Source organism: Cyanobium sp. Alchichica 3B3-8F6 (assembly GCF_024346435.1).
GTDB lineage: Bacteria > Cyanobacteriota > Cyanobacteriia > PCC-6307 > Cyanobiaceae > Cyanobium_A.
Genome location: NZ_JAGQCZ010000006.1, coordinates 51,598 through 107,265, shown reverse-complemented (window position 1 = coordinate 107,265; position 55,668 = coordinate 51,598). Strand labels below are relative to the sequence as shown.

Below are 55,668 nucleotides of genomic sequence, written 5' to 3'. Positions count from 1 at the left end.
CTGCTGCTGCAACACCTTCAGGCCAAGGGCTGCCGTGGAGTGGTGCTGCTCAACCGCACCGTCAGCAAGGCTGAGCTGCTCGCAGCAGACTTTCCCGCCCTGCCGGTGCAGTGTCGTCCCTTAAGCGACCTCGACCATTGCCTCAGCACCTGTTCCCTGGTGTTCACCAGCACCGCCGCCGATACGCCAATCATCACGGCGGAGCGTCTGAGTGGCCTAAACCGGCGCTCCAGCCTGATGTTGATTGACATCGGCGTGCCCCGCAACATCGCTGCAGACACGGCCGGACTGCCAGGCGTGCAGTCCTACGACGTGGATGACCTGCAGGAGGTGGTGAACCGCAACCAGGAAGCCCGGCGAGAGATGGCCGCCGAAGCCCAGGAGCTGCTGGAGGAGGAAGCCAGGCTGTTCCTCGAGTGGTGGGATGGTCTGGAAGCCGTGCCCGTGGTCAACCGGCTGCGCCGACAGCTCGAAGACATCCGCGAACAGGAGCTACAGAAGGCCCTCAGCCGCATGGGCCCCGACCTCTCCGCCCGCGAGCGAAAAGTGGTGGAGGCACTTAGCAAAGGCATCATCAACAAGATCCTGCACACCCCCGTTACAAATTTGCGGGCCCCCCAGCCACGTCAGCAGCGCCACAGCGCCATGCGGATACTCGAAGAGCTGTTTGAGCTCCGTGAACAGCCCCCTGAGGGCTGATCACAGACCCACTCGCTCTGCAACAGTTCGTGCTGGCGATCATCCAAAGGGTCGCGCTGAGGCGGGCTGCTCCAGTACGGTCAGCGTCGAGAGACGCCGGCAGCAAAGGTTATGAGACGCGTACTGGCGATCATTTTGGGAGGTGGTGCCGGCACGCGCCTCTACCCGCTCACCAAAATGCGTGCCAAGCCAGCCGTACCGCTGGCTGGCAAATACCGATTGATTGATATTCCGATCAGCAACTGCATTAATTCAGAGATCAACAAAATCTATGTTTTAACGCAGTTCAATAGTGCTTCGCTGAATCGTCACCTGACGATGAGCTACAACCTCTCGGCTGGATTTGGCCAGGGATTTGTTGAGGTCTTGGCGGCCCAGCAAACGCCTGAAAGCCCGAGTTGGTTTGAGGGCACGGCTGACGCCGTGCGCAAATACCAGTGGCTGTTCCACGAGTGGGATGTGGATCACTACCTGATCCTTTCCGGTGACCAGCTCTACCGGATGGATTACAGCCGCTTTGTGCAGCATCACATCGACACCGGCGCCCAGCTGAGCGTGGGGGCCTTGCCTGTGGATCAAGCCCAGGCGGAAGGGTTTGGCCTGATGCGCACCACGTCCGATGGTCGCATTCAAGAATTTCGCGAAAAGCCCAAGGGGCAGGCCCTTGAAGCCATGCAGGTGGACACCCAGGCTCTGGGCCTCTCCGCCGAGGAAGCGGCTAAGCGCCCATACCTGGCCTCGATGGGGATCTATGTGTTCAGCCGGGAGACCCTGTTTGATCTGCTGACCAGCAACCCCTCTGCTACCGATTTTGGCAAGGAGATCATTCCGGCTTCACTGGCGCGGGGCGACCGGCTCCACAGCTACCTCTTCGACGACTATTGGGAGGACATCGGTACCATTGGGGCCTTCTATGAGGCGAATCTGGCCCTGACGGATCAACCGAACCCTGCCTTCTCCTTCTACGACGAGAAGTTTCCGATCTACACCCGTCCCCGCTATCTGCCCCCTAGCAAGATGCAGGACGCCCAGGTGACGGCCTCGATCATCGGAGAAGGATCCTTGCTCAAGGCCTGCAGCATTCACCACTGCGTCCTTGGTGTGCGCTCCCGAGTCGAAGATGAAGTGGTGCTCCAGGACACCCTGGTGATGGGTGCTGATTATTTCGAGTCTTCCGAAGAACGGTTGATGTTGCGAGAGCGCGGTGGAATTCCAATGGGCGTGGGTAAGGGCACGACAGTGAAGCGCGCGATTCTTGATAAGAATGTTCGCATCGGCAACAACGTCACCATCGTCAACAAGGACCACGTTGAGGAGGCCGATCGGCCTGAGCTCAATTTCTATATCCGCAACGGCATCGTGGTCGTGGTCAAAAATGGCACCATCGCCGATGGCACGGTGATCTGAAGCCCAGCGCAGATGGCCCTAGGCGTAAACCATGGCTCAGCCCGGTAGCGGCGCACGGGCAACGGTTGGCACCTCGGGCTTAAAGCCAGGAGTTGCTGACACGTTGCCACCAAGTTGTGACGGTTGCACGGGATGGCTGAGCTGCCTCGCCACACTAATGGCGAATGGTTTCAGTCTCAGCCATGGGTAAGGCACATTTCGGCCTGATTGGTCTTGGTGTGATGGGAGAAAATCTTGTGCTCAATGCGGAGCGCAATGGATACTCCTCCGTCGTTTACAACCGCACCTACGCCAAAACCGAGGAGTTCTTGGCTGGCCGTGGCGCCGGCAAGGACATCATCGGAGCAGCCACCCTTCAGGAGTTTGTGGCGAGCCTGGAGCGACCCCGGCGGATCCTGATGATGGTCAAAGCCGGTCAACCGGTGGACGACACCATCGCATCCATCTCTCCTTTCCTGGAGGAGGGCGATCTGCTGATCGACGGTGGCAACTCCCTCTATGCCGATACGGAACGGCGGGTGGCGGAGCTGGAGAGCAAGAGCTTTGGCTACATCGGTATGGGGGTGTCCGGCGGAGCCAAGGGAGCCCTCGAGGGGCCGAGCATGATGCCAGGTGGCACCAAGGCTGCCTACGACGCCATCGAGCCTTTGGTGCGCAAGATGGCCGCACAGGTCAATGATGGCCCCTGTGTCACCTACATCGGCCCGGGTGGTGCTGGCCACTTCGTCAAGACGGTGCACAACGGCATCGAATACGGCATTGAGCAGATCCTGGCCGAGGCCTACGACCTGATGATGCGCGTGGCCGGTATGAACGGCGATCAGATGGCGGATGTGCTCGCCGGTTGGAACGACACCGAAGAGCTGGCCTCCTTCCTGGTGGAGATCACCGAGGTGTGCCTGCGCACCAAAGACCCCGACAGCGGCGCCGATCTCGTGGAAGCCATTGTGGATGCCGCTGGCCAAAAAGGCACTGGCCTCTGGACCGTGGTGAGTGCGCTGGAGATGGGCGTACCCGTCCCCACCATCTACGCGGCTCTCAATGCCCGGGTGCTGAGCTCGTTGCGCTCCGAACGGCTGACGGCAGGAGCACTGTTGCCCGCACCGGCGCCCCATGCCTTTGCGCTCGGAACCCCCGGCGACGGCATGGCCCCCCTGCGGGATGCCTGCATCGCCGCCTGCATCGTCAGCTATGGCCAGGGCATGGCCCTGCTGCAGGAAGCCTCAAAGCTGCACAACTACAACCTCAATTTTTCGGCTATCGGTCAGATCTGGAAAGGGGGCTGCATCATTCGGGCACGGCTGTTGCAACGGATTCAGAACGCCTATGGCGCCAACCCCGGCCTGGCCAACCTGATGCTCGATCCCTGGTTTGCTGAGCAGATCAACCGCCGCCTCCCTGGCCTGCGTCAGGTGGTGGCTGGAGCCGCCCTTGCAGGCATCCCCGTGCCCTGCCTGAGCAGCACCCTCGACTACATCGACAGCTACCGCAGTGGCCGCCTGCCCCAGAACCTGGTCCAGGCGATGCGCGACTGCTTCGGCTCCCACACCTACGAGCGGGTCGATCGCCCTGGCAATTTTCACACCGAGTGGCTCGACTGATGCAGTCACACCCCCCCTCCTCCAGCAATTCCCCAACCCGCTATCGGCTGATCGTGGCCGAATCGGCCGAAGACCTGGCTCGGCAGACGGCCCAGGCGATCGCTTCGGCCTTGGATCTGGTGCTGGCGGAGCGGGATCGGGCCCAGATCGCCCTGGCTGGCGGTGAGACCCCCCGGGCCACCTACAGGCAACTGGGCCAACAACATCTGCCCTGGGATCGGGTGGATGTCTTGCTGGGTGATGAGCGTTGGGTGAGCAGCAGCGACCCTTCCAGCAACGCCCGCATGTTGCGGGAGACCCTGATGGCGGAAGCACCCGGCAGCCACGCCTGTCTTCATCCGGTACCCACGGAGCTCAGTAGCCCGCAGGAGGGTGCTGAGGCCTATGCCGGCCTGGTGCAGCAACTGTGCGGGGGCACACCACCGGCCCTCGATCTGGTCTTGCTGGGGCTCGGTGACGATGGTCACACCGCCTCCCTGTTTCCAGGAACGGCCGCACCAACCATCACGGATCGGGCGGTCACCCTGGGGGAGGGCAAGGGGCTGCCTCGCGTCACCCTCACCGCCCCCACGCTCTCGGCGGCGCGTCAGGTGCTGTTCTTGGTGAGTGGTGCTGGCAAGGTGCAGGCCTTGCAGCGCTTGCTGGATCCCTTGGAATCGCCCGAGCGCACCCCAGCCAAGCTCGTTCAACCGGCTGATGAGGTGATGATCCTGGCCGATCGGGATGCAGCTGCAGGGCTGCAACGATGATCCCGGTTGCCGCAGGCGACGGTTTCAGCGGCTGGCATGCCCTCAACGACACCGTGATGGGCGGACGCAGCCAGGGCGCCTGCCGCATCGGCCCCACGGGCCTGGTGTTTGAAGGCACCTTGATTGCTGAGGGGGGTGGCTTCATCAGCTGCCGCTCGCCCCTGTTTTCACCGCCCTTGGATCTCTCCAGCTGCAGTGGCCTGGAGCTGGAGCTGGTGGGCGATGGACGCCGGTTCAAGCTGGCGGTGGCCTGTGCCGACGGCTTGGGCGGGCTCACCAATCTGATCCCTGGTGGCCTGCGTTGGGTGGTCGAATTCGGCACGGCAAACTCGGGAATGACGCTGGTGCGGATTCCCTTCGCCGACCTGACAGCCTCCGTGCGCGCCAAACCAGTCGGCCTGCCAGTGCGTTTTGATGCGAGCCGGATCACAAGGCTGCAACTGCTGCATTCCCGTTTCGCCGATGATGGGGGGTTGAATGCAGGCTTTCGAGCCGGCCCGATCCACCTGGAACTGCACGCCATCCGTGCCTACCCCTGAGCTGGTCAACAGCAACCTGCAGCAGTTGGTGGCCGCCGCGGCCGATCTCTGCCGCAAACCGCTGCGGCATGCGGTGCTGCTGGTGGGTGAAGCGGAGAGCTGTGACGATTGCTGCCTGCGGCTGGAGGCACGCCATTCCGATGGCGAGCGTTGGCCCGATGGCGATCTGGAGCTGGAGATCTACCGCAGTGGTGGCGATCTCAACCTCACGTTGGCGTGGTGTCAGGGGCCTGATCGCCCACTGTTGTGGCAGGGGAGCCATCCGGTGTGGATGGAGGCTGAATCGGGTCTGCGCTGTGAGCGGCCTGCAGATGGTGCGCCCCTGGAGGCCCTGGCGAGGCGGCTCAGGGCCCTGTTGATTCCCGTCGACTGAGGGTCAGGGTTGATCGGTGACGGCCCCCAGGCTGCTGGAGCTCACCTGACGGGCGTATTTGCCCAGCACTCCCGTTTTGTAGCGGGGTTCGGGCCTGGTCCAGGCCGCACGGCGCTGAGCGATCTCATCGTCGCTCACATTGAGCTGGATCAGCAGCTGGTTGGCGTCCACGGTGATGCTGTCGCCCTCGTTCACCAAGCCGATGGTGCCACCCACGGCGGCCTCGGGGGCCACGTGACCCACCACCAGGCCAAAGGAGCCGCCGGAAAAACGACCGTCGGTGATCAGGGCCACCGAGTCCAGCATCCCCTGGCCAACGATCGCGGCGGTGGGGCTCAGCATCTCGCGCATGCCGGGTCCACCAACGGGTCCCTCCTGGCGTACCACCACCACATCACCGGGTTTGATCTGCTTGTCGAGGATGGCGGCCAGGCAGGTCTCCTCGCTTTCAAACACCCGGGCCGGGCCAGTGATCACAGGATTCTTGACACCACTGATCTTGGCCACAGCGCCTTCTTCGGCCAGGTTGCCCTTGAGAATCGCCAGGTGGCCTTTCGCGTAGAGCGGATTGCTCAGGGGGCGGATCACGTCCTGTCCGGCGGGGGGCTCAGAGGGCACCTCAGCGAGCACCTGTTTGAGGGTCTTGCCCTCGATGGTTTTGCAGTTGCCGTGAAGCAGACCGGCATCGAGTAGCAGCTTCATCACCTGGGGAATCCCTCCGGCCTGGTGGAGGTCCACGGTCACGTAACGGCCGCTGGGCTTGAGGTCGCAGATCACCGGCACCCGTTGGCGGATGGTCTCGAAGTCGTCGATGGAGAGATCCACCCCGGCGGTGCGGGCCACGGCCAGCAGGTGCAGCACCGAGTTGGTCGATCCACCCACCGCCATGATCACGCTGATGGCGTTCTCAAAGGCTTCCCGCGTGAGCAGATCGCGGGGGCAGATGTTGGCTTTGATTGCTTCGACCAGCACCTCGGCGCTGCGGGCGGCGCTATCGGCCTTTTCGGGATCCTCGGCCGCCATGGTGGAGCTGTACGGCAGGCTCAGACCCAGCACCTCAAAGGCGGCGCTCATCGTGTTGGCGGTAAACATGCCGCCGCAGCTGCCGGCGCCCGGACAGGCGTTCTTCTCGATCGCCGTGAGCTCCTGCTCGTCAATGCGGCCGCCGCTGTATTGGCCCACCGCCTCAAAGGCGCTCACCACGGTGAGATCGCAGGCGCCGAGTTTGCCGGGCTTGATCGTGCCGCCATACACAAAAATGGAAGGAATGTTCATGCGGGCCATGGCCAACATGGCGCCGGGCATGTTTTTGTCGCAGCCACCGATCGCCAGCAGAGCATCCATGCTCTGGCCGTTGCAGGCCGTTTCAATCGAATCAGCGATCACCTCCCGGCTTACCAGGGAATACTTCATCCCCTCGGTGCCCATCGAAATGCCGTCGCTCACCGTGATGGTGCCGAACAGTTGGGGCATCGCCCCGGCCGCATGGGCAGCCGCTTCCGCCCGTTGGGCCAGCTCGTTCAAGCCGAGGTTGCACGGCGTGATCGTGCTGTAACCGTTGGCAATGCCGATGATCGGTTTGCTGAAATCGCCGTCACCGAAGCCAACAGCCCGCAGCATGGCGCGGTTGGGGGAGCGCTGGATCCCCTGGGTAATCGCGGCGGAGCGAAGCATGGGCGGCTGCGGTGTCTCTGATGGAAAACCTACCCACCGGCCCTGAGCCGCCAGTGGCCTCAGCCTTGGGTGTTCATGGATTCCAGCTGACGGCGCACATTGTCGATGGCCTGGTTGAGCTCGTGCACGCGATCGTGCAGGTCGCGCTCGTGCGGCTCGCTCGGCGTGCCTGTGCCAACTTCGGCGGACACCGGGGTCCGCAGGGCTGAGAGCCGTAGGGAACGTGGCTGGCGAGGCTGTTGGCGGCGCCGTTCAGCCTCCGACAGCAACCACCAGGCCAAACCAGCGGCACCGATCACGGCCCCGGCCATGACGCTGAGGGCCGATCCGCCGCCCCCTTGGGTGGAACAGCCGTTGCGATCGCCCATTGCTGACAGTTGCTCTCTTACCAGCCTAGGCATGGGCTGGGCTGGATTCCATCACGGGGTGGCAACCACCGTGCCGCCAAAGAGGCGCTCGGCCACCGGGCCGATACCGGGCACGATCTGACCCGGTTCATTGAGATCTGGATCGATCCCCGCCGTGTACAAGGTGAGGGCGCCATGGCGTTCTCCCACCGCCTTGAGACCGGGCCCCGAAGCAAGAGCGGTGACCACCCGCAGCCGATCGCCGCTTACGCCGAGGGTGGCCAATTGATCGAGCAGCTGGATTAACGACGTCCCGTCAGCCAGTTCAGCTGTGAACACCAGCACTCCACAGCGGGATTCAATCGGGCCATCCAGACCGGTCAGGACTCCGCCGTGGTCCCACAGGTGCCGCACTTGGGCCGCAGGAATGACGGTTTGGGCGCCCTGCCAGAGGCCTAGGCCCGCCGTGAGATGGGGCAGGGCCAGCAAGGGAATCGCCGGATCAACCAGATCGGCCTCACACGGACCGAGGTGGGTATCGAGCACCAGGCGCCGGTGGGGTAACCAATCGCGCAGGGCCTCATAGGTGAGCCATCGCCCGAGCTCAGCGGTGGCCGTGACGTAAAGAGCAGGGGGGGTGTGGCGATCCCGCAGCACGCCCAGCCAGTGGGCGATCAGGGGGTGGGACGGGACTACAACCCGCAAGGCCATCGCCATGGTTGACATAACTTGATGGCTCACCGTAAGTGCGCGCCCATGGGCTCCCATTCCTCCAGAACTGAGAGCCGTTGGTCCCGATGGGTTGTGGCGTGCCTGACGCTGGTGCTGGTGTGGAGCTTGGGGGTGGCGCCGGCCTCGGCCATTACGGCTCCGGAGCTGCGTAGCCAGCGTTCACTTCAGGATCTCCAGCCCGATATGCACGGCCGCAACCTGCAGCAGCAGGAATTTCTCAAAGCGTCGCTGGCGGGTTTTGATCTGAGCGCGGCAGATCTGCGGGGTGCGGTGTTCAACAGCAGCGACCTGCAGGGCGCCGATCTGCGGGAGGCCAACCTGGAGGACGCGGTGGCCTTTTCCAGCCATTTCGAAGATGCGGACCTGCGCGGGGCCCTGTTTCGCAACGCCATGCTGATGCAGAGCCACTTCAAGGGCGCCAACATTGAAGGTGCCGACTTCACTGATGCGGTTCTGGATTTGCCGGAACAGAAGGCACTGTGCAAACGCGCCGCTGGGGTCAACCCGGTGACGGGGGTGGAGACCCGGGACAGCCTGGCGTGCCGGTAGGGCTTCAGCCGGATACCATTAGCGCACCGGTTCCGGTGGGGAACAGCCACCGGAGGTAAGGGGGAAAGTCCGGTGCAAATCCGGCGCTGTCCCGCAGCTGTGAAGGCGCGCTTTTGATCGATCCGTCCCCTCCCGGGAACTGGTCTCGACCAGCCGCCCAGTCAGAACGCCCGCCGGTGTTGATTGATCTACGGCGCGGACCGGCCCCATGACACCTCTGGCTTTGCATCGTTTCGGCTCGCCCCAGGCCGCACAGGCATTGGGCCTCGGCCTGCTGGCGTCCCTGTTCCTGATCCCCTTCTGGAGCGCAGCTCCGGCGTTGGCTCACCACGTCGCCGATCTCAGCGCGATGCAGCCGACTGTGCTGAACGGGATCTTGAGCGGTCTGGCCCACCCGGTGTTGGGGCCAGACCACCTGCTCTTCCTGCTCGCGCTCTCCCTGGTGGGACTGCAGCGCCGCCTGCGCTGGGCCCTGGGCCTGCTGGTGGTGGGTCTGCTGGGCAGTGCCTCCGGTCTCATCTGGCCTGGCTTGCCCGGGGCCGAGATCCTCGTGGCAACCACCCTCGTTGTGGAGGCTTTGGTGTTGCTGCGTCGCCTGCCAGCCCTGACGCTGTTGCCTGCGATGGCCCTGCACGGCTACGTGCTGAGCGGCCCGGTGTTCGGCTGGAGCACCATGCCGCTCACGGCCTACGGCTTTGGATTGCTGCTCTCCCAGGCAGCTCTGTTGGTGATGTCTCTCGTGGTGCTGCGGCCTGCCGTGTCTCGCCTCTCCCCCACCGCCCTGCGCTGGCTGGCCTTGGCCCTGATCGGCTGCGGCGGCACCTGGGCCTTGGCCGGGCTGGCGGCCTGAGATGGCCAACCCAAGCGGACGCCTGCCGGTCACCGTGGTGACCGGTTTTCTGGGTGCCGGCAAAACAACCTTGTTGCGGCATTTGTTGCTGCACAGCGGTCAAAGGCTGGCTGTGCTGGTCAACGAATTCGGTGAGGTCGGCATCGATGGGGCCCTGCTGCGCAGCTGTGGCTTCTGCCCCGACGACGAGGTGGAGAGCCGGCTGGTGGAGTTGGCCAATGGCTGCCTCTGCTGCACCGTGCAGGAAGACTTCCTTCCCACCATGGAGCGGCTTCTGGAACGGGCAGACAAGCTCGATGGAATCGTGGTTGAGACCAGTGGTCTGGCCCTGCCCGAGCCCTTGATTGCCGCCCTGCACTGGCCCGAGATCCGCACGCGGATCCGACTCCACGGGGTGGTGGCCATGGTTGATGGTGAGGCGTTGACTGCCGGCAGCGTGGTGGCCGATCCTGCAGCCCTCGAAGCGCAGCGCCTGGCCGACCCCAGCCTCGACCACGCCACAGCCATTGATGCGTTGTTTGCGGAGCAACTGGAGGCGGCTGATCTGGTGCTGATGAGCCGTGCCGATTGCCTCGCCTCAGAGGCCATGGAGGCCGTGCATCAGCGCCTCAAGCCCCTGCTTCGGCCAGGGGCCGTTGTGCTTCCGGTTGCCCGCGGAAACGTCGATCCTGAGCTCGTCCTGGGCCTGGAACGCCGGGCCAGCAACGATCGCTCTGATGATCACGAAGGCCACCACGATGCGCATGCCCACCATGAGCATGACCACCACGACCATGAGCACCACGACCATGAGCACCACGATCACAGCCATGTAGCGATCGAAGCGCTGGCCCTGGATCTTCCAGGTGCGTTTGGGCGCCAGGCTTTGGAGCAACAGCTGGCGCAGCTGCTGCGCCAAAGCGCAGTGATCCGCCTCAAGGGACGGCTTTGGCTGCCGGGCAAGGCCCGTCCCCTGCAGATTCAGGCAGTGGGCCCCCGCCTGGAGTGCTGGTTTGACGCGGGGGGCGCTGCCCCAACTAACACCGCCACCCATCGCGCTGGGCTCGAGCTGGTGGTGCTGGGATTTCAACTCGACCAGGGGGCGATCGAAGCCTCCCTGCAGCAGGCCAACCAGCTCAATACCAGGGCCGCTTAGTCGAGGGGAATGTCACCCTGGGCGCAGACGCCGTTCCAGCAGAGGGCCGGGCCGGCGATCCAGGAGGTTTCCACGGCGATCCAGTCGCCACCACTCGATCCACGCTGGTGGCCGCGAATTTGGTTCTGCATGCGCACCATGCCCGAGCCGTCGTGGCGGAAGCCAATGCGGCGCTTGCCCACCACAAGGGTCCAGCTGGCTCCAAGCTGCTCCACCTCCATGGCGCAGCCCAGCCATGGCCCATCCCCAACCCTGCACCGAAGGGGCACGGCCACCGGCACTTCACGGACCGAAGGGCCGGCCAGGCTGGCCGCGGGGTGGAAGAGGGCTCCTGAGCAGCCCACAACAACCTACAGCGCGCCGCGATGCAGGTAGCGATGCAGGCAGCGCGGAGATGGGCTGCTAAGCCGGGACACGGCCGGAGGACAGGGGGCTGCCTTCAAGCTGATCAGCGGCGCGGGTGAAGGACCACCGGGCTGCCAAGATTTAACAAACCTCCAGCTCCTCAGGTGCCCGTTTTCCGCGCTCGCGTTCAGGTTTCGCTCAGGCCATCGGTGCTTGATCCGGCTGGAGAAGCCACCAGGGCCGCTGCCGCTCGATTGGGGGTGGAAGGCATCCGCCAGCTGCGCATCGGCAAATCGATTGAATTGGAGCTCGAGGCCCCCGATCGCCAGGTCGCCCAGAGCCAGCTGGAATTGCTCAGTGATCGGCTGTTGGCCAACCCGGTGATCGAGAACTGGTGCCTGGAGCTGCTGGATAGCAACGGGGAGCAGCAGCCATGACGGTGGGGATCGTGGTGTTTCCTGGCTCCAACTGCGACCGGGACGTGCGCTGGGCCCTGGAGGGCTGCGTGGGGCTGCCAACCCGCTTCCTCTGGCATGAAGACCGGGATCTCAGCGGCCTCGACGCTGTGGTGATTCCTGGCGGTTTCAGCTATGGCGACTACCTGCGCTGCGGCGCCATCGCCCGCTTTGCGCCCGTGCTGGAGTCGCTGCGGGAGTTTGCCCAGGCCGGCGGCGCCGTGCTCGGCATCTGCAACGGATTTCAGGTGCTCACGGAGCTGGGTCTGCTGCCCGGAGCCCTGACCCGCAACGCCAAACTCCACTTCCTGTGCGAGCCCACGGGTTTGCGCGTGCAGCCCGGATTGTGCCGCTGGTTGCAGGGCTACGCCCACGATGAGCAGATCGTGCTGCCGATTGCCCACGGGGAAGGGCGCTACCAATGCGACCCCCAACAACTGGCGGAATTGGAAGCCAACGGTCAGGTGGTGCTTCGCTATGCCAGCAACCCGAATGGATCGGTGGGGGATGTGGCCGGCCTGACCAATGCCACCGGCAACGTGCTCGGCCTGATGCCCCACCCCGAGCGGGCCTGCGATCCCGTCACCGGCGGCCTGGATGGTCACCGGTTGCTGGCGAGCCTCAAAGGCTGAGCGAGGGTCATAAAAAGGGGGCCCGTAGGCCCCCTGCGGGTGCTGAAGCTGCGCACCCGAACTGAACAAGTCAGTTGACAGCGGCGAAGAACTCCTTGCTCTTGACGGGATCAGGATTCATGGTCTTGTCGCCGGGGGTCCAGTTGGCCGGGCAGACCTCGTCGGGGTTGTTGCGGATGTGCTGGAAGGCCTGCAGCAGACGCAGGGTCTCGTCGACGCTGCGGCCCACGGGCAGGTTGTTGATGGTGCTCTGCATGATCACACCATCGGGATCGATGATGAACAGACCGCGCAGGGCCACGCCGGCTTCCTCGTCGAGCACCTCGTAGGCGCGAGCGATCTCCTTCTTGAGGTCGGCCACCAGGGGATAGGCGATGTCGCCGATGCCACCGTTCTTACGGTCGGTCTGCACCCAGGCCAGGTGGCTGAACTGGCTGTCCACCGAGACGCCCAGCACTTCGCAATTGCGGCTGGAGAAATCGCCGTAACGGTCGGAGAAGGCGGTGATCTCCGTGGGGCACACGAAGGTGAAGTCGAGGGGATAGAAGAACAGCACCACGTAGTTGCCGCGGTAGTGGGAGAGGGTGATCTCCTTGAATTCTTGGTCCACCACGGCGGTGGCGGTGAAATCGGGAGCCTGCAGGCCAACGAGCCGGGACATGCTGGATGGGGTGAGAAAGGATTGAACGCCGCTGGAATTGACCGACCGCTTCTGCCGCTCTCGCTTCCTGAATCCAGAGGCCTGGCAGACAAAGCAAGAAAGCACAGGTCAGGCCAAAGTCGGACCGACTTCCAGTTGCAACCTCAACAATTTATCACGGCTGGTCGGGCGCTGCGGCCATAGGCTGGCAGAAGTCCTGTTCCAAAGAGAAGAGCAACCATGGCCTGGGAGCCAACTGTGCTGCGGAAATACAACACCACTGGTCACTTTCGGCTGCTGAATCAGCTGCGCACCGAATTGAAGGGCAACCCGCTGGTACGCCCCAAGGAGGGGCAGAGCATTGGCGAAGTGAACCGCAGCAAGTCGCTGATCCGCGCCATCGAGGGGCGCTCCCAGGGCTATGCCCGGGCACGCCGTGCCGCCGCCGCTGCCGCACCCCAGCCCGTCCAGCTGCTGGCTGAACAGACCGTTGAAGAGTCCGCTTCCTTCCTGGCCCGGCTCAATGCCGTCGAGCTGCGCTGAAGGGGCCCGATGGCGTGCTTGCACGTTGTCAACAAAAAACCCCGCCAAGGCGGGGTTGAAAGCGCAAACGCGCAGATGGCTCGGGGGAGACTTGAACTCCCGACCTTGGGGTTATGAATCCCACGCTCTAACCAGCTGAGCTACCGAGCCGCGGTGACCTGACTTTATCAGGCCCTACTCCCAACCCCTGTCAGGCTCTGGGGGGCAGGAATTGGAGCGGATTGGCGGCACCTGCGCTGGGGGGATGAATCTCGAAGTGAAGGTGGGGGCCGGTGCTGCGTCCGGTGCTGCCCATGTGAGAAATCAAGCTGCCCTGTTCCACCTCCTGGCCCACCCGCACCATCAAGCGGCTGTTATGGGCATACAGCGAGCGGCTGCCATCGGAATGGGCGAGGGTGACCAGATAGCCATAGCCGCCGTCGTGCCAGCCGGAGAAGACGACACGACCTGCCTTGGCGGCCACGATCGGCGTACCGACATTGTTGGCCACGTCGATGCCCTTGTGCATCCGCCCCCAACGCCAGCCGTAGCCGGAGCTGAACACGCCCTTGGTCGGCCAGATCCAGCCTTGTGCTGAGCTCGGGCCGTCAAAGGGCTTGTTGAGCTCGTCGAAACCAGGCAACTCAGGCCAGCTGACTCCACCGCTGCTGGTTGGCTTGAGACCAAGGGTCATTCGGGTGCGGCCCGGCGCCGACTGGGCGAGCCGCACCTGACTGCCAACCACCAACCGAGCCGTTTCCAGACCTGGATTGAGGCGAAGCAGATCCTGCAGGGTCAGGCCGTAGCGCTGAGCGATCTTGAGCAACGTGTCCCCGAAGCGAACCTCGGTGCGCTCTTCGACGGGGGGCAGGGATTGCAGCGGTGGGGTACGACGCAACTCACTGGTGTCAATCGACGCCAGTTGCTTGATCTGACGGGTCTGCTGGCTGGGCACCACCAGCCAGTCGCCTTGTCGAAACCTGTGATCCTCGTTGACGTCATTGAGCCTGGCGAGGCGCTCCTCGTCGAGCTTCAAACTGCTGGAGAGTTCTTCAACGCTGATCGGCTGGCGCACCTTGACCCAGATCCTGTCGGTGCTGGGTGAAGGCAGGGCGGCGATCTCGATATCGATGGAAGCCTTGTCGATGTCGGCGGGGACCAGAGCGACGACCACGGCCGGAACGGCCACAGCACAGGGGATCAGGATTCGCAGACTCGTTTGCAAAGGCTTCATGCAGTTCTTCCCATCGGACAAAGCTCGTGGAGAAGCCGCCATCCCCGAGCCGGGCAGAGAGTAGCGGACGGAACCCAAGGCCACAAGTGATGTTGGCAACAACGGAGACGTTCCAAGGCTCTAAATGCTTGTGGTGGCCTGCGATCCCGGCAGCGTCAGGAAATCCTGTTGCCGCAGGCACTCAAACAGCACCACCGCCACCGCCACCGACAGGTTGAGGCTGCGTACCCCGCAGCGATCTGGGCGCGCCGCCCGGGCCATCGGGATCGTGAGGGCCACATCGGCGCAACCCAGCACGTCGCTGGGCAACCCATCACTCTCCCGGCCGAACAGCAGCCAGTCGTCAGGACCGAAGCGCCAGTCGAGATAGGACTGGCACGCATGGCTGCTGAGGGCAATCAGCCGTCCCCCTAAGGCTTTGCGGTGATCGGCGAACGCGGGCCAGCTGGCATGGCGCTGCAACGGCACGAGCGGCCAGTAGTCGAGCCCGGCCCGCTTGAGCTGGCGATCATCGATCGAGAACCCCAGGGGTTCAACCAGGTGCAGGGGGGTACCGGTCGCTGCGCAGGTGCGGGCCACATTGCCCGTGTTGGGCGGGATCTCTGGCTGGTACAGCACAATCTGCGGCATGGTCATCCCGCGGGCACGGCCACACTGTGGGCCCGCAGATCGAAGGCCCGGCCAGCTACCACCAACCACAGGGCGTCGCAGAGGGGAACCAGCTGCTGCTCCAGGGCACCGAGGCGATCCCGGAACAGCCCACCGATGGCCGTGGCGGGAACGACCCCCCAGCCTGCCTGCTCACTGACAAGCACCACGGGCACCGCACAGGCGCTGAGGCTGGCCGAGAGGGCAGCGCATTGATCCCTCCAGCTCTCAGCATCGTGGTCAAGGCCAGCCGCAACCCAGGTCCCGAGGGAATCCACCAGGGCCAGGCCAGGGGGCTGGAGGGCCTTAAGGGCTGAGCAGAGCTCGGCACCCACCTCGAGGGTGGTCCACCCTGGTGGACGTCGGTTGCGATGGGCCGAGACGCGGGCTTGCCAGGCCGGATCGTGGGCCGCAGGACGGGGGCCTGTGGCCAGGTAGGAGACCGGCAAGCCTGATTGATGTGCCAGATGTTCGGCCCAGCGGCTCTTGCCGCTGCGGGCCGGACCCAGCACCAGCGCAAAGCGCGGGCAAGTCTCAGCCACCACCGTTCATGTTGCGCAGAGTGGCCACGGAGGAGGGAGAAACGCGGTTGAGGTAGCGGAAGATCCAGTACTTGAACACCGTGGCCAGCACCACCGGGAATGTGGCAATGAACAACATGATGAAGTTCTCGCGGGCCGGTAATCCGAGATGGTGGGCAACACCATCGAGCAACACCGTCCAGCCCTCTGGACTATGGAAGCCCACGAAGATATCGGTAAAAAGAATGATCGCGAAGGCCTTGGCGCTATCGCTGAGGCCATAGACCAGCTCATCAAGGAAACCTCGCAGCACCTGTAGATCGCGACGACCGAACAGGCAGACCAGCACAAAGCCCAACAAGCCGCCCAGATCAGCCAACACGTTCTTGATGGCGTGGGTGCTCTCCAGATCAGCCTCCTCCTTGAGCTCCTGGGCCCGACTGGCCAACTGGGCCTGCAATTCCTCTCGGCTCGGTAAGGGGTTGCCGTTCAGCAGGGCGTCAAACTCAATTTCCGCCTGGAAGACCCTCAACTTTTCAACGGCCTGCTCCTCAAGCTTGGGTTTGGGGTAGGTGAGAAAGGCGTTATCGGGGGCAAAGCGATCAACCAGCGGTGACACGACATAGGTGCGGCTGATCTGCTGCACCAGCACCGGCACCAGAATCAGCAACAACAACACGCGAAGCGACACCAAGGTGGAGTCGCGCCGGCGGCGGAAGCCGGCCACCACATTGGCTTCCGCTTCCGGATCGAGTTGTCGTCGCACCTGGTCGACCACGCCGATCAGGCTGCGGGGCAGCACCTCTGGAGAGCGGCTAATCGCGGGCAGGGGCTCCCGTTTGGCGCCGTAGCGGGCCACCATGGTTTCAATCAGTTGAAACTGACGAATCTCCTGACCCGCCAGCTCCGCGCGGTTGGGCTCCAAGGTGAGGAGCGACTGACGACACACCTCCAGGGCCGCCCGGAAGCGGCGCAGCAGCTGGGCCTGGGCCGCCCGCGGAATGCGCAAGTCGAGTTCAGGCCGCACAGGGCGATCGTTGTAATGCTCCAGCTCAATGCTCTGGATCAACAGGGCCGATTCGTAACCCCGCTCGAGATCGTGGCTGAGATCGAGGGCCTGGGCCCGGCCGAAAGCCCCCATCCAATTGGTAGGTGCCATGGGGTCAGCGTGAAAAAACCCACCAGGTGAGCATCGGGACCAGGGTGCCCAGGACCAGCAGCACCACCACCCAGGTGAAGGCGTTGCTGGACGCTGTTTCCTCTTTGGTGGGAATGTTGGTGGGTTGGGTGACCACCTCGGCGGTGGCTGGTTCACCCGGATCGTCGCCGCCCTCGAGCACCGTCAGCAGACGGTTCATGGCGTCGAGACTGCCCTGGCGATAGCGACCGCCCTCACGAATCGGCTGGGCCATCGTGGTGCGTGCCGTGCTGCGCAGCAGACTCGGATCCAGCTGGCCATTGAGATTCGGCGAAGCCACTACCGCAGCGCTGTTGGTCTGACTGTCGATCAGAAACAGCAGCTGCAAGGAGTCGGCGCCGGCCTCCGCCCAGCGCTCCAACACCTGGGCGCCGAGCTGGGGCAGGCTGAGGCCGTAATCCAGGCGATTCACCGTGATCAGGTGGGCATCCACGCGATCGGCGGAAAAACTCTCCAGGGTTTTGCCGAGCTCACCGATGGCAGCGCGGCTCAGCACATTGGCGGTGTCCAGGATGCGCTCCTGGGGAGGCGTGTCGGGTAGGCCACTCGCCGCGATGGCCAGGGCGGGAGCGGGCGCAAGGCAGAGAAAACCTCCGAGCAGGGCAGCAATCAACCCCTGAAGGGAGAGCCAGCGGCTCTTGTGAAGTGAGGGCGCCAACGAATCGACCCAGCGTGGCCCTAGTTTGCCGCTAACGGGCCCTGCTGTCGCCTCCTGCTTGCTGTTCATGGCCGCCTCCCTACCTGCGCGGATCTGTCTGGGGTCAGGTATCGGTGCCCTGGCCCTGGTGGTGCTCAACCAAACCAGCGCTGTCAACACAGATCCGGCCCTGGAGCGAGCTGCCGTGCTGGCCAGCTTTCTGGCGGTGGGGTTGATGTTGGTTGGGGTGTTGTGGACGCGGGCCGTGCCCGAAGCGGCAGGCCGGGTGGCCTTGGAGGGGCGCCAAGGGGTGGAACTGGCGGAGGGTCTGCCACCCGAGCTGGCCGAAGAGCTGGGCTGGGGCAGCCAGATGCTGCTTACCGCCAGTCCGGCGGCTGTGGTTGTTGTGCTGTGGCAGGGGCGCTGCCTGCTGCGGCGGGGTCTGCTGGCCGACTGCAGCTTCACCCCTGGGGTGATCTGTGCGCGCACGCAGGCAAAGGGGAGAGCCATCTCCCTGGTGGACCTACGCCTCTACCCGGGCCGCGACGAATTCACCAGCCTGCTGCCGGGCCTGCCCTCGGCGGTTGTGCAACCCCTGGGGGAGCAGGGCCTGGTGGTGTTGGGTGGCTGGTCACCACGCTGTTTCAGTCGCAGTGATCTGGTGTGGCTGGAGGGCTGGGCTCAACGCATCACAACCCGAATGGTGGCGCTTTCGGGGACTGCTTGCGCGCGTCTCGACGGGGCGGCGGCACCTTCAACTGGCTCTCCACCCGACTCCCCGGACTGCTGAACACCACCTGCCCCTGCTGGGTTGCCACACCTTGCAGTTGCTGGGCTCGGGTGACCTGCTGGAAGGCCGAGCGGCGCAGCTCCACCGAACCCTGCGCCGTCACCTGGTTGGTCTGCCAGTTCCAGGTGCAGCGATTGGCGACCAGGGAATCGGTGGGTTGCTGGAGTCGGCACGCCTGGGGAATCACCAGAGTTTGACTGCCACCCAGGGCCTCAAAACCCTGCCCACTGAGCCGTGACTGGTCGAGCTGGGCACGGAAAGGGTGGGGGCTGCTGATCCGCTCCACATCCAACTCCAGCCGGGTTGCCCTGGCATCCAACCGCGCCTTGCGGCCCGGATCGAGCACTTGGACGGGAGCCTGCAGGTCGATCACTTGGCGCAAGGAGTTGCCGGTCAGCGAGGGGGACGTGAGGGTCTGCAGACCACTGCCAGCCAAGCGCCGCTCACCCCGAACCGGTCCGCGACCGATCAGCTCGCCAGTGCCAAGGAACCAGTCGGCGGAGGTGAGGGCCAGGGTCCAGGTGCCTTCGTCGGAGCGCTCCAGCAGCGGCCGGCCCCGCAACTCGAGTTTGTCCTGCTGAATCCAGAAGCGGGCCCGCCTGGCGGTGAGACGGAGATCACCCTGGCTGGCGCGGGGGCTCCGATCGATTTCCATCCGCTCCTGGCGCGGATACCAGCGCACGCGGGTGGCCGTGACCACCAGCGGCTTCGGCCCCACCCGAACCAGCTGGGTCGGCCCTTCCAGCTGCACCACTTCGCCGTCATTGATCACCGTGCCACTGCTTGCTGTGATCGTGTAAAGGGGCTTGCCTTTGGCATAAATCGTGCCGCTCAGGTCCCGGGCCTGGGCCACCCGGCGGCTCAGGTCATAGCGGGCCTCCGGGCTGCTGATCTCCCAGAGGGGGCGACCGCTGGGATCTTTCTGCCGCAGGTTGAGGGAGCGGAACACAAACGGTTGGGCTGGTTCCTCTTTGGTGGCGGGCGCCTGGCAGCCGGCCAGCAGGGTGGGCACCGCAAGGCCCGCCAGGCTCAAGACCAGCAGGAACTGCGGCAGCCGCCGGTAGGTGCGCATGGTCACAGGGGGGTCTCGAGCTCGAGCCGCTGCATCACCGGCTGGGGTTCGATCAAGGCCAGTCCAGGCTCCAACGCGCCCCACCGCTGAGCCGCACGCCACGGCGATGGCGTGGTCACGCTGGTGCCAATGCCACTCTCAAAGGGCTGCTGACCGAGCTGCACCAGCATCCGCTCGGAGAGTTCGGGCAACAGGGGGGCCAACAGCACCGCCACCCAGCGGGTGGCTTCCAACACCGCATAGAGATCCGCCGCCACGGCAGTCTCCTGACCCTCCAGTTTCATCTGCTTCCAGGGGGCTTGGTCGTTGAGGAAGCCGTTGGCCGTGATGGCCAACTGCAGGCTGGCTTCAGCGGCAGCGCGGAAATCCAGGGCATCCAAGGCGGTGTTCACCGTCTCACCGGCGGCCAGGGCCGCCACGGCCAGGGGGTGGTCGGGTTGGGCGGCAGGCCCGGCGGGGGGCACCGCATCAGCAAACCAGCGCCGCGCCATCGACGAGGTGCGGTTCAGCAGGTTGCCGATCGTGTTGGCCAGGTCGTTGTTGACCAGATCGGTGAAGCGCTGCTGCTGAAAGTCGCCGTCGTCGCCGAAGGGGATATCGCGCAGCAGATACCAGCGCACCGCATCACGCCCACAGCGCTCGAGCAACACCTCCGGATCGAGCACGTTGCCGAGGGACTTGCCCATCTTCTGACCCTCCCGGGTCAGGAAGCCATGGCCAAACACCCGCTCGGGCAGGGGGAGTCCCGCCGACAGCAGCATTGCCGGCCAGTAGACCGCGTGGAAGCGCAGGATGTCCTTGCCGATGACGTGCAACTGGGCCGGCCAGCCACCCTGGCTGATCAGCTCCAGGTTGACCGGATCCTCTGGGGGGATCAGGGCCGTGAGATAGCCCAGCAGGGCGTCAAACCATACGTAAAAGGTATGGCCGTCATGGCCAGGCACCGGGATCCCCCAGGGTAGATCGATCCGGGAGATGGAAAAGTCACGCAGGCCCTGGGCGACAAAGTTTTCAACCTCTTTCTGTCGGCTGGCCGGGGCGATGAAACCAGGTCTGCGGATCAGCTCCTCGATCTGGCTCTGGTAGCGGGAGAGGCGAAAAAACAGATTCACCTCATCGCGCCACTCGAGCGGTTTGCGGTGAATGGCGCATTCCGGGTCTTCACTTCCCGGGGCGTCATCCTTGAACTCCTCACAGGCCACGCAGTACCAGCCCTGTTGGCGGCCTTCCACCACATCGCCGTTGGCCTCGACCCGGGCAAAAAACTGCTCGACCAGGGCTTGATGGCGAGGGTCGGTGGTGCGCACAAACCGGTCGTTGCTGATCTGCCAGCGGTTCCAGAGGGCGCGGTAGCCCTCGCTGACCGCATCGCAGTGGGCCTGGGGACTCAGCCCCGCGGCTTCAGCGGTGCGTTGAATCTTTTGCCCGTGCTCGTCACAACCCGTGATGAACAGCACTTGCTCCCCCTTGAGCCGCTGGTAGCGGGCCACCGCATCGCAGGCCAGCGTGGTGTAAGCACTGCCGAGATGGGCGCGATCGTTGACGTAATAGAGGGGTGTGGTGAGGGTGTAAGACATGCGACCGGGAAGGGTAGCTCGCGGCGCCGCGACCGCGACCCACCCTGCCACGCTGGGCTGCACCATCCCCCGTGCCGGTAGCCATGGCGATCCCCCCCGCGCAGGTTGACGTGCTGGTGTGGGGCGGTGGCACCGGTGGGGTGGCCGCTGCCCTGCAGGCTGCCCGCGGCGGCGCCACCGTGGTGCTGCTCACGCCTGGGCCCTGGCTGGGGGGCATGGTGAGCGCCGCTGGCGTCTGCGCTCCCGATGGCAATGAGCTCACGCCCTGGCAAACCGGGCTGTGGGGCGCCTTTCTGCGGGAATTGCAACGGCGGGAGCCCGAAGGACTCGACCACAATTGGGTGAGCTGTTTCGGCTACCGCCCCGCCACCGCCGAAACCCTCCTGCGCGAGTGGTGTTCGGCAGAGCCGTTGCTGCATTGGTCCCCGGGGGCACGGGTGACCGGTGCCCATCGCCAGGGTCGGCGTCTCACGGCGCTCGATGTGGAGGTCGCAGGAGAGGCGCAACGCATTCAGCTGCAGGTGGTGATCGATGGCAGCGATCGCGGCGACCTGCTGCCGATCTGTGGTGCCAGTTACCGACAGGGGTGGGAAGCGCAGGAGCTGTGGCAGGAGCCCAGTGCCCCGCTCCAGGAGCGTCTCGATCAGGACTCTTTTTTTGCGAAGCATCCGCTGCAATCCCCCACCTGGGTGGTGATGGGGCAACTGGCGGATGAGGCCGGTGCCGGCACCATGCCCGGGCCCCCGGCCGCTAGCCCTGCAACCTTGCCGCCCCCGTTCAAGCAGGCCGACCAGGCCTTTGGCCTGGAGCGCACCATCAGCTACGGCCGTCTGCCCGGCGGGTTGGTGATGCTCAATTGGCCGCTTCACGGCAACGATTGGCATGGCCACGGCCTGGAGCTGCTGGAGCGCGAGGCCGCTGATGGGCCGATCGGAGCAGCGATGCAGGCCCACAGCCTTGCCTTTGCCGATGCCCTGGAGCAGGCCTCCGAAGGCTGGCTGAAGCCAGCCGCCTGCTTTCCAACAGCGGGGGAGCTTGGCGCCAGCGCCGTGAGTGGGCCCTCACCCCTGGCCCTGTTGCCCTACTGGCGCGAAGGGCGCCGCTTGGTGGGGAACACGGTGGTGCTGGAACAACATCTGCTGCCCCTAGGAGTCGGCGAATCCCAAGGACCGTTGCCTTGGGATGGCACCGGGGCACTCGAAGCCGTGGCGGTGGGCAACTACGCCAACGACCACCACTACCCGGGCCCCGATTGGCCGCTGGCAGCCAAAAGCATCCGCTGGGGTGGCCGCTGGAGCGGCACCCCCTTCACCGTCCCCTATCGGGCCCTGCTGAGTGCCGATTTCGACAACCTGCTGGCAGCCGACAAAGGCTTCAGCGTCAGCCACATGGCCAATGGCGCCACACGTCTGCAGCCGCTGATCCTCAACATCGGTCAGGCAGCCGGCGCAGCCGCCGCCCTGGCGGTGCAGCGGGGCGTTCCCCCCTGCGATCTGCCGGTGCGCGAGCTGCAGGAGCGACTCATTCACGATCCCCTGGCCCCGGCGGCGGTATTGCCGCTCTGGGACACGCCCTGGCATGCGGCCGACTGGGCCGCTCGCCAGCTGCTGTTGCTGGAGTCTCCAGATCTGCTCCAGGGCGATGGCCAGCTGCAGCGCCGTGCGGCGCGAGCCAACGATCCCAGGGCAGGTGCAGCCGAGTTCGGCGAAGCAGCCTGGCGCGGCACGGTGCATGCTGATGGCCAGGGGGGCTTTCTGTTCAGCACAGGCAGCACCGCATGGCCATTGATCACCCTGGAACCAGGGCTGAACTGTTGGCTTCAGGATCTGGAGCGGCCCACAACCACCACGTTGGTGGGTTGCCTCAATCCCTGGGGCCCATGGCTGCGGGCCTCGCGGCTGGCGGGGGATTAGCCGCTGGCCAGCAGGCGCAGCTGATCCCGCAGCGGATCCACCGTGTGAACCCGCAGCTGCAGCAGATCGCCCGGATCGGAGCCGGCCGGGCAGTCGGCGGCCAGATCCATCGCCAGGCTCTCGACATGCACCAGGCCGAGGCGATCCTGGGGCCGTAGCCAGCGCAGGAAGGTGGCCGGCCAGTGGTCGCTGCGATGGGCATCGAACCACACCTGTTGCCAGTGGCGCTGGTCTTCCCGACTGATCTGCTGCCCCTGCCGCAGCGGACCCTCAAGATCGGTCAGGAGGACCTGAAGGGCCTCGGACTCCAGGGGCTGGCGTTGCTGCTGCAGGGCCAGCAGTTGACGTTGCACCACCAGGTCGGCGTAGCGGCGGATCGGCGAGGTGGCCTGCACATAGGCGGGAAGCCCCAGGCTGAAGTGGCCACTCGGCTGGGTGCCGGTGTGCCCGCGGCTCAGGCAGCGCTTGATGGCCGCATGCCGCACGGGCCCGGCTGGCAGGGCGGCCAGCTCCGCCTCGGGGGGCAAGGCAGCCGGCAACTGGCTCCGGTACGGCAGGGCGAGGTTGTGCTCACGGCCCATTTCGGCCACCACCGCACCGGCCAGGATCATGGCCTCGGCCACGAGCAGCCGAGCCGGGCTGGGCTCAGTGATCTCCAGCAGGGGTTCTTCGCCGCCGCACTGGATGCGCCCCTCCGGCTGGTCGAGCAGCAGGGCGCCATGGCGCACTCGCCACTGGCGGCGTCGCTGCAACAAGCCATGCAAATCGGCGAGATCGCGCTCCTGAGGGGGCGCCAGGTCGATCAGGTCGTCGGCATCTCCGTAGGAGAGCCGGTAGGTGGGCTTCACCCAGCTGCGTTGCAGGCCGGATGCGGCGATGGCACCTTCGGCATCGAGCTCCACCCAGAGACTCCAGGCGGCACTGCGGCACCCAGCTCTCAGGCTCATCGGGCCGGTTCCTAGCTGCTCGGGAAACATCGGCAGGATGCCGCCGGCCAGGTAGAGGCTGCTGCCCCGGCGTCGGGCCTCCTGATCCAAGGGCGAATGGGCTTCAATCAGGCGGCCGGGATCCGCCACGTGGATCCAGATGCGCTGCTGCCCGGTCGGGGTGGTTTCCAACGCCAGGCCGTCGTCGATGTCGCGGGTGTCGGCATCGTCGATGGTGACGCTGCGCTGGCCCATCAGATCCACACGGTCGATGTCGCCGGGGCGATCAGCCTCGGCCATCTCCAGCAGACGATCAGCCTCCGCCAACAGCTCCGCCGAAAAGCCCTGCTCCCAGGTGGTGGCGCGCAGCGATGGCAGGTGATGGGCTTGCCAGAGGCCCAGGTCAACCAGCAGATGGCGGATCGAGCCGGTGTCGGCCGTGCACTGGGCCGCGTGGAGAGCCTGTTTGAGCTGAGTGGGCAGAGGGCTGGTGCAGTCGCCCCCGGCCCAGCACTCCAGGAGTTCGAGTTGCTGCCGGTGCTCGCTTGCCAGGTCGTGGGGATCCAGGGGCTGGCGGAGCCGCAGGGCTTGGTGCCAGCGCTGCTCCGCCTCGGCCTGCAGTTGCTGATGACGCCGCTCTCGGCGCAGCTGCCGCAGGTCGTTGAGGCCACGGGCCTCCACCTGGCCCTGGCGCAACCGAAACAGGGTCTGGGCTCCGTGGCACCATCGCCAGCAGGCCGCCACGGTGAGGCCATCGCGGCGGGAGCACACCAGATCCACCCAATCGGGCAGGGTTAACGGCTGCCCATCCGCCTGCATCAACAACCAGGCCGCGGCCACATCACGCCTGGAGGGCACGGCTGCCGTTAAAGCGTCTTCCGTGATGTGCCAGGGCAGTTGCTCCAACCGCTGGGGCTGGGCCCCATCGCCAGGGCACGCGCCGAGCAGCTGCAACTGGCGCAGCGGTTGAATCTGTTGACGACCGGATGCACCGATCGCCAGCGAAGCCTTGTTGGACTGAACACTGAGAACGACAGCAACCTGGGGGCCGCGCTCGTCGCTGAGGCCCACCAGATCGCCGGGTTGGAAGGTTGCTGAGGCCAGCGGTCGCGCCTCAGCCTTCCGGATTCACAAAGGGCAGCAGGGCCACGATGCGGGCACGCTTGACCGCATTGGTGAGATCCCGCTGCTGCTTGGCGGTGAGGCCAGTGAGACGGCGGGGCAGGATCTTGCCCCGCTCGGTGATGAATTTCTTGAGCAGATCGACGTCCTTGTAGTCGATCGGATCGCCGGGCTTGATCGGCGACAGACGCTTTTTAAAGAAGGAGCTGGACATGGGTTCGAACGGAGGGAAAAACGAACTGGTGCCTAACCGTGCAGAGGCGTGACGGAGACCAAGGAAATCGGCTTCAAGCTGACGTTGAGTTGACGTTGAGTTGACGTTGAGTTGACGTTGGTGCAAGCGCAACCGAGTAATCGGAGCGCTAGGCGGCCAGGTCAGTTGAAGATCACTTGATTTCCTTGTGCGTCGTCGAGGCGTTGCAATGGGGGCAGAACTTCTTCAGCTCGAGCCGTTCGGTGGTGTTGCGGCGGTTCTTTTCGGTGGTGTAGCGAGACACACCTGGAGACCGCTTGGCGGGGTTGGACCGGCATTCCGTGCACTCAAGAGTGATCACGATCCGGACGCCCTTGTTTTTAGCCATGAAGGACGTTGCGCCGCTGGTGCGATGCGAGAGGACAAGTTGCCACCATACCTTCCGGCAGTTCCCCTGCCTGTTGATCTCTAGGATCCCCCTTCTTGAAGGGATGGGCTGATGCGGGTCTCGCTCCAATGGTTGCAGGAGCTGGTGACCGGCCCTGAGCAGGCCCTCGCTGTCGACGTTCTGGCCGAGCGGCTTTCGATGGCTGGCTTTGAGGTGGACGCCATCGACGACCTGGCGGCCCAGGCCCAGGGGGTCGTGGTGGGCTACGTGCGCGACCGGCAAGGCCATCCCAACGCCGACAAACTCAGCGTCTGCCAGGTGGATGTCGGTGCCGCGGAATCGCTGCAGATCGTCTGCGGGGCCGCCAACGTGCGGGCTGGCATCCACGTGCCGGTGGCCCTGGTGGGGTCTACTTTGCCCGCCGTCAATCTGACGATCAAGCCCGCCGAACTGCGTGGCGTGGCCAGCAGCGGCATGATCTGCTCCCTGGCGGAACTGGGCCTGAGCAGCGATGCCGATGGCATCGCCGAGCTCGATCAGCTGCTGGAGCAGGTGCCACCGGTCGGTAGCCCCGTGGGCCCGTGCCTCGGCCTCGACGACCAAGTGCTGGAGTTGGCCATCACCGCCAACCGCCCCGACGGGCTCTCCATGCTGGGCATCGCCCGGGAGGTGGCGGCCCTCGTCGGCGGACAGACCCACACCCCCGTGCCGGCTGGCGCCGCCCTTGACAGCCAGCCATTGCCCGTGGCCGCTGCGGATCTCGCCGCGATTGAAGCCGGCGGTCTGTTCAGCGTGACGGCCCTGGACGGCCTCCAGGTGGCCCCGTCGCCCCGCTGGCTGCAACAGCGCCTCGAAAAGGCCGGCGTACGCCCGATCAACAACGTCGTCGACATCACCAATCTGGTGATGCTGGAAACAGGGCAGCCCCTGCATGCCTTTGACAGCCAGCAGCTGGCGGCTATCAGTGCCACATCCGCCCCCCAGGTGGACGCCCTGGGCCTCAGGCAAGCTCACGACGGGGAGCCGTTCACGGCCCTGGATGGCAGCGAGCACCAGCTCAGCCCCGAAGCCCTGGTGGTGACCTACAGCGGTCGGCCCATCGCCCTGGCCGGCGTGATGGGTGGTGCCGAGGAAGCGGTCGGTGAGGGCACCTGCGCCATCTGGCTGGAAGCCGCGGTGTTTGCACCCCAGGCCGTGCGCCGCTCAGCCCGCAGCGTCGGACTGCGCACCGAGGCCAGCAGTCGCTTTGAGAAGGGCTTGCCCCGGGACAGCACCCTGGCAGCGGCCAACCGCGCCGTGGCACTGCTGCAGCAGCTCTGCGGCGCCAAGCTGGTCGGGCGCTGGCTGCATCAGAGCCCGCAGCTGGCCACCCAGCCCCTGCAGTTAAGGCGGGATGCCCTGCACAACCTGCTGGGGCCTGTGCAAGACGGAGACGCGTTCAGCGACCTCAGCGATGACCGCATCCTGCAAACCCTCACCGCTTTGGGCTGCAGCCTTGAGGCCGATGCCGACGACGAGGGTTGGCTGGTAACCGTGCCGGCTTCCCGTTCGATGGACCTGCAGCGGGAGGTCGATCTGATTGAGGAAGTGGCCCGCCTGGTTGGTTACGACCAATTCGCCTGCCATCTGCCCGATCCCCTCGAACCCGGCGGTCTGGACCCAGCCCAACAGGTGGAGCGCCGCTTGCGGCGTCAGCTCTGTGGGGCTGGGCTGCAGGAAGCCTGCAGCTTCTCCCTTGTTGCCGCTGCTGCAGGGCGCATCCCCCTGGCCAATCCCCTGCTGGCCGACTACGGCCACCTGCGCGACAACCTGCACGGAGAGCTGCTGGCGGCAGCGCGCCGCAACCTGCAAAGCGGCCAAGCCGGCTTCTGGGCCTTCGAGATCGGCCAGGTGTTCAGCACGGCGGCCGCCCAACCCGATCGCCAGCTGCTGGTGGGGGTGATCTGCGGGGAGCGACGCGGTGAGCGCTGGAGCAGCAGTGGCAAACCCCAACCGCCCAGCTACCACCAGGCCCGCGGCGTGCTGCAGCAGGCATTGGTGGCCTCGGCGATTCCCATCGAGGATCGGCCGCTGACGAGCCACCCCTTGCTGCATCCGGGCCGGGCGGCCGAACTGGTGGTGGAGGGCCGCCCCCAGGGTTGGTTTGGGCAGCTGCATCCTGAGCAGGCCGACGCGCTCGACCTGCCGGAAGCCACCTACGTGTTTGAACTCGAGCTGGCGGCCCTGCTCACCGCCGCCACGCGTCGCAACCGATGGCAACCCGCCTTTGCCCCCTACGCCACCGTGCCCGCCTCAGAGCGGGATCTGGCGGTGGTGGTGTCAGCTGAGATCCGCTCGGCCGACCTGCTGCAGGTGATTCGCAAGGCTGGCAAGCCCCTGCTGGAGCAGGCCGAGCTGGTGGATCGTTACGCCGGCGACCAGCTGGCCGCCGGCCAATGCAGCCAGGCCTTCCGTCTGCGCTACCGCGATCCCAAGCGCACCCTGATCGACGAAGATGTGGAACGGGCCCATACCGCCATTCGTTCCGCCCTGGAACAGCAGCTGGGAGCTCAACTGAGGGCCTGAGCCGCACCGGCTGTTGCACCCTGCGGTGGTGCCCCACGGTGCAACACGGCCAGCGTTTCAACGTGACTGGTCTGGGGAAAGAAATCGATCGGCTGGAGACTCGCCAGCTGGTAGTGGCAGCTCTCCACCAACTGGGCCAAGTCCCGGGCGAGGGTGGCAGGATCACAGCTGAGATAAAGGAGATGGGCCGGAGGATTCGCCACGATGGCCTGCAGGGTGGCGGGTTCGAGACCTTTGCGTGGCGGGTCGAGGAACAGCACGTCGCAGTGGGCAAGATGCTCCCCGAGGCACCCTGAAACCACCCCCGCCTCAAAGGATGCCCGTTCCCCCAATCCGTTCTCCTTGGCGTTGGTCTTGGCTTGATGCACCGCCTCCGGGCTGAGTTCGATGCCATGCACCTGCCACCCCGCCGCTGCCACCGGCAGGCTGTAGGTCCCGATGCCGCAATACGCATCCACCATCACGCCGGCCGGTAGGCCGTCGAGGGCCGCCAACACGAGCGGCACCACCCGTTCCGCTTGCTGGGTGTGCACCTGGAAGAAGGTGTCGGCCGAGATGCGCAGGCTGAGATCGCAGAACCGTTCCTCCACCCAGCCACGTCCGACCACCACCCGGGTCTCAGGGCCCAGCAGGGTATTGGTGGGGAGTGGTTGCAGGTTGAGGCACACACCCACCAGCGCGGGCCAGCGCTGCATCCACTGGGCCGCCAGGATCTCCAGGCCATCGAGCTCATCGTGACTGCTCACCAGGGTGATCAGCAGCTCGCCGCTGTGGCTGCCCAGGCGCAGCGCCAGATGGCGCAGACCACCACCCTCCTGGCAATCGCGATCGACGGGCCAGTCGCTGGACTCCAGATCGGCTTTCAACGGCGCGATCAAGGCATCCAGGCGCGGATCGAGCACCGGACAGTGGTTCATGTTGACGATCCGGTGGGTGCCGCGGCGGTAGAACCCCGCACGCAGGTGGCCGTCTTCACAGCGCTCCAGCGGAATGATCGCCCGGTTGCGGTACCCCAGGCCCTCGGGAGCTGCCAACAGGGGGGCCACTGGATGGTCGAGGTGAGCAATGCGACGAATGGCATCCACCACCTTCTGGTGTTTCCAGTGCTGCTGGCCGGCATCCTCAAGGTGTTGCAGGCTGCAGCCACCGCAATGCTCCGCCAGGATGCAGGGCGGCCGGCGCCGATCAGGAGCCGACTCCAGCACCTGCTCCAGCTCTGCCAACCAGTGGCGGCGGGCCTTGTGGGTCAGGCGCACCTGCACCTGCTCGCCTGGCAGGGCGCCGGCGACAAACAGCACCCGATCGGACAGCCTGGCCACCCCCTGACCATCGTGGGACAGGCCGGTGATCGACACTGTGACCCGGTTGCCGGTGGCCAGGTCTGGCTTGCTGTTGCTGATGTTGCTGCTGCTCGACGCCACGCCCGCCCGCCAATCGTTCACCCTACGCCGTGCAAAGGGGCGTTACACGTTGCAGCCAGGGAAGGGGTTCCTGCTGCGGAGTCGATACAGTGAAGCTCGCGTGTGGCCGCTGCGATGAGCGTCGTTCGGGATCTGATCCTCCAGGCAGATGATCAGCTGCGCTATCCCAGCGGCGGCGAGCTGCGCTCCATGGTGGAGTTCCTCAGCGGAGGGGCCGAGCGCCTTGCCGTGGTGCGGGTGCTCACCGACAACGAAAAAAAGATCGTCGACGAAGCGGCCAAGCAGCTGTTTCAGCGCAACCCCGACTACGTCGCGCCTGGCGGCAACGCCTATGGCCAAAAGCAGCGGGCTCAATGCCTGCGGGATTACAGCTGGTATTTGCGCCTTGTCACCTACGGCGTTTTGGCTGGCAGCACCGAGATGATTCAGCAGATCGGCCTGGTGGGAGCCCGCGAGATGTACAACAGCCTCGGCGTGCCGATGCCGGGCATGGTTGAAGCGATGCGCACCATGAAGGATGCCGCGATTGCCCTGCTCAGCACCGAGCAAGCAGCAATGGCCGGCCCCTACTTCGACTATCTGATCCAGGGCATGCAAACCAGCACCTGAACACCACCCGCCTAGCCTCCTTTCACCCCGGTTTAGCATCCGTCTCATCCGGGGCTCTTTATTGGACCCACTGAGAATCCCGAATGGGATTATTGAGACGCTGGCCGAAGCGAAGGCTGTCGTCGATCCGTCCATCACCGCATCCACTCCTGCGCCGACAGATGCGTGCGTGATCGGCGAGGAAGAGTCGGTGTTGCGAAGCGCGGTCGGCTCATCATCACGCTCACCCCTTCAAACCGAATGCGTGGATCTGGCCAGATCAAGAGCCCCAAGCCAAGGTCAGGCTGCCCCCACTTCCGTCTCAGGTTCTTCGCCTAAGACTTGTTTCTGGTCTCAGGCTAAGTCTGGCCTTGGTTAACCGAGAGAGGCGGTCGACTATCCGATGCCGCGGGCGTCACGCCACTCCTGCTGACCATTGTTCAAGCCGCGTACCTGCATTAGACACAGGTACTCGTAGTCGAAAAGCTTTATCATTGCTCGTCTTCATCACTGATTCGAGCCACTGGACAGCGTCCTATCCCCACCCTGGACACAGTCCATTGATCGTCGTTGTACCCAGAAACACCAGCCGGCATTCTGTAAAGGAGTATCTCCCAGGCTTGACCCAGGCAGAATCACTGAAATATTCAAGTCTCAGGAGACGGCATCCGAGATCAATGCTTGGACGCCAATGGAATCAGCACGCTCCGCGAGGCCCCACGGCCCTGGCGCGCGCAACTATTCGCCCGTCTGATCTGAGTCCGCATTCAAGACTCAAAACAGGACACAGGCGAGACCACCAATTCGCCATTGGAGCGATTTCGTGGTAAACAAGATGGAGAAGCCCGCACGAGCAAGGCTGAGCAGCGCAACCGAGCAGCAGAACGCATTTCCTGGATGAGTCTTATGTAAAGACCAATTTTGCGTCGCAAAAGAGTCTGCTGCGCAACTGCCGATCGGCCCGGCGGAGCAAGGGTCACTCAGGAGCTCCTACTGATCTCACTCAAGACCCATCTATAGTCTCAATGAGTGGCTCTCACGAGCCATGCGAGACGCATTAATGATTGCGGTACAACTCCTTGAGAAGTTGGTAGGCCTCATTCAGCCGGCGCATCGTCTCTTCGCTGCCGCCGGAATCGGGATGGTGGCTCATTGCCAGGTCGCGATAGGCCTCGCGGATCTCAGCCAGGGTGAGTCGATGGCCCGGAGCGGTGGGTAACTGCAACAGCTTGAGCGCCCCGTGCAGGGTCATGGTGTGCTCGAGGGTCTGGAACGATGTGCCTTTGCGTCGCTTGCGGAAGCGATGCACAAAGCGACGAATCAGGGTGGGCAGTCGCACCTCCAGGGTGGACGTGCTGAAAGGATCCTCCAGCAGACCGGCCATCACCATCACCCGCTCAAAACTGGCGGGCTCGTGCCCCCAACTGGGCGCCGTGTTGGCCACCACCTCGCAGGCCAACGACCAAGTGAACGGTCTGTTGTCACTTTGATCACTCTGGGCCCAGATGTCTTGGGCTAACCAGACCATCGCCGCTTCCAACACGGCGTCATTGGCATCCTTTCCGTAGAGCTCGATCCAGTGGTTGCGGGCCCGCACCAGGGCCCTCTCCACCATTTCTCCACCCACATGGGGCAGGGGTTCGACGGACGCTTCAACGGTTTGCTGGCGCGGCTGAAGACTGCGCTTGAGTTGATCCGACTGGCGCCTCACAAACCCCGGCAGGTCGATCCCGCCCGAACGCGGCGGAGCGCTGACGCGCATCGTCTCCCCAAGGGGGAAGTCGATGTCTTCCAGATCGAGGCAGAGCTCGCCCCCCGAACCTCGGCTGACGAGCACCAACGCACCCTGCTCGTTGAATGTCGACGCATGATCGGCATCGCCAGAGGCAAGCGTGCCCTTGGCAGAAGCCTGATCAGCCGCCAAGTCGTTCTCCCCATCCTCATTGCTGGGGAAGAGTTCTTGCAGCAGGCGCTCGACAATGTCACCGCGACTGCGCAGGCCCCACTCCGCCTTGAGGCCGTCAATTTTCCCCAGCAGCTCAACCGGGAGCTCCAGGCTGAACCGACGACGTTGGGGATCACCTGGGGAAGCCATCCCTAACGGTCCATCAAGCTGCGCATCATTTGTTGTTGCGCCTCAAGCGCTTGCTGATAGCGATCCACCAGCGACGGGTTCAGAGGTGACGACGAGGCCCCAGCGGCGGAACGCGGTGACAGGATCGCCGGCGGTGGTGGTGGCGGTGGATTGGACCGTAACGGCGGTAGGCCCGGCAGGGGGGTCTGAAGGACAAGCGGGGGCATCCTCTCCGCTGGATCCGCGTCAACGCCAGTGGGATCGGGGACAGCGGGAGGGATCGGAATCAGGGCGGGAGCGGTGGTGGCTGCGGTGCTGCGGGCAATCTCGAGCTGGCGCTCCTGGTTTTGCACCATGGTGAGTTGGCTTGCAGGAACCACACTGAGCAAATGGCCGGGTGTGGCATCCGCGGGATAAACCAGGCTCACACGCACCGGATTGGGAACTCCAGGCCGCAGGTTCAAGGTTGTGAGGGCAACACTCTGGCCGGAACGCAGGCCTGCGTGCATTTCCTGCAGCCCATCCTCAGAACGCACCTGAAAGGATCCCCGAAACGCGGTGAACGGCTTACTGCTGCCGGTGCTGGAGGGGTGGCTCAGCACCAGCTCGTAGGGACCGGACCCCTTGAGGTTGAGATCGACGTCAAAGCGGACCCCGTAGGTGCCGACGTTGTCCAAGGAGGAGTCGACCATGCGGCTCACCAGCGGATTCACTTGCACCTCTCGGGTGCCGAAGTTGTGGCGGTGGGTGCTGGTGAGGGGCACATGCAATGGGCCCTGCTGGGTCAGATCATGGTCGAGGCTGGCCCCGTAGCCATCGCCAATGGCAACACCACCCACTCGGGAGAACACACGCCGCCTATTGATATCAGCGATCCGATTGAGATAAACGCGGCCTGGGGCTAAGCGACCCCGGTCGAGCACAGCCAGCACATCCCAATCGCTTTGGGGGTTTTTGGCCGCCACCACCGCCATTTGGAAGGGCCCATCACTGCGTCCCTTCAGCAGGGCATTGGCGATGCCCAAGGCAGGCAGTTGGGTCTGGAACAGCACGATGCGGCTGCGGGCCGGAATGGTGATCTCCTGGCTGAGTTTGGAATCGAGGCGCCCCCGCAGAACCTGAATGGCGGTGGCATCACCCGGCCCTGTGTTCCACGGCCTTGGCCCCAACGGCCTCACCCCCATTTTGTACTGCTGGAGATAGGGGGCTTCAAAGCTGTTGCGCACCGCTCCGTTCTCAAAACGGATGTGCACAGGACGTGCACCCGGGTTGATCAGAATCAGACCGAGGGTGAGTTTGGGACGCCTCGCCGAGGCTGAAATCTGGCCACGGTTGGGAGGGAAGTATTTGTGGTGCATGTGCACGCCAAACTCCCCGTTGAAGGTGTACTCAGCGTTGCGCAGGGGTTGGCCAGTTTCGGAGGCATAGGCATAGCCAGGGGCCGTATTGATCAGGATGCCGGCGCCCTCCACCTCCTCGGGTTGGTTGGAATGCAGCACCGGGACTTTGTTGAAGCTGCCATTCAGGGGGCGGGCCTGCTGTCCAGCCATCAGCGCCACATAGGCGGATGCCGGCTGCACCTGAAGCAGCACCACAGGCACTCCCAGGGCAGTAGCCATCAACCAGGGGAACGGACGCATGCGAGCTCCGTGACCGACTCCCCCCACGCTGGAGGGCTGAAACGACTGGGCTGAAGAATCAATGGAGTGCCTTCCCAATGGACGCGAAAGGCCTGTTGCAAATGGGATACAGAGGCTTGTCCAAAGGTGTTTCAAGGCCATTGCTGGGGAGGAAACACGACACTCGGGTGACCCGCGCAGCTCGCTAGAACCTTTGGGCACTCTTCCACTTTCTCATGCTTCCCCCCCTGGGCTGCTGCGGCATCGGCGACGAAGGAGGTCGCGACAGCTGGCGGCGCCATCAGCATCGCAAGCTGCGCATGCTGCAGTTCTGGCGTGATGGTGTGGAGCGCCAGCTGGCCGCCGTCAACGCGGCGATCAGCACGCTGGAGCAACAGATGCAACGGGATGCGGCCTCCGCCGAGAGCTGAGTTCAACTGCTGCGGGAGGGGTTAGCGTCGCCCGCAGCAACGCCAGGCCCCGCTTCAGCCGACGCTGCACGGTCATCGGGCTCACCTGCATCCGGGCCGCGGTGCGCCGATAGGTCCAACCCGATAACACCACCTTCTGAATCACCTGTCGCACGCCAGGCTCAAGGTTCAGGAGTTGCCGCTGCAGGAGCTCCCGCTGCTCCTCTGGCTCTTGGTCCAGGTGGGATTCATCCTCAGCCAAGCCGCTGCCTAGACGCCAAAGGGCCAAAGGCTCATCTCCTCCGGGCTCAAAGGTCATGGGGCGTCCCATCGCCTGGCCCCGCAGCAGATCTTGCCACTGGGTTGGGCTTAGCCGCAGAGCCATGCGCAGATCGGTTGCACTGGGCTCTTGGCCGTGCTGGGCACACCAGCTCGCTCTGAGTTGTCGCAGCTTGTCGTGCAGCTCCATCTGGCGACGGGGCAAGCGCACCACCAGAGCTGAATCCCGCAGGTAGTGGAGAATCGCGCCGCGGATGTGCGGCCTGGCAAAGGCTTCAAAGGGTGTGGTGGTCTGGGGCTGGTAGAGCTCCGCAGCCCGAAGCAGGCCGAGCAGGCCCACCTGGACAAGATCGTCGAGAGGTTCGGGGCAACGGCGGCCGTAGTGGACAGCGATGGGCGTAACCAGTCCGCGGTAGAGGTTCACCCGCTGGTTGCGTTGTTGCAGGGCCCGGCGTGACAGGTTGCCGGTGGGGTGGCTTGGACGTTTCGTGTGGTCGGTCATGGGTCAGTGGTCGTTCGACAAGGGGCCGCAACCCCTTCCTTTCCAACCAGCCCCAGCCGCATCGGCTTTGGCAACCGAGAAATTACGGAACGGCGCTCAACGGATCGGCAGCGGCGCACTGGCCACCGCCTGCAGCAAGGCCCAGGGCCCTTCCCGTGCCAGCCAGCTGAGATCGGAGCGCTCGGTGCACAGCAGATAGCCCGCAAAGGCCAGGGCGTTGAGGCTGAAGCCCGCACAGTGCTCCTGGCGGCGCCGCACCGTTAGCAACCAGTGATCGTCGAAGAGCAGGTTGTAGGGATGGAGGGGCTGGGGGTCGTGCTGGGGGCAACCCAGGCCCAGCTGCGCCGCATGCTCCCGGTACAGGCCCTCCAGATCGCTGTTGCCTAGGGGATCGATTCGCCGACTCAGCCGATAGGCCCAGGGCATCGGCGCGGCGCCAGGCATCGACTCCCCTGGGGGCTCCAGTTGGGCCGCAAACAGCGCAGCAAGGGGGCAACTGGGTTCTCCGGCATGGCGTGGCAACACTTGAAGATGCCGATGGGGTTGGCTGGCACCAGCGGCGGCGCAGCTGTTGAAGAACCACAACCCCCCCGTATCCGCGTCAAGCTCTGCCACGGCCTGCCAGTCGACGGCTGTCAGCCAGCCGGACTGGGGCTGCCAAGCCTGGGTGATCAGCAACAGGTGGCCCGGTTGCACGGGGTATTTGTTGAGCAGCACCACATGGCTGGATCCCAGACGGTCCACCTCCAGGGCTGGTTCCCAGGGGAGGAAGGGGTTCGGCTTGGGCCCCCCACCCCGTAGGTGTTTGGGGGTACGGCTGAGCAGACGGCGCAGCACAAAAGGCTCCAGCTCGGGGGCCTGTACCACTTCTGTGGCCAGGGGCACCAGGGCTCCGCAGCGCTGGGCCTCCCCGCAACGCTCCAGGGCCCGCTGCCAGGTGCGCTCAGCCCGCACCGGCCTTGAGACGGGCCAGAGATGCACCCTGGTAGTAGTGGCCAAGGATCTGGTTGTAGCGGTAGCCCTGTTGAGCCAGATCCTGGGCCCCGTGCTGGCTCATGCTGGCGCCGAGATGGCCGTGGGCTTCCAGGCTGATCTGGCGGTTGGCGGCGTAGAGGCTTTCGACGATGGCGCCCTGGTAGCTGAGAATCAGGCCAGCGGTGCTGGCGGCGGCCTGGCGGGTGCGGTTGTTGCTGCTGGAGAGGCCCTTGTAGGCCTGCCAGCGGGTCGTATCGCCCAGGTGCCAATGACGGTTGGCCGGGCGAGCCATGTGGGCCAGGGCATAGGAGCGAGCGGCCACGGCCTGGGCCCTGAGGGCCTCCATCGACCAGCTGCTGGGCATCTCAGCCCCCACCACGGCGGCGATGTAGGTCTCCAGAGCCAGGTGGTTCACCAGCCGCGGGCCCTCGGTATCGCGGATCAGCCGCAGCCGGCCGCCGTAGGGGCGTCCATTGACCAGCAGCGACCCACCCTTGGTTTGCAGCCAAGCCTCCGGGCCTTGCTGCCACACCTTGGCCAGATCAACCCGACTTTCGGCATCTCCTTGCTGCAGCAGCTGGCCATCTCGGCTCAACAACTGCCAGGGGCCAGGTGCCGTCAGATCCGGTGCCGCACCGGCGCTGAGCAGGGCGACGCGTATCTCCAGATCCACGCCCGGCCCCGCTTCGGGCTCCACCAGACCCACGCTGGCTGCGCTGCCCTGCGCGGGTGCACGACGGGCCTCCAGGCGCCGCAGCTGCTCCGCCGCGGTGGTGGTGTCGGCGGCCGGTGGTGGTGAGTCGATCAGGGCATCCAGCAGCTCGCCCTGGGCGGCGCCATAGGGCCGGGGCACCAGGCCCTGGGCCGCAAAACCAACCGCCACCGCCGCCACCGCCATGGGGCCCGCCAGCATCAAGCGAGGGCGCACAGGGACGACCAGGCCTCGGCTCCGGAGCCATCGGCGTGCACCCGCAATGTGCCGTTCCACAGGAGATGGCCCGTACCGCTTAGCCGGATCATGCCTGAGGACGCCGGTTCGCACACCACCTCGCAGACCATGCCGCCGGGACGCGGGGAGCATTGCCAACCCACCACGGAGCTGCGGCCCAGCCGCTCCAACCAAAAGGGCGCCACCAGGGCGTGGGCCGAACCGGTCACGGGATCTTCATCGATGCCCAGTCCCGGCGCGAAAAACCGCAGTTGGTAATCGGCTGGTTGACCCAACACGGTGGGGGGCGGCTCGGCCGGATCGTCGGCACAGGCCTGCATCAGCACCAGGCCAGCCCGATCTGGACCCTGGAGCTCCCCGGCAAGGCCCGCCATGGCCTGCAAGGGCGCAGCCGGCAGCAACGCCACGCGATACCCCATGCTCGAGGCCCAGTAGGCCAGCGGGGTGACACCCAGATGGGCCTGCAGGAGCCGAATCAGCGGCGGGGACGGTTCGGCCGGCAACAAGCCGGCACTGGGGAGCACCAAGCGTCCCGAGGCACCACCGGGGTCGAGCGCCACCGCCAGGGGGCCGCTGCGGCTGAGCAGCTCAACCTCCTCGTTGGGACCCAGCAGCTGCCAATGGCCCAGGGCCAGAAGGGCCGCCAGGGTGCCGTGGCCACAGAGGGGCACCTCGCACCTGGGGGTAAACCAGCGCAGGCACCAGCGGTCCTGCTGGCGCAGCAGAAAGGCCGTTTCCGATTGGTTGAGGCTGCGGGCGATGCCCTGGAGGGCCTGGTCACCCATGGGCTCGTCCAGGAGCACCACGGCGGCACCATTGCCGCAGCAGGGCCCATCGGCAAAGGCCTCCACCAGCACGGCTGGCCGCTGCACCAGGCCACGAACCAGCTTCGGCTCAACCCGTGGGGGGCTGCTGGTCATGGCTGGGCCCATTCCGGCCGCAGATCGCGCTCCATCAGGGCGCGCACCGCATCCGCCGGGGTGGCGGCGCCATCGAGCACCTGCACCACCTGCTCACAGATCGGCAGGTGCCAGCCCTGGCGAGCGGCCAGCTGGAGGGCCGCCCGGGCGGTGCGGGGCCCCTCCACGGTGGCGGCGATCTGGTCGTAGGTCTGCTCCTCGCTGCATCCCTCCGCCAGCAACAGGCCGCAGCGGTAGTTGCGGCTGAGGCGACTGGTCGCGGTTGCCAGCAGATCGCCCAACCCAGCGAGTCCGTAGAGGGTGCTGGTGACCCCACCGAGCCCCTCCAACACCACGCCGATTTCGGCCAGACCGCGGCAGAGCAGCGAGGCCTTGGCATTGGCGCCCAGGGCCAGGCCGTCGGAGATGCCGGCCGCCACGGCCATCACATTTTTGAGAGCACCGGCCGCTTCGGTGCCAATCGGATCGCTGTTGGTGTAGAGGCGCAGGGCCCGATCGCTCAGCTGTTGCTGCAGCAGCTGGGCCAGCGCCTCATCAACACTGGCCACCACACTCGCCGCTGGCAGCCCCTGCTGCACCTCCGTGGCGAGGTTGGGGCCGCTCAACGCTGCTAGTGGTGTGCTGGGCAACTGGGCGGCCCAGAGCTGGGTGGCCGTGGTCAGCTGGGTGAGGTCCAGCCCCTTGCTGCAGCTCAGTAGCGGCAGGCCTGCGGGCCAATGGGGGCCAAGCTCCTGGGCCAGGGGCGGGACGCCAGCCATGGCCACTGCCGACACCACCAGATCCTGCTGGCTCAGCAGATCCACAGCGCTGCCGCCGTCGCGCCGGGACCAACCCGACACCGTGTGGCCCTGGCGCTGCCAACGCTCCGCCAGGGTCTGCCCCCAGGCCCCCAAGCCCAACACAGCAATGCGAAGCCCCATCGGTACCTGTGCAGCAGGCCATTTGGCGCTGCCATCATGCGCCAGGGCTGAGGTCGTGTCGCCAGTCCAGGATTTGCGTGTCTTCAGCTCCCCCTTGCCCCAACCCCCTGCACGCCTGGCAGGGCAGCGCCCTGGTAGTGGGCTGTGGCGGCATCGGGCAGGCGCTGCTGCAGGAGCTCACGCGGCGAGCACCTCAGCTGCAGCTGCTGGGGGCCTCGCGCCGCGACTGGCGACGAACGGGGGATGTCAGTTGGCAGGGCGTGACGCACCTTCCCCTGGATCTGGTCGACGACGGCAGCCTGGCCCAGCTGGGTCCCACCCTCGGAGCCTTCCCTCCCCTGCGGCTGGTGATCCACACCGCCGGATTGCTCCATGGGCCTGGCTTGCAGCCTGAAAAACGCCTCAGCCAGGTGAGCCGTGCTGCCCTGGAGCAGAGCTTTGCGGTGAATGCCTTTGCGCCCCTGCTGCTGGCCCAGGCCGTGGATCCCGCCCTGCCGGCCCAGGCCCCCTTTCACTTCGCCAGCCTTTCAGCCCGGGTGGGCAGCATCGGCGATAACCATCTGGGCGGTTGGTACGCCTACCGGGCCGCCAAGGCCGCCCAGAATCAGTTGCTGCGCACCTTGGCGCTGGAGTGGCGGCGCAGAAAGCCCCAGGGTTGCGTGAGCCTGCTGCATCCGGGCACCACCGCCACGGCCCTCTCCAGCCCCTTCCAGGCGGGTGTTGCGCCAGAGAAGCTGTTCAGCCCCGCACGGGCCGCCAGACAGCTGCTGGACGTGCTGGAGGGGCTCACGCCGGAGCAGAGCGGCCAGTTCTGGGCCTGGGACGGCCAACCCATCCCCTGGTAGGCGGTGGTGCCGGGCCAGAGCGCCAGCCTCAGGCTGCGTTGGCCTGCAACAACTCCAGCGGAATCACCTCCAGGGCTGTGTTCTCCGTGGCCTCCAGACGCACCGGCGGGGCCATGCCGTCTTCGTAGGCCTCAAGCCAGCGCGGGGCGCAGACGCACCAATGGTCGCCGGGCTTGAGGCCGGGGAAGCCGTAGTCCGGAGCCGGGGTGCTCAGATCGTTGCCCTGGGCCTGGCTGTAGCGCAGGAAGGCTTCTGTCACCACGCAGCAGACGCTGTGGCGACCCAGGTCGGCCGCATTGGTGCGGCAATGACCATCCCGAAACCACCCGGTCATCGGCTGACAGCCGCACACCACGAGGGGTTCGCCCAACACGTTGAGGTCGGGGCTGGGTCCGGCGCTGAACTCGCTCACGGGATGACGTTCTCTGGGGCGGTGGCCCAAGTCTGGCCAATGGTTCGCGCCGTTGCAGGGCCTTCGAGGCGCGTCGAGACCCAAAGGTTCCAAGGCAACACACCGGCACAAAGTTGGCCAGGGTGGTTGACGGATTCCGGGGGGTAGGCGTTAAAGGTCGGTGAGCGCGTTCACCTTGTTTTTCAGCGCGGCCCCCTTCATGAGCTGGGAATTCACCGAAGATGCGGCCTTTCTGGCCCTCTGCGACGCCTACAAAGAAAGCGGTGAACCCTCCGCCATGGAGTTCCTCGCCCACGGCGAAGGGGCCTTCCATTTCCAGGAACTCACCCAGAACGCCGCCGGCGAGGGCATCGATCTCAGCGACTCCTCAAATCTGGAGGAGTTTCAGCAGGAGGTGATCGATACCCTTGAGGACATGTGCAGCTAGAGCTCAGGAGTAGAAGAAGGCAATCTCCTTCGGCTTGAGTCCTTCCCATCCCGCAGCCTGCAATCGAGCATCGAGGGTGGCCTGATCAAAGTGCTTGGAGCCCGTTTTCACGATCCGGTTGCGCATCGATTTCTTGACGCCACTGCGGGCACGCTGGCTCTCCAGGTCCATCACCTCCGTGTAGAGGGCCACCATCTCGGCGGGGATCGGAGTGTCGTCGAGGTCGATCCCCGCGGCGATGGCAGCGTCAACGCCGCCGGGTCCGGCAATGGCCATGGCCGTGCTTCACAAGAACGATCAGGCTAGAAGGACCCACACGCGCTCCCAGGCCAGAACGGCCTTGTTTTCAGGCCGAGAAGTAGCGGGCCTGGCTGTGCAGCGCCACCAGAGCCGTGGTGCTCTGCTCCGGCTCCAGCTGTTCGCTCTCGTCCATCGACAGCCCAATGCGATCAGCCCCGAGCCAGGTGAGCTGCTGGCGGGAGTCGGCCACATTCGGGCAAGCCGGGTAGCCGAAGGAGTAACGGCTGCCGCGATAGCGCTGGGCCAGCACATCCCGCAGCGGCATCTCGGCTGGATCGGCGAAGCCCAGCTCGCGGCGAATGCGGGCGTGCACCCACTCCGCCAGGGCCTCCGCCATCTGCACTCCCAATCCGTGGAAATACAGATAGTCGCTGTATTGATCCGCCTTGAACAACTCCTGGGCGAAGCGGGTGGCCCGTTCCCCCATGGTCACGGCCTGCATCGGCAACACATCGGTTGGCCTCGCCGCGCCATCGGCTCCCACGGCGAGATCGCGGTAGAAATCGGCGATGCAGTAGCGGTTGCCGGAGCGCTGGCGCGGCAGCGCAAAGCGGCCGAGCTCGCGTCCATGCTCAACGGGGTCGAACAGCACCACCGCATTGCCGCTGCGACCACAGGGGAAGTAGCCATAGGCCACGCGAGGCGACAGCAGCCCTTCCGCCAGGCAACGCTGCTTCCACTGCTGCAGAACGGGCTCCGCCTTCTCGGCCAGCATGGCGTCGTAGTCGCTGCGGCTCTGCTGCTGGGTTTTGCGCAGCTGCCATTGGCCGGCGAACAGGGCATTGCGATCGAGGTAGGCAAACACCTCCTCCAGATCGATCTGCTCCTCGGTCAACACCGCACTGCCCCAGAACGGTGGCTCCAGGGCGGGCTCTTCAGGCACGGCCTCGGAGCGCTCGTCGTTGGGGGCGAGCTCCGGTGCCGTGCCCGCGGTGGCGGGCTCGGCTGGAGCCACTGGCTCCGTGCTGCTGGCCGGCGCATCTGCAGCATCACTGGCTGCCAGGCCCAGGCCTTCCGGGATCGGCCCCAGGAAGCCCTGGTGATCGTTCCAGACATCGGCGGCCTTGGCCTCCATCAATGCATCCATGAAGCGCAGATCGGCAAAGGCGTCGCGCCCGTAGATCACCTGCCCGTTGTAAGCGGCGCGGCAGTCGCCGTTGACGAAGCGGGGCGTGAGGGCGGCTCCGCCGAGGATCACCGGCACAGCGATGCCGGCCTTGTTAAAGGCCTCCAGGTTGTCCTTCATGAATGCCGTCGACTTCACCAGCAAGCCGCTCATGGCGATGCAATCGGCCTGGTGTTGTTGCTGGGCCTCGATGATCGCCTCGCAGCTCTGCTTGATGCCGAGGTTGATCACCTCGTAGCCGTTGTTGGTGAGGATGATGTCGACAAGGTTCTTGCCGATGTCGTGCACGTCACCCTTCACGGTGGCGATCAGAAACTTGCCCTTGGCCGAGCTCTCCCCTTCAACCGTCTCCATGTGGGGCTCAAGCTGGGCCACGGCCGCCTTCATCGTTTCGGCGCTCTGCAGCACGAAGGGCAGCTGCATCTGGCCGGAGCCGAACAGGTCGCCCACCACCTTCATGCCATCGAGCAGGAAGGTGTTGATGATCTGCAGGGGCGGGTAGGTCTGCAGCGCTTCATCGAGTGAGGCTTCCAGGCCGATGCGTTCGCCATCAATGATGTGCTGCTTGAGCCGCTCCTCCACCGGCAGGTCCGCCAGGGAGGGTCCTGAGGCCCGGGCCTCCTTGGCACTCACGCCCTCAAACAGGGTGGTGAGCACCGTCAGGGGGTCGTAGCTGCAGATTGCGCCCGGCTGGTCGGTTTCGAAACGGCGGCGGTCGTAGATCAGGTCGCGGCAGACCTGCTGATGTTCCGCACTGATCTTGGCCAGGGGCAGGATCTTGGCGGGGCTCACGATCGCCGCATCCATGCCGGCTTCGCAGCAGTCGTGCAGGAAGACGGAATTGAGCACGATCCGCGCCGCCGGCGACAGACCGAAGCTCACATTGCTGACCCCGAGCACCACGTGCACTCCGGGCAGATCCGTGCGAATGCGTCGGATCGCCTCCACGGTGGCCGCACCATTGAGGCGGTCCTCCTCGATGCCGGTGGAGATCGGCAGGGCGAGGGGGTCGTAGAAGATCTCGTGGGCGGGAATCCCGAACTCGAGGGCATCGCGATAGGCCCGCTGGGCGATGGCAAACTTGCGCTCCGCCGTTCGCGCCATGCCCTCCTCATCGATGGTGCCCACCACCACACCGGCGCCGTAGGCCTTGGCGAGCTCCAGCACCTTGAAGAAGCGTTCATCGCCGTCTTCGTAGTTGGTGGAGTTGAGGATGCACTTGCCCCCGGCCACCTTGAGGCCGGCCTCCATCTTCTGCCACTCCGTGGAGTCGAGCATCAGCGGCAGGTTGACGTTGGTGACCAGACGGCTCACCAGCTCATGCATGTCCCGCTCGCCATCGCGACCGACGTAGTCGACGTTGACGTCGAGCACGTGGGCGTTCTCCTTCACCTGGCCCCGGGCCACGGCCACCAGGCCATCCCAGTCTTCTTCAGCCAGCAGCTCGCGCACCTTCTTGCTGCCACTGGCGTTAAGCCGCTCGCCGATGATCAGGAAGGAGTTGTCCTGGTGATAAGGCGTGGTGCCGTAGATCGAGGCGGCTGCAGGCTCTCCCTGCAACAGGGGTCGCGCGTGCTGGCTTTCGGGGGTACGCACCGGCCTGGGCGCCGCCTGCAGCTCGGCCGAAAGGTCTGCCAGGGCGCCGATGTGAGCGGGCGTGGTGCCGCAACAGCCGCCGATCACCTGCACCCCGAGGTCTTCGACGAAGTGCATCAACTGCATCTTCATCTCCACCGGCGTCAGCCGGTAATGGGCCACTCCGCCGATGTTCTCCGGCAGGCCGGCGTTGGGGATGCAGCTCACCACAAAGGGGCTGTGCTCGCTCAGGTAGCGGATGTGCTCCTTCATCTGCTCCGGGCCGGTGGCGCAGTTGAGGCCGAGCACATCAATCGGAAACGGCTCGAGAATCGCCACCACAGCGGCGATGTCGGAGCCCACCAGCATTGTGCCGGTGGTCTCCATTGTCACGCTCACCATCAGCGGCCGGCGTTGGCCGGTTTTGCTGAACGCGGCCTCAATGCCCTGCAGCGCTGCCTTGATCTGCAGCACGTCCTGGCAGGTTTCGACGATGAACAGGTCGACGTCGCCAGCCAGCAGCCCTTCGGCCTGCTCGGCGAAGGAGGCCTTCATCGTGTCGAAATCGACGTGCCCCAGGGTCGGCAACTTGGTGGTGGGCCCCATCGAGCCGGCCACAAAGCGGGGCTTCTCGGGGGTGGAGAAGGCATCCGCCATCTCGCGGGCCAGTTCGGCAGCGCGCTGGTTGAGGGCAAAGGCCTGATCGGCGATGTCGTATTCCGCCAGCACCAGGGAGGTGGCTCCGAAGGTGTCGGTCTCGATCACATCGGCACCCACCTCCAGAAACTGGCGATGCACCGCCTGCACCGCATCCGGGCGGGTGAACACCAAGACTTCGTTGCAGCCCTCCAGCGCTGGACCGCCGAAGTCGTCGGCGCTCAGGTCCATCTGCTGCAGCGAGGTGCCGGTGGCACCGTCGAACACGAGCACGGGCCGCTCGGGCGCGTGCAACCGCTCCAGAAAACCCATCCTCTGTCCCACCCGGGGTGCCACCGCCGTGCCCATCTCGCTCAACCGTCCACGCGGATCCGTGTCACCCAATGGTCATAGGCGGGATCGCGGCCCTCCGTGATCGCTGTGAGGCGCTCGCGAATCGCCTTCATCACCGGCCGATCGCTGGGCAGGTCAGTGGATTCGACGCGACGCACCGGGGTGACCTTGGCGGCGGTGCCACTCAAGAACACCTCATCGGCAATGAACAACTCGCTCTTGTCGACGGGGCGTTCCAGGGTGGGGATGCCCATCGACTTGGCCAGCTCCAGCACGCTGGCGCGGGTGATGCCCTCAAGGATGTCCTGATCAACGCCGGGGGTGATTAACACGCCATCGCGCACGATGAACAAATTCATGCCGCTGGCTTCGCTCACCTTGCCGCGGCTGTTGAGCAGCAGGGCTTCATCGAAGCCACTCTTGACCGCCTCCGTTTTAGCGAGGGAGCTGGTGATGTAGGCGCCGCTGATTTTGCCGCGCAAGGGCAGGGAACGATCTTCCTGGCGGGTCCAGGAGCTGATGCGGCAACTCACTCCCTCGGGGGAGAGATAGTCGCCCAGCTCAAGCCCATAGATCAGGAAGTCGGTTTCGATGTTGTGCAGCCGTGGGGCGATCCCCAGGTCGCTGGTGTAGACAAACGGCCGCAGATACACCGGGCAGGTGGGCTTGTTGGCCCGCAGAAAGACGCCGATGGCGTCGTGAATCGTCTGCTCCGGCAACTCGGTGAGCAGCAGCCGGGCGCTCTGGCTGAGGCGCCGGGCGTGTCGGTCGGCGCGGAAGAGCAGGATCTCAGCGGGGTCACTGGGATTGGGCAGGGCCCGCATGCCCCCGAAGGCGCCGGTGCCGTAGTGCAGGGCATGGGTGGCCACCGACAGAGTGGCTTCGGCAAAGGGCACGCATTTGCCACCAAACCAGGCGTAGGGCAGGAACTGGTGCATGGTGGGGCGAAGCGGGCGGAGCTGAGGCGTCGGCCGGAGGCCGTGATGCCCCGATCTTCTCACTGCAGCAAGCAGGATGGGGCCATGCATCGCTTGGCATCGGTACCGGGAGGAGGGGAGGCAGCCGATGTCGGTGCCCTGGTGGAGCAGCCCCCCGCACCGGTGCTGCTGCTCAGCAGTGCCGACACCGACCTGCTGGCCATCGACCAGTTGCTGACGCAGGAGCCGCAGCTGTTGGGGACCGAACTGCGGGGCCTGAACCTCGCGGCTCTGGCCCATCCCGCCCAGATCGACCACTACCTCAGCTCCACGGTGCGCCATGCCCGGCTGCTGGTGGTGCGGCTGCTGGGTGGGCGGGGCCACTGGAGTTATGGACTGGAGCAACTGCAGCTCTGGGCGGCAGCCCAGCCAGACCGCCAGTTGCTGGTGCTGGCCGGCACGCCGGAGGAGGAAACCGCCCTGGCCGAACTGGGCACGGTGGCGCCTGAGCTGGCGGTGGGCCTGGCCCAATGCTTGCGGGAGGGCGGGCCGGCCAACCTGCGTCGCTTGCTGGTGTGCCTGCAGGGGCTGCTCGATGGCGAAATCCCGCCACCACCTTGCGCCGAGCCCCTGGCCGATCCCCTCCCCCACGACTGGCGCGAGGAGCCGGGAGCACGGGTGGGGGTGATCGCCTACCGGGCCCTGCTGCAAGCCGGCGACCTTGCGCTGATCGAGGCCACCCTCGCGGCCCTGCGGGGGGCTGGTCTCTGCCCGCGGGCGCTCTGGGTGAGTGGGCTGCGGGATCGGGCCGTGCAACGGGGCGTCGCCGACCTGTTGCACCAGCAAAGGGTGCAGGCGGTGCTCTGCAGCACGTCGTTTGCGTCGGTGCAATTTGAGGAGGCCGGTTTGGGGGCTCCCCTGTGGGAGCAACTCGGGGTGCCGGTGCTGCAGTTGCTGTGCAGCAGCCAGCCCCGTAGCCAGTGGCAGGCCAGCAGCATTGGCCTGGGCCCCATCGACCTCAGCCTGCAGGTGGCTCTCCCCGAACTGGATGGCCGGCTCACCACCCGCATCGGCGCCTTCAAGGAGACGGTGGGGGCCAGTGAGCGCCTGGCTTCAGCCCTGCAGCGCTACCAACCAGACCTGGAGCGCCTGGCCTGGATTGCCCAGCTCAGCGCCAATTGGATTCGCCTGCGGCAGACCCCAGCCAGGGAGCGGCGCATCGCGCTGGTGCTGGCCAATTACCCCGCCCGCAACAGTCGCCTGGCCAATGGCGTGGGGCTCGACACGCCGGCCTCCACGGCCCTGATGCTGCAGTGGCTGGCCGAGGTGGGCTACCAGCTCAGTGAGGGCCTGCCCAGCAGCGGCGAAGCCCTGATCCAACAGCTGCTGGCCGGCCGCAGCAACGATCCCGAAAGCGAACACCGCCCGCCCCTGGCCCTGTTGCCCCTGGCCGACTACCAGGCCTGGTATGCCGGACTGCCGCGGGAGGGACGGGAGCTCCTGGAGGCCTGCTGGGGGCCACCGGAACGGGATGCGGGTCTGGTGAGCGCCCCCGGCCCTGGGGCCGCGCTGGGGTTCCCGATCCGCGGACTCCAATTGGGCCATGTGGCCGTGCTGATCCAGCCGGAGCGTGGTTACGACCGCGACCCCGCCCTCAGCTACCACAGCCCCGACCTGCCCCCCACCCACGCCTACCTGGCCCAATACCTGTGGCTGCGTCAGACCTTTGGGGCCCATGCCGTGGTGCACGTGGGCAAGCACGGCAACCTGGAGTGGTTGCCCGGCAAGGGTCTGGGGCTCTCAGACCAGTGCTTCCCGGAGTGGGCCCTCGGGCCGCTGCCCCATCTCTACCCCTTCATCGTCAATGATCCGGGCGAGGGCTCCCAGGCCAAGCGCCGCAGCCAGGCCGTGATTCTCGACCACCTCACCCCACCGCTGGGTCGCGCCGGGCTGCACGGCGCCCTGCAACAGCTTGAGGTGCTGCTCGACGAATACTGGGAGGCCAGCCAGCTGGGCAGCGAGCGGGCCGCACCGCTGCGGCAGACCCTGGCGGAACAACTGGAGACCCTGCAATTGCCCCTGGGCACCGCCGCGGAGCTGGATGCGCGCCTGGATGCGGCTGATGGCTACCTCTGCGAACTCAAGGAAGCCCAGATCCGGCTCGGGCTGCACACCTACGGCACCCTGCCGGAGCCCCAGCGGTTGGCGGAGCTGCTGCTCTGCCTGGTGCGCTGCCCCCTGGCCAACCAACCCGGCCTCACCCAGGCCCTGGCCCATGACCTGCAGCTCAGATTCGACCCCTGGGCCGATGCCGATGCCACGGCGCTCGAACCTGGCGACCAGCTTCGCCTCCAGGCCGCTTTTGGGGGTGAGTCGCCTCGCCTGGTGGGAGATGGCGTGGCTTTGCTCGAGCGGCGGGCCCTGGCGCTGGTGGAGCAGGAGCTGCGGGAGGACGGGCCAGGGCCAGTCGAGGCCGGTGAGCTGGGGCCAGCCGTGCAGCAGGCCTTGCAGCATCTGCGTCAGGCCGTGCTGCCACGGCTGCTGGCCTGTGGCGCCGCTGAGCGCGAAGCCTTCCTGCGGGGGCTCGACGGGGAGCGCATCGCCGCCGGGCCCTCCGGAGCCCCGACCCGAGGCCGGCCCGATCTGTTGCCCACCGGCCGCAATTTCTACAGCGTCGATCTGCGCGGCCTGCCAACGGAGGCCGCCTGGGACCTGGGTCGTCGCAGCGCTGAACTGCTGCTGGAGCTGCATCTCCAGGAGCAGGGGGAGCACTTGCAGACCCTGGCCTTGTCGGTGTGGGGCACGGCCACGATGCGCAATGGCGGCGAGGACATCGCCCAGGTGCTGGCGTTGCTGGGCGTGCGGCCGGTGTGGGATGGCCCCACCCGCCGGATGGTGGACCTGGAGGTGATCCCCCTGAGCCTGTTGGGTCGGCCGCGGGTGGATGTGACCCTGCGAATCTCGGGGCTGTTCCGCGACGCGTTCCCCCAGCTGGTGGGCTGGGTCAACCGGGCGACAGCTCTCGTGGCGGCGCTCGAGGAGCTGGATGCCGACAACCCGCTGGCGGCGGCCTGGCGGCGGGACGGTCACAGCGCCCGGGTGTACGGCTCAGCCCCAGGCGCCTATGGGGCGGGGCTGCAGGGCCTGATCGACAGCGGCCAGTGGGAGCAGCGCGGCGACCTGGGCGAGGCGTTTCTCAACTGGAGCAGCTGGCGCTACGACAGCCAGGCGGGCATTCCGGGCCAAGCGGGCATCGAGGCCCAGGCCGATCGGGACGGCCTCGAGCAACGGCTGGGTGCCGTCCAGGTGGTGTTGCACAACCAGGACAACCGCGAGCACGACCTGCTGGATTCCGACGATTACTACCAATTTCAGGGGGGACTCAGCGCCGCCGTGGAAAAGATGTCGGGGCAGAGGCCGGCCCTTTGGTTTGGCGACCACTCCCGCAGCGCCCGGCCAAAGCTGCACCGCCTGGAGCGGGAATTCGACAAGGTGCTGCGCAGCCGCGTGCTTAACCCACGCTGGATCGAGGCGATGCAGCAGCACGGCTACAAGGGCGGCTTCGAGATGGCTGCCAGCCTCGACTATCTGTTTGCCTACGACGCCAGCACCGGCCGGGTGCCCGACTGGGGCTATGGGGCCCTCTGCGACCAATGGCTGAGCGATCCCGCCGTGCTCGCTTTTCTAGAGCGGAGCAATCCCTGGGCCCTGCGGGACATGGCCGAGCGGCTGCTGGAGGCCCACAACCGTGGGCTCTGGGACGGCGCACAAAAAAACCAGCTGGAGCATCTGCGCCAGCTGGTGTTGGAGAGTGAAAGCTTGATCGAACAGAACTGAGCTGAGCCAGCTGAGCGAAGCACTCAGCTGTTGAGATCTCTCACCATCTGCTTGAACGGATCGATGGCACCGGCCTTGCCGGTGGGCTGCTGGCTGATCTGGGGTTGGGCCTGTGGCTCGGCCTGCACCTGCTCCTGCTCCTTCTTGATGGCGGCAGTACCCCCGGGCACATTCACCCCAAAGGCCGTTCCCTTCATCCGTTGATCCAGCTCCGCCTGGGACATCGTCTGGGCGAAGGTTTTCTTCACCGGCTTGGGGATGCCACCGGTGAGGTTGATCGACTCCTGCTGGCTGGTCTGGCCGCCAAGGCCTTCGGACATCTTCTCGAGCTTGGCCTCCATCGAGGCCACCTCAGCCACCATCTCCTTGTTGCCGGGGCTGTCGACGGTGCCGGGGAAGGTGCGGCGGATGGTGTTGGAGCGCCGCATGAACTCGACATTGCCCATGCTGCTGGAGGCGTCGGCATCGAGGAAGAAGGTTTCGGCCTCCTTCTTCGGCTGGGCGGGCACATTACCGTTGTTGGTGTTGCCGCCACGGGCGGCGAACAGGCGATCAAACAGACCCATCGGCTGGCACGGGAAAGCGTCGCCAAACCCTAGCGGCCGTGAAGCGCTAAGCCATGGGTATCCGTACCACAACTCATCAAAAGGCCCCGTTGCTGGAGGTCGGCGGCGATCGCTTCGCACACCACCGGTGTGGGCGCCCAGCGGGGCTGCATCTGGTAGTCGTACCAGGCCTCTGCTCCATCAAAGCCCAACCGATCGGCGGCGGCGATCAGCCGCTGGAAAGGCAGGCGGTAGCGGGCCGGATGGGCGAGCAACAGCAACGCCCCGGCCTGGCGGCCGGCTTCCAGCACGGCTTCGGCCTGTAGCGCCGGACCCACCACGGACTGTCCGTGCAGGTAGGGCCCCAGGCTGGAGTGATGCTCGCCAAAGCCCAGCGCCAACACGTGCACCAGGCAGCCTTCGAGCAGGCAACTGATCTCCACTCCCCGCCAGAGCCTCGGCACCGATTGGCCTGAGTGGGATGCAGCCTCAAAGTGTTCCAGCACCGGCCCGTAGGCGGAGATGCTGTGGTGGTCGGTGATCGCCAGGTGCTCCAGGCCCAGAGCGACGGCCTGCTCAGCAAGCTCCTGGGGGAGCAGGCTGCCGTCGCTGCAAGTGGTGTGGCAGTGGAAGTTGACCCGGCCCGGGCAACAGCGCGGCGTCAGCTGCTGCAGCACGGTCCGCAGCGGATGGTGGGCTGGCTGGGGATTAAGCACCGGCAGCCAGGCGTTCGGCCCGCAGCCGCCGCCAGCGGGCATAAAACTGGATCGAGGCCGCCATGAACACCACCAGCGCCACGATGAACCAGGTGGCAGCACCTGTAGGAAACTGGTTTTTGAACACCACCAGCATCACCACGATCACCAACAGCAGGGTGGGCAGCTCGTTGAGGGCCCGCAGTTGTTTCGGGCTCCAGCTGCACTGGCCGGACCGCAGCTGCCCCATCAGCCGGTAGCAAAAGACGTGATAGGCAAGCAGCGCCGCCACAAAGGCCAACTTGGCGTGCAGCCAACCCTGCTGGAGCCAGGCCGGGTTGACGCTCAACAGGCCCGCCGCACAAACAACAGCTACCACCATGCCGGGGGTGGTGATGATGTTGGCCAAGCGGCGCTCCATCAGCCCGTATTGCTCCTGAAAGGCCAGGCGCAGGGGGGTATCGAGCTCCTCAGCTTCGCGGTGGTAGATGAACAACCGCACCAAATAGAAGAGTCCGGCAAACCACACCACCACACCCACGATGTGGAGCGTTTTGAACCAGAGATAGGCCTCCGGGGGCCAGCTCAGGGCCAGCAGGGGCATGGCGGTGGTTGTCAGGGCGAGCCACAACGTAAAGCCCCAGGCCCCCTGGCCTGGGTGGCGCAATCCATGATCCCATCAATCCCAGCGAGCTGGATCCTGGCTAGGGCGGAAGCTGCCGAAATCCAACGGCCGTTGCATCAAGTCGTTGGTGATCGTGCTGCAGATGGCATTGAGGGGTAGCGAGAAGCTGCTGCCATCGCGATCAAAGGGTCCCTCCACGTAGGAACCGATCCGCTCGGCGGTGAGAAAGCCCATGAACAGCACCACCCCAACCAGGATGTGGCTGGAACGTTGAAATTCCAAGAGCAACTGCAGGCCATAGAGCCAGGTGATCATCCGCACGAACACGTCGTAGGACGCGGGAATGGGTGTGTTGCGAATGCGTTGCAGACCACCAATCGCGTCGTGGCAGAGGTTGCTCACCTCGCTCAATTGTTGCCGGCCCCAGCCATCAATCCAGCCATCGCGATGCAACCGCTCGATCGCCTGGGCCCGTTGCCGGCAAACCTCCTGCAGGGAGGTGGCGGGCTGGAGCTGCAGGTCGGCCAGCAGGCCCTCAACGCCGCGGTGCAGATCGGTGCGCCAGAAATTGCGCAACTCGAAGTTGAGCAGCCACACCTGGGCCACCTGATACTCCATCAGGCAGCGTCCCCGCTGGGTGGCGAGCTGCCGCTGGGGCAGCAGGGCCAGAAGCACATCGCGCCACTTGCGGCTGTGGTTCACCATCGCTCCCCAGAGGGTGCGGGCTTCCCACCAGCGGTTGATGGCCTGGGTGTTGCGAAAGGCGATGAAGATCGACACGGCGATCCCCAGCACCGAGATCCCCATGGGGGTGAGGCCCCAACGGGTCGGCAGGGGGCCGCGCCACACCGCAACGGCCACCAGGAGCCCAAATAGCAGCAGATCGAGGCGCATCCTCCAAAACAGCTGCAGCACCACCAGTCCGTAGTCGTAACGGCGGGTGCGGGGTGGATCACCATGACCACCCGTCAACAGCGTGGACATGGTGGGACGCGAACGCCCGACCATCATCCCGGACACGCTTCAGCGCCCAGGTGGGCCTCAGCTGCAGACCGGATCGCGACAAGTTCGTCGTGAGGGATTTTCTCGAGCTGCTTCATCACCAGGCCCATGCGGGGATTGCGCCGCAGGGTTTCGGCGTGGCGGCTCAGAAAGTCCCAATAGAGGGCATTGAATGGGCAGCCCGTCGGGCCCGTGCGCTGCTTGGGGTTGTAGCGGCAGCCCTTGCAGTAGGTGCTCATCCGGTTGATGTAGTTGCCGCTGGCCGCGTAGGGCTTGCTGGCCAGCAAACCGCCATCGGCAAACAGACCCATGCCGAGCACGTTGGTCTGCATGACCCAGTCGTAGCCATCGACAAACATCCTGTGAAACCAACCGGTGAAGGCCTGGGGATCGAGGCCGGCGATCAGGCCGTAGTTGGCGAGCACCATCAGCCGCTGGATGTGGTGGGCATAGCCGCTGCTGTCCAGCTCAGCCAGCACCGTGTCCATGCAGGTCATGCCACTGCCGCCCAGCTGCTCGAGCCACACCGGCAGGGGGCGATCGGCGCCGAAATGATTGCGCTGGGGATAGTCGGCCCCAAACCACCAATACAGCCCGTGGGTGTATTCACGCCAACCCAGGATCTGGCGGATCACCCCCTCCAGCGACGCCAGCGGGGTATCCCGCTCCAGGCCCGCCTGCTCCAGCCGCCGGATCACCTCCAGCGGGTGCAGCAGGCCCAGGTTGAGGTACGGAGAGAGCAGGGCATGCCAGAGGGTGGGCTGGCCACTCACCATGGCGTCCTGGAACGGTCCGAAACCATCGAGGCGGGTGGCGATGAACTGCTCCAGCACCGCCAGGGCCTGGCTGCGGGTGACGGCCCAGCGGAATGGTTCGCTCTGTCCGGGTAAGTCCTCGGCGCCACTCGCCGCCAGTTCCGCGGCCAGGCGCTCAACCTTGGCGATCACCGCCTGGGTGGTCGCATCGGGCGCGAAACCCAGCGGTTCTGGGCCGGCCAGCCCCTTGGGCGGGGCCTTGCGGTTGTCATGGTCGAAATTCCACTGGCCGCCCAGCGGCTGGCCGGCGTCGCCCATCAACACACCAAAACGCTTGCGGCCCTCCCGGTAAAACAGCTCCATGCGTAGCTGCTTGTAGGGCTGGGCCCAGGCCGCGAAGTCCTCCTGGCTCCAGAGGAAGGCAGTGGAGCGCTGCCACACCAACGGCACCGTCAGGTCCAGGCGCTCGATGGCCGTCCGGAAGGGACGCTCGGCCGGGTCCATCAGGTGCAGCTCACGGATGCCGTGCTGCGTGATCCAGGTCTGCAGAGCAGCGGCGAAGGTGGTGGCTTCGCAGTAATCCACGCTCCAGCCCAGCTGACGCAGCTCAGCGGCGAAGTGGCGCATCGCACTCCACACCAGCACCAGCTTCTGGCGGTGATAGCGGCGCTGCTGCAGCACCGATGTGCTTTCGATCAGCAGCACCCGAGCCTCGGCAGGTGCGAGGGAGGCCAGGGCCGGATGGGTCTGCGAGAGCTGGTCGCCCAGGATCCAGATGCCGGCAGTCATGCGGCGGAATCACCGGCCAAGCGGCAAACCCGTCGCGCCACAGCGGCGGCATAGCCCCGCTCCACCGGACCAGCCAAGGGGCTCACGACCCCATTGCGGCAATCCACCACCAGGCGCTCGTGCTGGCCCTGCTGGTCGCTCACCCGCAGGCGCAGCTGCCAATGGTGCTTGGCGCTGCGGCTGATCTCATCACCGCACACTGGGCCGACGCAAATCCCGGGTGCTGCCCAGGCCGGACCAACCCTCCCCGGCAGGAGCTGCAGCAGCAGCACCAGCAGGGGAAGCAGCACCACAGCAGCAAGATGCCTCAACTGGCCAATTCCTCGCCGGCGAGGTCGTCACTGGGATGAAAGTAGTCCCACACCTGGCGGGCCAGAGCCGGCCCCACCCCCGGGGCCGCCGCGATCTGATCGGGACTCGCCAGCTGGATGGCATCGATCGAGCGGAAGTGGGCCAGCAGCTCCTTCACCCGCTTGGGGCCCAGGCCGGGAATGTCGGAGAGGCGGGAGCGCTTCATCCGCTCGCCCCGCTGCTGGCGATGGAAGCTCACCGCGAAGCGGTGGGCCTCATCGCGCAGGCGGCGCAGCAGCTGCACCCCCAGCTGGTCGGGTTCGCTCTCGAGCGGCTGCTTCGCCCCCGGCACGAACACCTCCTCCCGCTGCTTGGCCAGCGAGCAAACCACCAGCTCCTCGTCCAGGTTCAGCTCGCGCAGAGCCTCCATCACGGCGGAAAGCTGGCCCTTGCCGCCGTCGATCATCACCACATCGGGCCAGTCGTTGAGCCCGCCGGAGTGCAGGGCCGTGTTGGCCGCCCGACGCAGGGCCCTCAGATCCGCTCCCTCCGCTTTGGCCTGGGCCCAGCGCCGGAAGCGCCGCCGCATGATCTCGGCCATGGCCATGAAGTCGTCGGAGTGGCCGGCGCGGATCGAGCTGCTCTGGATCTTGTATTTGCGGTAGTGCTGCTTGGCCGGCAGCCCATCGATGAACACCACCTGGGAGGCCACCGCATCGCTGCCCTGAATGTGGCTGATGTCGTAGCCCTCGATGCGCCGCGGCGGACCGGGCAATTCCAGCAGCTGGGCCAGGTCTTCGGTGGCCAGCAACTGCTGTTCAGCACCCCGTTGGGCGCGTTGCAGCTCGTAGCTGGCATTGCGCTCCAGCAGCTCGATCAGATCGGCCTTCTGCTGCCGCTGGGGCACGGCCAGCTTGACGCGCCGGCCGCGGCGCTCGACCAGCCACTCCTCGATCAGGGGCTGCTGGGGCAAGGGGTGCTGCAGCAGCAGCTCGGGCGGAATCTCCACCGGCTCCACCTGGCTGTAGTGCTCCTCGACCACCCGCTGCAGAATCCGGCCGGGCTCCAGGGGCACGCCATCGGCGCCAACGGCATCGGCGGTGAACCCCAAGCGACCCACCAGCTTGCCGGCCCGCATCTGGAACAGCTGCACGGCCGCCACCCGCGCATCGGCCGCCAGGGCGAGCACATCGCGGCTCACCGAGCTGTCGCCGAGGCTCATCTTCTGGTCGGCCGTGAGGGTGTCGATGCCCTGCAGCTGGTCGCGCACCCGGGCGGCACTCTCGAAGTCGAGCCGCTCGGCGTACTTGCCCATCTGCTCGTGCAGCAGCTCCAACAACTCCTCGTTGCGCCCCTGGAACACCATCGCCACCTGGCGCAGGGTGCGGTGGTAGTCGTCTGAACTGATCTTCTCCTGGCAAACGCCCGGGCAGCGGCCGATGTCGAAGTTGAGGCAGGTGCGGTCGCGGTAGAGCGGCTGGGGCCGCTGGCGCAGAGGGAACACCCGTTTCACCAGGGTCAGGGTGCGGCGCAGCAGGCCCACATCCACATAGGGGCCATAGAAGCGATCGAGGGGTGAGCGGAAGCGGCGCCGCCTGGTGATGAAGATGCGCGGGTAGGTCTCACTCCAGGTGATGCAGAGGTAGGGGTATTTCTTGTCGTCTTTCAGCAGCACATTGAAGTGCGGCTGGTTCTGCTTGATCAGGTTGGATTCCAGCGCCAGCGCCTCGGCTTCGCTGTCGGTGACGATGAACTCGATCTCGGCCACCTGGCGCACCATCAGTGAGATGCGCGGGCTATGGGCGTGGCCGCTGCCGCTCTGGAAGTAGCTGCGCACCCGGTTGCGC

The 55,668-nt window shown here is 65.6% G+C and carries 54 protein-coding genes, 1 tRNA gene and 1 riboswitch (2 of these 56 cut by a window edge); of the genes, 20 read left to right on the top strand and 35 right to left on the bottom strand.

Annotated elements, in window-relative coordinates:
- The 6 genes from KBY65_RS06785 to KBY65_RS06760 form a co-directional block, all read left to right on the top strand.
- Positions 1-699, top strand: the 3' portion of a protein-coding gene (locus tag KBY65_RS06785; protein ID WP_094559602.1) for a glutamyl-tRNA reductase. The gene continues 612 nt to the left of window position 1, outside the view; 699 of the gene's 1,311 nt are visible here — the last part of the coding sequence; its start codon lies off the left edge, out of view; the stop codon is at positions 697-699.
- Between the two features lie 111 nt (positions 700-810).
- Positions 811-2,106: a glucose-1-phosphate adenylyltransferase gene (locus tag KBY65_RS06780; RefSeq protein ID WP_255000959.1), complete on the top strand. Its 1,296-nt coding sequence runs from the start codon at positions 811-813 to the stop codon at positions 2,104-2,106.
- A 182-nt stretch (positions 2,107-2,288) separates the two neighbouring features.
- Entirely contained in the window at positions 2,289-3,707 is a 1,419-nt protein-coding gene (gene gndA / locus KBY65_RS06775) for an NADP-dependent phosphogluconate dehydrogenase (protein WP_255000958.1), read from the top strand.
- The gene (gene pgl / locus KBY65_RS06770; protein ID WP_255000957.1) at positions 3,707-4,456 is read left to right on the top strand and encodes a 6-phosphogluconolactonase; all 750 of its coding nucleotides are present in this window, start codon (positions 3,707-3,709) and stop codon (positions 4,454-4,456) included. Before gndA ends, pgl begins: the two co-directional genes overlap by 1 nt.
- A complete protein-coding gene (locus tag KBY65_RS06765; protein WP_094559606.1) occupies positions 4,453-4,995 on the top strand; it encodes a CIA30 family protein in 543 nt (180 codons plus the stop codon). Before pgl ends, KBY65_RS06765 begins: the two co-directional genes overlap by 4 nt.
- Positions 4,982-5,368: a hypothetical protein gene (locus KBY65_RS06760; RefSeq protein ID WP_255000955.1), complete on the top strand. Its 387-nt coding sequence runs from the start codon at positions 4,982-4,984 to the stop codon at positions 5,366-5,368. Before KBY65_RS06765 ends, KBY65_RS06760 begins: the two co-directional genes overlap by 14 nt.
- Positions 5,369-5,371: 3 nt before the next feature.
- Here KBY65_RS06760 and ilvD read toward each other — a convergent pair whose 3' ends face one another.
- The 3 genes from ilvD to KBY65_RS06745 are packed head-to-tail and all read right to left on the bottom strand — an operon-like array spanning position 5,372 to position 8,106.
- Positions 5,372-7,042, bottom strand: a complete 1,671-nt coding sequence (gene ilvD / locus KBY65_RS06755) for a dihydroxy-acid dehydratase (RefSeq protein WP_255000954.1) — start codon at positions 7,040-7,042, stop codon at positions 5,372-5,374.
- A 59-nt stretch (positions 7,043-7,101) separates the two neighbouring features.
- Positions 7,102-7,410, bottom strand: coding sequence for a hypothetical protein (locus KBY65_RS06750; protein WP_094559609.1), 309 nt, complete (start codon positions 7,408-7,410; stop codon positions 7,102-7,104).
- Between the two features lie 51 nt (positions 7,411-7,461).
- Positions 7,462-8,106, bottom strand: a complete 645-nt coding sequence (locus KBY65_RS06745) for a uracil phosphoribosyltransferase (RefSeq protein ID WP_255000953.1) — start codon at positions 8,104-8,106, stop codon at positions 7,462-7,464.
- 39 nt (positions 8,107-8,145) lie between these two features.
- On the opposite strand from KBY65_RS06745, the gene KBY65_RS06740 reads away from it, so the two are divergent.
- The 3 genes from KBY65_RS06740 (at position 8,146) to KBY65_RS06730 (ending at position 10,655) form a co-directional block, all read left to right on the top strand.
- On the top strand, positions 8,146-8,670 hold the full coding sequence (locus KBY65_RS06740; RefSeq protein WP_094559611.1) for a pentapeptide repeat-containing protein: 525 nt from the start codon (positions 8,146-8,148) through the stop codon (positions 8,668-8,670).
- 10 nt (positions 8,671-8,680) lie between these two features.
- Positions 8,681-8,863, top strand: a riboswitch (cobalamin riboswitch).
- A 15-nt stretch (positions 8,864-8,878) separates the two neighbouring features.
- The gene (locus KBY65_RS06735) at positions 8,879-9,520 is read left to right on the top strand and encodes a HupE/UreJ family protein (protein WP_094559612.1); all 642 of its coding nucleotides are present in this window, start codon (positions 8,879-8,881) and stop codon (positions 9,518-9,520) included.
- Position 9,521: 1 nt separating this feature from the next.
- Complete coding sequence (locus tag KBY65_RS06730) at positions 9,522-10,655, top strand: GTP-binding protein (protein WP_255000952.1); 1,134 nt, start codon at positions 9,522-9,524, stop codon at positions 10,653-10,655.
- On the opposite strand, the gene KBY65_RS06725 is transcribed toward KBY65_RS06730, so the two are convergent.
- Positions 10,652-10,930, bottom strand: a complete 279-nt coding sequence (locus KBY65_RS06725) for a hypothetical protein (RefSeq protein ID WP_233128471.1) — start codon at positions 10,928-10,930, stop codon at positions 10,652-10,654. The two genes, KBY65_RS06730 and KBY65_RS06725, sit on opposite strands and share 4 nt — an antisense overlap.
- 234 nt (positions 10,931-11,164) lie before the next feature.
- Here KBY65_RS06725 and purS point away from each other — a divergent pair, with 234 nt between their 5' ends.
- Together purS and purQ are read left to right on the top strand one after the other, a co-directional pair.
- Positions 11,165-11,437, top strand: a complete 273-nt coding sequence (gene purS, locus KBY65_RS06720; RefSeq protein WP_094559614.1) for a phosphoribosylformylglycinamidine synthase subunit PurS — start codon at positions 11,165-11,167, stop codon at positions 11,435-11,437.
- Positions 11,434-12,087 (top strand): phosphoribosylformylglycinamidine synthase subunit PurQ, encoded by a 654-nt coding sequence (gene purQ / locus KBY65_RS06715; protein WP_094559615.1) that lies wholly within the window; start codon positions 11,434-11,436, stop codon positions 12,085-12,087. The genes purS and purQ overlap by 4 nt, the downstream gene beginning before the upstream one ends.
- A gap of 70 nt (positions 12,088-12,157) precedes the next feature.
- Here the strand turns inward: purQ and KBY65_RS06710 are convergent, their stop codons facing one another.
- Entirely contained in the window at positions 12,158-12,748 is a 591-nt protein-coding gene (locus KBY65_RS06710) for a peroxiredoxin (RefSeq protein ID WP_255000951.1), read from the bottom strand.
- A 219-nt stretch (positions 12,749-12,967) separates the two neighbouring features.
- Between KBY65_RS06710 and KBY65_RS06705 the strand changes: the two genes are divergently transcribed.
- Positions 12,968-13,270, top strand: a complete 303-nt coding sequence (locus KBY65_RS06705; protein ID WP_255000950.1) for a hypothetical protein — start codon at positions 12,968-12,970, stop codon at positions 13,268-13,270.
- Between the two features lie 76 nt (positions 13,271-13,346).
- Here the strand turns inward: KBY65_RS06705 and KBY65_RS06700 are convergent.
- From KBY65_RS06700 to psb32, 6 genes are all read right to left on the bottom strand, one after another.
- Positions 13,347-13,420 (bottom strand) — tRNA-Met (locus tag KBY65_RS06700).
- Positions 13,421-13,460: 40 nt separating this feature from the next.
- Entirely contained in the window at positions 13,461-14,423 is a 963-nt protein-coding gene (locus tag KBY65_RS06695; RefSeq protein ID WP_315860046.1) for a M23 family metallopeptidase, read from the bottom strand.
- 180 nt (positions 14,424-14,603) lie between these two features.
- The gene (locus tag KBY65_RS06690) at positions 14,604-15,113 is read right to left on the bottom strand and encodes a tRNA (cytidine(34)-2'-O)-methyltransferase (RefSeq protein WP_094559663.1); all 510 of its coding nucleotides are present in this window, start codon (positions 15,111-15,113) and stop codon (positions 14,604-14,606) included.
- A gap of 2 nt (positions 15,114-15,115) precedes the next feature.
- Positions 15,116-15,676, bottom strand: a complete 561-nt coding sequence (gene cobU / locus KBY65_RS06685) for a bifunctional adenosylcobinamide kinase/adenosylcobinamide-phosphate guanylyltransferase (RefSeq protein WP_094559619.1) — start codon at positions 15,674-15,676, stop codon at positions 15,116-15,118.
- On the bottom strand, positions 15,666-16,811 hold the full coding sequence (gene pxcA / locus KBY65_RS06680; protein ID WP_255000948.1) for a proton extrusion protein PcxA: 1,146 nt from the start codon (positions 16,809-16,811) through the stop codon (positions 15,666-15,668). Before pxcA ends, cobU begins: the two co-directional genes overlap by 11 nt.
- 4 nt (positions 16,812-16,815) lie before the next feature.
- A complete protein-coding gene (gene psb32, locus KBY65_RS06675) occupies positions 16,816-17,508 on the bottom strand; it encodes a photosystem II repair protein Psb32 (protein WP_094559621.1) in 693 nt (230 codons plus the stop codon).
- A gap of 67 nt (positions 17,509-17,575) precedes the next feature.
- On the opposite strand from psb32, the gene KBY65_RS06670 reads away from it, so the two are divergent.
- On the top strand, positions 17,576-18,277 hold the full coding sequence (locus tag KBY65_RS06670) for a cofactor assembly of complex C subunit B (RefSeq protein WP_094559664.1): 702 nt from the start codon (positions 17,576-17,578) through the stop codon (positions 18,275-18,277).
- Here the strand turns inward: KBY65_RS06670 and KBY65_RS06665 are convergent.
- Together KBY65_RS06665 and KBY65_RS06660 are read right to left on the bottom strand one after the other, a co-directional pair.
- The gene (locus tag KBY65_RS06665; RefSeq protein WP_254987404.1) at positions 18,177-19,349 is read right to left on the bottom strand and encodes an LPS export ABC transporter periplasmic protein LptC; all 1,173 of its coding nucleotides are present in this window, start codon (positions 19,347-19,349) and stop codon (positions 18,177-18,179) included. The genes KBY65_RS06670 and KBY65_RS06665 overlap by 101 nt on opposite strands.
- A gap of 2 nt (positions 19,350-19,351) precedes the next feature.
- Complete coding sequence (locus KBY65_RS06660) at positions 19,352-20,926, bottom strand: methionine--tRNA ligase (RefSeq protein WP_255000946.1); 1,575 nt, start codon at positions 20,924-20,926, stop codon at positions 19,352-19,354.
- Between the two features lie 83 nt (positions 20,927-21,009).
- Between KBY65_RS06660 and KBY65_RS06655 the strand changes: the two genes are divergently transcribed.
- Entirely contained in the window at positions 21,010-22,839 is a 1,830-nt protein-coding gene (locus KBY65_RS06655) for an FAD-dependent oxidoreductase (RefSeq protein ID WP_255000945.1), read from the top strand.
- Here the strand turns inward: KBY65_RS06655 and KBY65_RS06650 are convergent.
- The 3 genes from KBY65_RS06650 to rpmG all read right to left on the bottom strand — a co-directional run bounded on the left by KBY65_RS06650 (position 22,836) and on the right by rpmG (position 25,468).
- Positions 22,836-24,836, bottom strand: a complete 2,001-nt coding sequence (locus tag KBY65_RS06650; protein WP_315859680.1) for a ribonuclease catalytic domain-containing protein — start codon at positions 24,834-24,836, stop codon at positions 22,836-22,838. The two genes, KBY65_RS06655 and KBY65_RS06650, sit on opposite strands and share 4 nt — an antisense overlap.
- Positions 24,837-24,879: 43 nt before the next feature.
- Complete coding sequence (gene rpsR / locus KBY65_RS06645; RefSeq protein ID WP_006041316.1) at positions 24,880-25,101, bottom strand: 30S ribosomal protein S18; 222 nt, start codon at positions 25,099-25,101, stop codon at positions 24,880-24,882.
- Between the two features lie 172 nt (positions 25,102-25,273).
- The gene (gene rpmG, locus KBY65_RS06640) at positions 25,274-25,468 is read right to left on the bottom strand and encodes a 50S ribosomal protein L33 (protein ID WP_094559626.1); all 195 of its coding nucleotides are present in this window, start codon (positions 25,466-25,468) and stop codon (positions 25,274-25,276) included.
- A 111-nt stretch (positions 25,469-25,579) separates the two neighbouring features.
- Between rpmG and pheT the strand changes: the two genes are divergently transcribed.
- Positions 25,580-28,033: a phenylalanine--tRNA ligase subunit beta gene (gene pheT / locus KBY65_RS06635; RefSeq protein ID WP_255000944.1), complete on the top strand. Its 2,454-nt coding sequence runs from the start codon at positions 25,580-25,582 to the stop codon at positions 28,031-28,033.
- Here pheT and rlmD read toward each other — a convergent pair.
- On the bottom strand, positions 28,018-29,475 hold the full coding sequence (rlmD, locus tag KBY65_RS06630) for a 23S rRNA (uracil(1939)-C(5))-methyltransferase RlmD (RefSeq protein WP_233128472.1): 1,458 nt from the start codon (positions 29,473-29,475) through the stop codon (positions 28,018-28,020). The two genes, pheT and rlmD, sit on opposite strands and share 16 nt — an antisense overlap.
- 93 nt (positions 29,476-29,568) lie before the next feature.
- Between rlmD and KBY65_RS06625 the strand changes: the two genes are divergently transcribed.
- On the top strand, positions 29,569-30,063 hold the full coding sequence (locus KBY65_RS06625; RefSeq protein WP_094559628.1) for an allophycocyanin subunit alpha-B: 495 nt from the start codon (positions 29,569-29,571) through the stop codon (positions 30,061-30,063).
- 1,036 nt (positions 30,064-31,099) lie between these two features.
- Here KBY65_RS06625 and KBY65_RS06620 read toward each other — a convergent pair.
- Positions 31,100-32,137, bottom strand: coding sequence for a J domain-containing protein (locus tag KBY65_RS06620; RefSeq protein WP_254987348.1), 1,038 nt, complete (start codon positions 32,135-32,137; stop codon positions 31,100-31,102).
- A 2-nt stretch (positions 32,138-32,139) separates the two neighbouring features.
- The gene (locus tag KBY65_RS06615; protein ID WP_255000943.1) at positions 32,140-33,756 is read right to left on the bottom strand and encodes a DUF3370 family protein; all 1,617 of its coding nucleotides are present in this window, start codon (positions 33,754-33,756) and stop codon (positions 32,140-32,142) included.
- A 215-nt stretch (positions 33,757-33,971) separates the two neighbouring features.
- Here KBY65_RS06615 and KBY65_RS06610 point away from each other — a divergent pair, with 215 nt between their 5' ends.
- Positions 33,972-34,166, top strand: a complete 195-nt coding sequence (locus tag KBY65_RS06610) for a sigma factor SigF (protein ID WP_094561220.1) — start codon at positions 33,972-33,974, stop codon at positions 34,164-34,166.
- On the opposite strand, the gene KBY65_RS06605 is transcribed toward KBY65_RS06610, so the two are convergent.
- From KBY65_RS06605 to KBY65_RS06585, 5 genes are all read right to left on the bottom strand, one after another.
- Positions 34,114-34,926, bottom strand: a complete 813-nt coding sequence (locus tag KBY65_RS06605; RefSeq protein WP_255000941.1) for a sigma-70 family RNA polymerase sigma factor — start codon at positions 34,924-34,926, stop codon at positions 34,114-34,116. The genes KBY65_RS06610 and KBY65_RS06605 overlap by 53 nt on opposite strands.
- Before the next feature lie 96 nt (positions 34,927-35,022).
- On the bottom strand, positions 35,023-35,907 hold the full coding sequence (locus tag KBY65_RS06600; RefSeq protein ID WP_233128673.1) for an ATP adenylyltransferase: 885 nt from the start codon (positions 35,905-35,907) through the stop codon (positions 35,023-35,025).
- Positions 35,870-36,814, bottom strand: a complete 945-nt coding sequence (locus KBY65_RS06595) for a SpoIID/LytB domain-containing protein (RefSeq protein ID WP_254987351.1) — start codon at positions 36,812-36,814, stop codon at positions 35,870-35,872. The genes KBY65_RS06600 and KBY65_RS06595 overlap by 38 nt, the downstream gene beginning before the upstream one ends.
- Positions 36,814-37,770 (bottom strand): PhzF family phenazine biosynthesis protein, encoded by a 957-nt coding sequence (locus KBY65_RS06590; RefSeq protein WP_255000940.1) that lies wholly within the window; start codon positions 37,768-37,770, stop codon positions 36,814-36,816. The genes KBY65_RS06595 and KBY65_RS06590 overlap by 1 nt, the downstream gene beginning before the upstream one ends.
- Positions 37,767-38,690, bottom strand: coding sequence for an NAD(P)H-dependent glycerol-3-phosphate dehydrogenase (locus KBY65_RS06585; protein ID WP_255000939.1), 924 nt, complete (start codon positions 38,688-38,690; stop codon positions 37,767-37,769). The genes KBY65_RS06590 and KBY65_RS06585 overlap by 4 nt, the downstream gene beginning before the upstream one ends.
- A gap of 77 nt (positions 38,691-38,767) precedes the next feature.
- On the opposite strand from KBY65_RS06585, the gene KBY65_RS06580 reads away from it, so the two are divergent.
- Positions 38,768-39,535 carry an SDR family NAD(P)-dependent oxidoreductase gene (locus KBY65_RS06580; RefSeq protein ID WP_255000938.1) on the top strand — a complete coding sequence of 256 codons (768 nt, stop codon included), beginning with the start codon at positions 38,768-38,770 and terminating at the stop codon, positions 39,533-39,535.
- Positions 39,536-39,563: 28 nt separating this feature from the next.
- Here KBY65_RS06580 and KBY65_RS06575 read toward each other — a convergent pair whose 3' ends face one another.
- The gene (locus tag KBY65_RS06575) at positions 39,564-39,947 is read right to left on the bottom strand and encodes a DUF2237 family protein (RefSeq protein ID WP_233128669.1); all 384 of its coding nucleotides are present in this window, start codon (positions 39,945-39,947) and stop codon (positions 39,564-39,566) included.
- A 199-nt stretch (positions 39,948-40,146) separates the two neighbouring features.
- Here KBY65_RS06575 and KBY65_RS06570 point away from each other — a divergent pair, with 199 nt between their 5' ends.
- Positions 40,147-40,374: a hypothetical protein gene (locus KBY65_RS06570; RefSeq protein WP_094561232.1), complete on the top strand. Its 228-nt coding sequence runs from the start codon at positions 40,147-40,149 to the stop codon at positions 40,372-40,374.
- A 3-nt stretch (positions 40,375-40,377) separates the two neighbouring features.
- Here KBY65_RS06570 and KBY65_RS06565 read toward each other — a convergent pair whose 3' ends face one another.
- The 3 genes from KBY65_RS06565 to KBY65_RS06555 all read right to left on the bottom strand — a co-directional run bounded on the left by KBY65_RS06565 (position 40,378) and on the right by KBY65_RS06555 (position 45,303).
- A complete protein-coding gene (locus tag KBY65_RS06565; RefSeq protein ID WP_255000937.1) occupies positions 40,378-40,650 on the bottom strand; it encodes a DUF4090 family protein in 273 nt (90 codons plus the stop codon).
- Positions 40,651-40,720: 70 nt separating this feature from the next.
- Complete coding sequence (gene metH, locus KBY65_RS06560) at positions 40,721-44,380, bottom strand: methionine synthase (RefSeq protein ID WP_255000936.1); 3,660 nt, start codon at positions 44,378-44,380, stop codon at positions 40,721-40,723.
- Positions 44,381-44,385: 5 nt separating this feature from the next.
- Positions 44,386-45,303, bottom strand: coding sequence for a branched-chain amino acid transaminase (locus tag KBY65_RS06555; protein ID WP_255000935.1), 918 nt, complete (start codon positions 45,301-45,303; stop codon positions 44,386-44,388).
- 84 nt (positions 45,304-45,387) lie between these two features.
- On the opposite strand from KBY65_RS06555, the gene cobN reads away from it, so the two are divergent.
- The gene (gene cobN, locus KBY65_RS06550; protein ID WP_255000934.1) at positions 45,388-49,119 is read left to right on the top strand and encodes a cobaltochelatase subunit CobN; all 3,732 of its coding nucleotides are present in this window, start codon (positions 45,388-45,390) and stop codon (positions 49,117-49,119) included.
- Between the two features lie 23 nt (positions 49,120-49,142).
- Here the strand turns inward: cobN and KBY65_RS06545 are convergent, their stop codons facing one another.
- The 7 genes from KBY65_RS06545 to uvrC all read right to left on the bottom strand — a co-directional run.
- The gene (locus tag KBY65_RS06545; RefSeq protein ID WP_094561213.1) at positions 49,143-49,685 is read right to left on the bottom strand and encodes a hypothetical protein; all 543 of its coding nucleotides are present in this window, start codon (positions 49,683-49,685) and stop codon (positions 49,143-49,145) included.
- 29 nt (positions 49,686-49,714) lie between these two features.
- Positions 49,715-50,380 (bottom strand): PHP domain-containing protein, encoded by a 666-nt coding sequence (locus tag KBY65_RS06540; RefSeq protein WP_254987357.1) that lies wholly within the window; start codon positions 50,378-50,380, stop codon positions 49,715-49,717.
- A complete protein-coding gene (gene hemJ, locus KBY65_RS06535) occupies positions 50,373-50,963 on the bottom strand; it encodes a protoporphyrinogen oxidase HemJ (protein WP_094561230.1) in 591 nt (196 codons plus the stop codon). Before hemJ ends, KBY65_RS06540 begins: the two co-directional genes overlap by 8 nt.
- A 75-nt stretch (positions 50,964-51,038) precedes the next feature.
- Positions 51,039-51,968: a bestrophin family ion channel gene (locus tag KBY65_RS06530; RefSeq protein WP_094561211.1), complete on the bottom strand. Its 930-nt coding sequence runs from the start codon at positions 51,966-51,968 to the stop codon at positions 51,039-51,041.
- A 23-nt stretch (positions 51,969-51,991) separates the two neighbouring features.
- A complete protein-coding gene (locus tag KBY65_RS06525) occupies positions 51,992-53,530 on the bottom strand; it encodes a cryptochrome/photolyase family protein (protein WP_255000933.1) in 1,539 nt (512 codons plus the stop codon).
- Complete coding sequence (locus tag KBY65_RS06520) at positions 53,527-53,823, bottom strand: hypothetical protein (RefSeq protein ID WP_409996009.1); 297 nt, start codon at positions 53,821-53,823, stop codon at positions 53,527-53,529. The genes KBY65_RS06525 and KBY65_RS06520 overlap by 4 nt, the downstream gene beginning before the upstream one ends.
- A gap of 14 nt (positions 53,824-53,837) precedes the next feature.
- On the bottom strand, positions 53,838-55,668 hold the 3' portion of the coding sequence (uvrC, locus tag KBY65_RS06515) for an excinuclease ABC subunit UvrC (RefSeq protein ID WP_255000932.1). The gene runs 131 nt beyond the window's last position; only the last 1,831 of its 1,962 coding nucleotides appear in the window; its start codon lies off the right edge, out of view; it ends in the stop codon at positions 53,838-53,840.

Excerpts from the sequence above, each read along its gene's own strand:
- KBY65_RS06780 (WP_255000959.1), top strand. The coding sequence starts at position 811 with ATGAGACGCGTACTGGCGATCATTTTGGGAGGTGGTGCCGGCACGCGC.
- gndA (WP_255000958.1), top strand. The coding sequence starts at position 2,289 with ATGGGTAAGGCACATTTCGGCCTGATTGGTCTTGGTGTGATGGGAGAA.
- pgl (WP_255000957.1), top strand. The coding sequence starts at position 3,707 with ATGCAGTCACACCCCCCCTCCTCCAGCAATTCCCCAACCCGCTATCGG.
- KBY65_RS06765 (WP_094559606.1), top strand. The coding sequence starts at position 4,453 with ATGATCCCGGTTGCCGCAGGCGACGGTTTCAGCGGCTGGCATGCCCTC.
- ilvD (WP_255000954.1), bottom strand. The coding sequence starts at position 7,042 with ATGCTTCGCTCCGCCGCGATTACCCAGGGGATCCAGCGCTCCCCCAAC.
- KBY65_RS06750 (WP_094559609.1), bottom strand. The coding sequence starts at position 7,410 with ATGGGCGATCGCAACGGCTGTTCCACCCAAGGGGGCGGCGGATCGGCC.
- KBY65_RS06745 (WP_255000953.1), bottom strand. The coding sequence starts at position 8,106 with ATGGCGATGGCCTTGCGGGTTGTAGTCCCGTCCCACCCCCTGATCGCC.
- KBY65_RS06740 (WP_094559611.1), top strand. The coding sequence starts at position 8,146 with ATGGGCTCCCATTCCTCCAGAACTGAGAGCCGTTGGTCCCGATGGGTT.
- KBY65_RS06735 (WP_094559612.1), top strand. The coding sequence starts at position 8,879 with ATGACACCTCTGGCTTTGCATCGTTTCGGCTCGCCCCAGGCCGCACAG.
- KBY65_RS06730 (WP_255000952.1), top strand. The coding sequence starts at position 9,522 with ATGGCCAACCCAAGCGGACGCCTGCCGGTCACCGTGGTGACCGGTTTT.
- purQ (WP_094559615.1), top strand. The coding sequence starts at position 11,434 with ATGACGGTGGGGATCGTGGTGTTTCCTGGCTCCAACTGCGACCGGGAC.
- KBY65_RS06710 (WP_255000951.1), bottom strand. The coding sequence starts at position 12,748 with ATGTCCCGGCTCGTTGGCCTGCAGGCTCCCGATTTCACCGCCACCGCC.
- KBY65_RS06705 (WP_255000950.1), top strand. The coding sequence starts at position 12,968 with ATGGCCTGGGAGCCAACTGTGCTGCGGAAATACAACACCACTGGTCAC.
- KBY65_RS06690 (WP_094559663.1), bottom strand. The coding sequence starts at position 15,113 with ATGCCGCAGATTGTGCTGTACCAGCCAGAGATCCCGCCCAACACGGGC.
- pxcA (WP_255000948.1), bottom strand. The coding sequence starts at position 16,811 with ATGGCACCTACCAATTGGATGGGGGCTTTCGGCCGGGCCCAGGCCCTC.
- KBY65_RS06670 (WP_094559664.1), top strand. The coding sequence starts at position 17,576 with ATGGCCGCCTCCCTACCTGCGCGGATCTGTCTGGGGTCAGGTATCGGT.
- KBY65_RS06665 (WP_254987404.1), bottom strand. The coding sequence starts at position 19,349 with ATGCGCACCTACCGGCGGCTGCCGCAGTTCCTGCTGGTCTTGAGCCTG.
- KBY65_RS06660 (WP_255000946.1), bottom strand. The coding sequence starts at position 20,926 with ATGTCTTACACCCTCACCACACCCCTCTATTACGTCAACGATCGCGCC.
- KBY65_RS06655 (WP_255000945.1), top strand. The coding sequence starts at position 21,010 with ATGGCGATCCCCCCCGCGCAGGTTGACGTGCTGGTGTGGGGCGGTGGC.
- rpsR (WP_006041316.1), bottom strand. The coding sequence starts at position 25,101 with ATGTCCAGCTCCTTCTTTAAAAAGCGTCTGTCGCCGATCAAGCCCGGC.
- rpmG (WP_094559626.1), bottom strand. The coding sequence starts at position 25,468 with ATGGCTAAAAACAAGGGCGTCCGGATCGTGATCACTCTTGAGTGCACG.
- pheT (WP_255000944.1), top strand. The coding sequence starts at position 25,580 with ATGCGGGTCTCGCTCCAATGGTTGCAGGAGCTGGTGACCGGCCCTGAG.
- KBY65_RS06625 (WP_094559628.1), top strand. The coding sequence starts at position 29,569 with ATGAGCGTCGTTCGGGATCTGATCCTCCAGGCAGATGATCAGCTGCGC.
- KBY65_RS06620 (WP_254987348.1), bottom strand. The coding sequence starts at position 32,137 with ATGGCTTCCCCAGGTGATCCCCAACGTCGTCGGTTCAGCCTGGAGCTC.
- KBY65_RS06615 (WP_255000943.1), bottom strand. The coding sequence starts at position 33,756 with ATGCGTCCGTTCCCCTGGTTGATGGCTACTGCCCTGGGAGTGCCTGTG.
- KBY65_RS06610 (WP_094561220.1), top strand. The coding sequence starts at position 33,972 with ATGCTTCCCCCCCTGGGCTGCTGCGGCATCGGCGACGAAGGAGGTCGC.
- KBY65_RS06605 (WP_255000941.1), bottom strand. The coding sequence starts at position 34,926 with ATGACCGACCACACGAAACGTCCAAGCCACCCCACCGGCAACCTGTCA.
- KBY65_RS06595 (WP_254987351.1), bottom strand. The coding sequence starts at position 36,814 with ATGCTGGCGGGCCCCATGGCGGTGGCGGCGGTGGCGGTTGGTTTTGCG.
- KBY65_RS06590 (WP_255000940.1), bottom strand. The coding sequence starts at position 37,770 with ATGACCAGCAGCCCCCCACGGGTTGAGCCGAAGCTGGTTCGTGGCCTG.
- KBY65_RS06585 (WP_255000939.1), bottom strand. The coding sequence starts at position 38,690 with ATGGGGCTTCGCATTGCTGTGTTGGGCTTGGGGGCCTGGGGGCAGACC.
- KBY65_RS06570 (WP_094561232.1), top strand. The coding sequence starts at position 40,147 with ATGAGCTGGGAATTCACCGAAGATGCGGCCTTTCTGGCCCTCTGCGAC.
- KBY65_RS06565 (WP_255000937.1), bottom strand. The coding sequence starts at position 40,650 with ATGGCCATTGCCGGACCCGGCGGCGTTGACGCTGCCATCGCCGCGGGG.
- metH (WP_255000936.1), bottom strand. The coding sequence starts at position 44,380 with ATGGGCACGGCGGTGGCACCCCGGGTGGGACAGAGGATGGGTTTTCTG.
- KBY65_RS06555 (WP_255000935.1), bottom strand. The coding sequence starts at position 45,303 with ATGCACCAGTTCCTGCCCTACGCCTGGTTTGGTGGCAAATGCGTGCCC.
- cobN (WP_255000934.1), top strand. The coding sequence starts at position 45,388 with ATGCATCGCTTGGCATCGGTACCGGGAGGAGGGGAGGCAGCCGATGTC.
- KBY65_RS06545 (WP_094561213.1), bottom strand. The coding sequence starts at position 49,685 with ATGGGTCTGTTTGATCGCCTGTTCGCCGCCCGTGGCGGCAACACCAAC.
- hemJ (WP_094561230.1), bottom strand. The coding sequence starts at position 50,963 with ATGCCCCTGCTGGCCCTGAGCTGGCCCCCGGAGGCCTATCTCTGGTTC.
- KBY65_RS06530 (WP_094561211.1), bottom strand. The coding sequence starts at position 51,968 with ATGTCCACGCTGTTGACGGGTGGTCATGGTGATCCACCCCGCACCCGC.
- KBY65_RS06525 (WP_255000933.1), bottom strand. The coding sequence starts at position 53,530 with ATGACTGCCGGCATCTGGATCCTGGGCGACCAGCTCTCGCAGACCCAT.